This window comes from Massilia rhizosphaerae, from assembly GCF_016093545.1.
GTDB lineage: Bacteria > Pseudomonadota > Gammaproteobacteria > Burkholderiales > Burkholderiaceae_D > Telluria > Telluria rhizosphaerae.
In genome coordinates this window covers 113170-169798 of sequence record NZ_JADKYX010000002.1, presented here as the reverse complement: position 1 = coordinate 169798, position 56629 = coordinate 113170, and the positions used below count along the sequence as shown (strand labels likewise).

At 65.3% G+C, this 56629-nt stretch carries 50 protein-coding genes and 1 pseudogene (2 of these 51 running past the window's edge); 34 read left to right on the top strand and 17 right to left on the bottom strand.

From position 1 onward, the window contains the following. From ISF28_RS03780 to ISF28_RS03750, 7 genes are all read left to right on the top strand, one after another. Positions 1–853, top strand: partial view of an IgA Peptidase M64 gene (locus ISF28_RS03780; protein WP_198115824.1) — the 3' portion only. It extends 566 nt beyond the left edge of the window; only the last 853 of its 1419 coding nucleotides appear in the window; the start codon falls outside the window, past its left edge; it ends in the stop codon at positions 851–853. Between the two features lie 99 nt (positions 854–952). Further along, positions 953–1498, top strand: a complete 546-nt coding sequence (locus tag ISF28_RS03775) for a hypothetical protein (protein ID WP_198115823.1) — start codon at positions 953–955, stop codon at positions 1496–1498. 156 nt (positions 1499–1654) lie between these two features. Beyond that, positions 1655–2209: a hypothetical protein gene (locus tag ISF28_RS03770; protein WP_198115822.1), complete on the top strand. Its 555-nt coding sequence runs from the start codon at positions 1655–1657 to the stop codon at positions 2207–2209. Positions 2210–2735: 526 nt separating this feature from the next. After that, the gene (locus ISF28_RS03765; protein ID WP_198115821.1) at positions 2736–3674 is read left to right on the top strand and encodes a hypothetical protein; all 939 of its coding nucleotides are present in this window, start codon (positions 2736–2738) and stop codon (positions 3672–3674) included. A 95-nt stretch (positions 3675–3769) separates the two neighbouring features. Further along, positions 3770–4294, top strand: coding sequence for a nuclear transport factor 2 family protein (locus tag ISF28_RS03760; RefSeq protein ID WP_198115820.1), 525 nt, complete (start codon positions 3770–3772; stop codon positions 4292–4294). A 5-nt stretch (positions 4295–4299) separates the two neighbouring features. Then, on the top strand, positions 4300–5019 hold the full coding sequence (locus ISF28_RS03755; protein WP_198115819.1) for a hypothetical protein: 720 nt from the start codon (positions 4300–4302) through the stop codon (positions 5017–5019). A 21-nt stretch (positions 5020–5040) separates the two neighbouring features. Next, a complete protein-coding gene (locus tag ISF28_RS03750) occupies positions 5041–5769 on the top strand; it encodes a DsbC family protein (RefSeq protein ID WP_307727419.1) in 729 nt (242 codons plus the stop codon). Between the two features lie 18 nt (positions 5770–5787). On the opposite strand, the gene parC is transcribed toward ISF28_RS03750, so the two are convergent. Beyond that, positions 5788–8124 carry a DNA topoisomerase IV subunit A gene (gene parC / locus ISF28_RS03745; protein ID WP_198115818.1) on the bottom strand — a complete coding sequence of 779 codons (2337 nt, stop codon included), beginning with the start codon at positions 8122–8124 and terminating at the stop codon, positions 5788–5790. 112 nt (positions 8125–8236) lie between these two features. Then, complete coding sequence (locus ISF28_RS03740; protein ID WP_198115817.1) at positions 8237–10237, bottom strand: DNA topoisomerase IV subunit B; 2001 nt, start codon at positions 10235–10237, stop codon at positions 8237–8239. Between the two features lie 330 nt (positions 10238–10567). Between ISF28_RS03740 and ISF28_RS03735 the strand changes: the two genes are divergently transcribed. Next, positions 10568–11566 (top strand): gamma-glutamyl-gamma-aminobutyrate hydrolase family protein, encoded by a 999-nt coding sequence (locus ISF28_RS03735; RefSeq protein WP_198115816.1) that lies wholly within the window; start codon positions 10568–10570, stop codon positions 11564–11566. A 138-nt stretch (positions 11567–11704) separates the two neighbouring features. Here ISF28_RS03735 and ISF28_RS03730 read toward each other — a convergent pair whose 3' ends face one another. Further along, complete coding sequence (locus ISF28_RS03730; RefSeq protein ID WP_198115815.1) at positions 11705–12379, bottom strand: ArsR/SmtB family transcription factor; 675 nt, start codon at positions 12377–12379, stop codon at positions 11705–11707. Between the two features lie 72 nt (positions 12380–12451). Here ISF28_RS03730 and ISF28_RS03725 point away from each other — a divergent pair, with 72 nt between their 5' ends. Together ISF28_RS03725 and ISF28_RS03720 are read left to right on the top strand one after the other, a co-directional pair. Next, the gene (locus ISF28_RS03725; RefSeq protein WP_198115814.1) at positions 12452–12769 is read left to right on the top strand and encodes an NIPSNAP family protein; all 318 of its coding nucleotides are present in this window, start codon (positions 12452–12454) and stop codon (positions 12767–12769) included. Beyond that, a complete protein-coding gene (locus ISF28_RS03720; RefSeq protein ID WP_198115813.1) occupies positions 12766–13104 on the top strand; it encodes an antibiotic biosynthesis monooxygenase family protein in 339 nt (112 codons plus the stop codon). The genes ISF28_RS03725 and ISF28_RS03720 overlap by 4 nt, the downstream gene beginning before the upstream one ends. On the opposite strand, the gene ISF28_RS03715 is transcribed toward ISF28_RS03720, so the two are convergent. The 4 genes from ISF28_RS03715 to ISF28_RS03700 form a co-directional block, all read right to left on the bottom strand. Then, entirely contained in the window at positions 13094–13540 is a 447-nt protein-coding gene (locus ISF28_RS03715; protein WP_198115812.1) for an SRPBCC family protein, read from the bottom strand. The genes ISF28_RS03720 and ISF28_RS03715 overlap by 11 nt on opposite strands. 87 nt (positions 13541–13627) lie before the next feature. Next, the gene (locus ISF28_RS03710) at positions 13628–14797 is read right to left on the bottom strand and encodes a vWA domain-containing protein (protein WP_198115811.1); all 1170 of its coding nucleotides are present in this window, start codon (positions 14795–14797) and stop codon (positions 13628–13630) included. An 11-nt stretch (positions 14798–14808) separates the two neighbouring features. Next, positions 14809–15396: a GNAT family N-acetyltransferase gene (locus ISF28_RS03705; RefSeq protein ID WP_198115810.1), complete on the bottom strand. Its 588-nt coding sequence runs from the start codon at positions 15394–15396 to the stop codon at positions 14809–14811. After that, a complete protein-coding gene (locus ISF28_RS03700; protein WP_198115809.1) occupies positions 15393–16247 on the bottom strand; it encodes an AAA family ATPase in 855 nt (284 codons plus the stop codon). Before ISF28_RS03700 ends, ISF28_RS03705 begins: the two co-directional genes overlap by 4 nt. Before the next feature lie 236 nt (positions 16248–16483). Between ISF28_RS03700 and ISF28_RS03695 the strand changes: the two genes are divergently transcribed. The 3 genes from ISF28_RS03695 (at position 16484) to ISF28_RS03685 (ending at position 18790) form a co-directional block, all read left to right on the top strand. Then, positions 16484–16822 (top strand): c-type cytochrome, encoded by a 339-nt coding sequence (locus ISF28_RS03695; protein ID WP_198115808.1) that lies wholly within the window; start codon positions 16484–16486, stop codon positions 16820–16822. A 10-nt stretch (positions 16823–16832) separates the two neighbouring features. After that, entirely contained in the window at positions 16833–17189 is a 357-nt protein-coding gene (locus tag ISF28_RS03690) for a c-type cytochrome (RefSeq protein WP_198115807.1), read from the top strand. Positions 17190–17284: 95 nt separating this feature from the next. Beyond that, a complete protein-coding gene (locus ISF28_RS03685) occupies positions 17285–18790 on the top strand; it encodes a SulP family inorganic anion transporter (protein WP_198115806.1) in 1506 nt (501 codons plus the stop codon). Here ISF28_RS03685 and ISF28_RS03680 read toward each other — a convergent pair whose 3' ends face one another. From ISF28_RS03680 to ISF28_RS03665, 4 genes are all read right to left on the bottom strand, one after another. Then, positions 18791–19216 (bottom strand): DUF1841 family protein, encoded by a 426-nt coding sequence (locus tag ISF28_RS03680; RefSeq protein ID WP_198115805.1) that lies wholly within the window; start codon positions 19214–19216, stop codon positions 18791–18793. Positions 19217–19286: 70 nt separating this feature from the next. Beyond that, entirely contained in the window at positions 19287–19775 is a 489-nt protein-coding gene (locus tag ISF28_RS03675; RefSeq protein ID WP_198115804.1) for a hypothetical protein, read from the bottom strand. Then, positions 19772–21370, bottom strand: a complete 1599-nt coding sequence (locus ISF28_RS03670; protein WP_198115803.1) for a retroviral-like aspartic protease family protein — start codon at positions 21368–21370, stop codon at positions 19772–19774. The genes ISF28_RS03675 and ISF28_RS03670 overlap by 4 nt, the downstream gene beginning before the upstream one ends. A gap of 120 nt (positions 21371–21490) precedes the next feature. Next, entirely contained in the window at positions 21491–22186 is a 696-nt protein-coding gene (locus tag ISF28_RS03665) for an RNA pyrophosphohydrolase (RefSeq protein WP_229518862.1), read from the bottom strand. A 204-nt stretch (positions 22187–22390) separates the two neighbouring features. Here ISF28_RS03665 and ISF28_RS03660 point away from each other — a divergent pair, with 204 nt between their 5' ends. Continuing rightward, positions 22391–24124: a proline--tRNA ligase gene (locus ISF28_RS03660; protein ID WP_198115802.1), complete on the top strand. Its 1734-nt coding sequence runs from the start codon at positions 22391–22393 to the stop codon at positions 24122–24124. Further along, positions 24124–24774: a lytic transglycosylase domain-containing protein gene (locus tag ISF28_RS03655; RefSeq protein ID WP_198115801.1), complete on the top strand. Its 651-nt coding sequence runs from the start codon at positions 24124–24126 to the stop codon at positions 24772–24774. The genes ISF28_RS03660 and ISF28_RS03655 overlap by 1 nt, the downstream gene beginning before the upstream one ends. Before the next feature lie 36 nt (positions 24775–24810). Here ISF28_RS03655 and ISF28_RS03650 read toward each other — a convergent pair whose 3' ends face one another. The 3 genes from ISF28_RS03650 to ffh form a co-directional block, all read right to left on the bottom strand. Continuing rightward, on the bottom strand, positions 24811–25704 hold the full coding sequence (locus ISF28_RS03650) for a LysR family transcriptional regulator (protein WP_198115800.1): 894 nt from the start codon (positions 25702–25704) through the stop codon (positions 24811–24813). Between the two features lie 123 nt (positions 25705–25827). Continuing rightward, a complete protein-coding gene (locus ISF28_RS03645) occupies positions 25828–26229 on the bottom strand; it encodes an SWIB/MDM2 domain-containing protein (protein ID WP_198115799.1) in 402 nt (133 codons plus the stop codon). 205 nt (positions 26230–26434) lie between these two features. Continuing rightward, positions 26435–27802 (bottom strand): signal recognition particle protein, encoded by a 1368-nt coding sequence (ffh, locus tag ISF28_RS03640; protein WP_198115798.1) that lies wholly within the window; start codon positions 27800–27802, stop codon positions 26435–26437. A gap of 252 nt (positions 27803–28054) precedes the next feature. On the opposite strand from ffh, the gene ISF28_RS03635 reads away from it, so the two are divergent. The 13 genes from ISF28_RS03635 to ISF28_RS03575 all read left to right on the top strand — a co-directional run bounded on the left by ISF28_RS03635 (position 28055) and on the right by ISF28_RS03575 (position 46090). Beyond that, complete coding sequence (locus ISF28_RS03635) at positions 28055–29029, top strand: ABC transporter substrate-binding protein (RefSeq protein WP_198115797.1); 975 nt, start codon at positions 28055–28057, stop codon at positions 29027–29029. A gap of 95 nt (positions 29030–29124) precedes the next feature. Continuing rightward, the gene (locus tag ISF28_RS03630) at positions 29125–29958 is read left to right on the top strand and encodes an ABC transporter permease (RefSeq protein ID WP_198115796.1); all 834 of its coding nucleotides are present in this window, start codon (positions 29125–29127) and stop codon (positions 29956–29958) included. 1 nt (position 29959) lies between these two features. Beyond that, positions 29960–30769: an ABC transporter ATP-binding protein gene (locus tag ISF28_RS03625; RefSeq protein WP_198115795.1), complete on the top strand. Its 810-nt coding sequence runs from the start codon at positions 29960–29962 to the stop codon at positions 30767–30769. A gap of 50 nt (positions 30770–30819) precedes the next feature. Then, positions 30820–31623 carry a cytochrome C assembly family protein gene (locus ISF28_RS03620; RefSeq protein WP_198115794.1) on the top strand — a complete coding sequence of 268 codons (804 nt, stop codon included), beginning with the start codon at positions 30820–30822 and terminating at the stop codon, positions 31621–31623. Then, positions 31620–31907, top strand: a complete 288-nt coding sequence (locus ISF28_RS03615) for a PP0621 family protein (RefSeq protein WP_198115793.1) — start codon at positions 31620–31622, stop codon at positions 31905–31907. Before ISF28_RS03620 ends, ISF28_RS03615 begins: the two co-directional genes overlap by 4 nt. An 8-nt stretch (positions 31908–31915) precedes the next feature. Then, positions 31916–33607 carry a sensor histidine kinase gene (locus tag ISF28_RS03610; protein WP_198115792.1) on the top strand — a complete coding sequence of 564 codons (1692 nt, stop codon included), beginning with the start codon at positions 31916–31918 and terminating at the stop codon, positions 33605–33607. An 18-nt stretch (positions 33608–33625) separates the two neighbouring features. Next, entirely contained in the window at positions 33626–35053 is a 1428-nt protein-coding gene (locus ISF28_RS03605; RefSeq protein WP_198115791.1) for a sigma-54-dependent transcriptional regulator, read from the top strand. A gap of 433 nt (positions 35054–35486) precedes the next feature. Beyond that, positions 35487–38405 carry a ribonucleoside-diphosphate reductase subunit alpha gene (locus ISF28_RS03600; protein WP_198115790.1) on the top strand — a complete coding sequence of 973 codons (2919 nt, stop codon included), beginning with the start codon at positions 35487–35489 and terminating at the stop codon, positions 38403–38405. A gap of 56 nt (positions 38406–38461) precedes the next feature. Next, positions 38462–39565, top strand: coding sequence for a ribonucleotide-diphosphate reductase subunit beta (locus ISF28_RS03595; RefSeq protein WP_198115789.1), 1104 nt, complete (start codon positions 38462–38464; stop codon positions 39563–39565). A gap of 424 nt (positions 39566–39989) precedes the next feature. Continuing rightward, on the top strand, positions 39990–42737 hold the full coding sequence (locus ISF28_RS03590) for a type VI secretion system Vgr family protein (protein ID WP_198115788.1): 2748 nt from the start codon (positions 39990–39992) through the stop codon (positions 42735–42737). A 14-nt stretch (positions 42738–42751) separates the two neighbouring features. Next, positions 42752–44479 (top strand): esterase/lipase family protein, encoded by a 1728-nt coding sequence (locus ISF28_RS03585; protein ID WP_198115787.1) that lies wholly within the window; start codon positions 42752–42754, stop codon positions 44477–44479. Beyond that, entirely contained in the window at positions 44476–45819 is a 1344-nt protein-coding gene (locus ISF28_RS03580) for a T6SS immunity protein Tli4 family protein (RefSeq protein ID WP_229518861.1), read from the top strand. The genes ISF28_RS03585 and ISF28_RS03580 overlap by 4 nt, the downstream gene beginning before the upstream one ends. 4 nt (positions 45820–45823) lie before the next feature. Further along, a complete protein-coding gene (locus ISF28_RS03575) occupies positions 45824–46090 on the top strand; it encodes a PAAR domain-containing protein (protein WP_198115786.1) in 267 nt (88 codons plus the stop codon). 47 nt (positions 46091–46137) lie between these two features. On the opposite strand, the gene ISF28_RS30855 is transcribed toward ISF28_RS03575, so the two are convergent. Beyond that, positions 46138–46266 carry a hypothetical protein gene (locus ISF28_RS30855; RefSeq protein WP_267876940.1) on the bottom strand — a complete coding sequence of 43 codons (129 nt, stop codon included), beginning with the start codon at positions 46264–46266 and terminating at the stop codon, positions 46138–46140. Here ISF28_RS30855 and ISF28_RS03570 point away from each other — a divergent pair. Continuing rightward, positions 46265–47194: pseudogene (locus ISF28_RS03570) on the top strand (T6SS immunity protein Tli4 family protein). The gene ISF28_RS30855 and the pseudogene ISF28_RS03570 overlap by 2 nt on opposite strands. A 9-nt stretch (positions 47195–47203) precedes the next feature. Here ISF28_RS03570 and ISF28_RS03565 read toward each other — a convergent pair. Next, positions 47204–47512 carry a hypothetical protein gene (locus tag ISF28_RS03565; protein WP_198115785.1) on the bottom strand — a complete coding sequence of 103 codons (309 nt, stop codon included), beginning with the start codon at positions 47510–47512 and terminating at the stop codon, positions 47204–47206. A gap of 71 nt (positions 47513–47583) precedes the next feature. On the opposite strand from ISF28_RS03565, the gene pgeF reads away from it, so the two are divergent. The 5 genes from pgeF (at position 47584) to ISF28_RS03540 (ending at position 53408) form a co-directional block, all read left to right on the top strand. Next, positions 47584–48264, top strand: coding sequence for a peptidoglycan editing factor PgeF (gene pgeF / locus ISF28_RS03560; RefSeq protein ID WP_198115784.1), 681 nt, complete (start codon positions 47584–47586; stop codon positions 48262–48264). A 173-nt stretch (positions 48265–48437) separates the two neighbouring features. Next, the gene (locus tag ISF28_RS03555; RefSeq protein WP_198115783.1) at positions 48438–49709 is read left to right on the top strand and encodes a glycosyltransferase family 4 protein; all 1272 of its coding nucleotides are present in this window, start codon (positions 48438–48440) and stop codon (positions 49707–49709) included. Next, entirely contained in the window at positions 49706–50767 is a 1062-nt protein-coding gene (locus ISF28_RS03550; protein WP_198115782.1) for a glycosyltransferase, read from the top strand. Before ISF28_RS03555 ends, ISF28_RS03550 begins: the two co-directional genes overlap by 4 nt. 715 nt (positions 50768–51482) lie before the next feature. Continuing rightward, a complete protein-coding gene (locus ISF28_RS03545; RefSeq protein ID WP_198115781.1) occupies positions 51483–52805 on the top strand; it encodes a histone H1-like repetitive region-containing protein in 1323 nt (440 codons plus the stop codon). Positions 52806–52880: 75 nt separating this feature from the next. Beyond that, complete coding sequence (locus tag ISF28_RS03540) at positions 52881–53408, top strand: YggT family protein (RefSeq protein ID WP_370663385.1); 528 nt, start codon at positions 52881–52883, stop codon at positions 53406–53408. 13 nt (positions 53409–53421) lie between these two features. On the opposite strand, the gene ISF28_RS03535 is transcribed toward ISF28_RS03540, so the two are convergent. Then, a protein-coding gene (locus tag ISF28_RS03535) for a ligand-binding sensor domain-containing diguanylate cyclase (RefSeq protein ID WP_229518891.1) crosses the window boundary here: on the bottom strand, positions 53422–56629 show its 3' portion. The gene runs 80 nt beyond the window's last position; only the last 3208 of its 3288 coding nucleotides appear in the window; its start codon lies off the right edge, out of view; the stop codon is at positions 53422–53424.

Genomic DNA, 56629 nt, shown 5'->3' with positions numbered 1-56629 from the left:
CAAGTTCGAGGCTGCCGTGCGCCGTCTCACGCAGCACCTGTTCGAAGTGTCGCCGTTCAAGGAGCGCGCCAACGATTTCAATGTGTGGGCGCTGGCCGTGCCGACGCAGGAATCGGGCGTGTCGCGGCCGTCGACGGGGGTGTACCACGCGTCCGCGCTGGGCACGCGTTACGACATCTTCGGCAGCGAGCGTTACGTGCTGACCCTGGACAATCGTGCGCTGCGCGACATCGCGCAGTATGCGCCGTACGAATTCATCGAGATCCTCGTCAACAACGAGACGTACGGCGGCGGCGGCATCTTCGGCCAGTTCAGCACGGCCGCCGCGGGCAACGACTGGGCGAACTATTTGTTCGTGCACGAGTTCGGCCATCATTTCGCCGGCCTGGCGGACGAGTACTACACGTCGCCCGTCGCCTACCAGGCTAGCGGCGCACGCATGGAACCGTGGGAGCCGAACGTGACGGCGCTGCGCGATCCGGCCCACCTGAAATGGAAGAAGTATGTGCAGGCCGGCACGCCGCTGCCGACGCCGTGGCCCAAGGCCGAGTACGAAGCGTGGTCGCGCGACTACCAGAAAAAGCGGGCGGCGCTGCGGGCGGCCAACCGGCCGGAAGCGGAAATGAATGCGCTGTTCCGGGAAGACCTGGCGCACACGAACGCCTTGTTCGCGCAGGCCAAGTACCGCAAGGCGATCGGTGCGTTCGAAGGCGCGAACTATGAGGCGACCGGCTATTACCGTCCGGCCATGCAATGCATCATGTTCGACCGCAGCGAGCGGTTCTGTCCGGTCTGCCGCGACGCCATCGGCGACATCATCGACCTGTACGCCGGCCGTCCTGCCAACCGCTAGGATCGACGCCACGCCACGTCTGGGTGCGCTGTCGAACAGATGCACCCGGACGGCCCACCTATCCTCGTTTCGACATGTCACATACGAAACGGGATCATCATGTACAAATTCCTCTCCACCCTTGCGTGCGCCTTGCTGGCGTCGTCGGCCTGGGCGCAGACCACCGCCGACACGCCGCCTATCGGCCAGGCCGTGTCCGGCAACAACACGACCGCCGCCGGCGTGTCCGGGACCGGGCTGCGCACGAACGGCACGGCCAATACGCGTTCGAAACACGGCGCCACCGGCCGGCAGGCGGCCGGCGTCGACAGATCGGGCGAGGTCGTCGGCAAGAGCACGGCCGTCATCAATCCGGCGCCGGGCAAGGCCGACAACGTGAATGCCCAGGCGACCAACACGACGGCGCCCAACAGCACGGACCCCGACGCCGCGGCGACCGGCGGACGCGGCAAGGCCGGCACGAAGGCCGAGCGCGAAATCATGAAGGCGAACGCGCGCGCCGTGAAAGAGCCGCCGGGCAGCCGCATGAAGACCGAGGCCGCGGCGAAGGCGACCGAGAAGAAGCGCGCGGCATCGAAGCGCAAGGGCGCGGAGAAAGCGGCCGAGTACGCGCGGGGAACGGACGGCACCGCGGCCGAGCGCTGAAAAATCTGGTCACAATTTGGAGGATGGGCGGCGCGGCCTGCGTGCGCTGCCGAACAGAGGGGAAGGTGGCCCAGGCATATTCTGAAGGCTCGAGTTAACAAAAACACATGGCGCCTCGGCGCGCCTGTCCCCACGAACCATTTCAGGAGAACCAAGATGAATAAACTGCTCGCTACCCTGATCGCCGGCCTGTTCGCCACCTCGGTCTACGCCCAGACCGCCACCGCGCCGGCCACCCCGGCCACGACCACCACCACCACGGCCACGACGACCGACACGACCATGTCGTCGGGCCAGAGCGGCGCCGCCGGCGCGACGTCGACCGGCGATGCCAAGGCCGACAAGAAGATCAACAAGGCGGACGAGAAGGAAGCCAAGGAGATCTCGAAGCAGAACGAGAAGATCGACAAGGCGACGGCCAAGGCCAACGAGAAGAAAGCCAAGGCCCAGCACAAGGCCGAGAAGAAGGTCGCCAAGGCCAACGAGAAGGTCGCCAAGGCTGATCTGGAAGACAAGGCCAAGGCCAGCGCCAAGGCCGAGGAAAAGACCGCCGAAGCCAATTACGACGCCCAGAAGACCATGATCAAGGCCGACGAAAAAGCCCAGAAGAAGATCGTGGACGCCAACGCCGACAAAGCCAAGGCCCACGCCAAGGCCAAGGAAAAGCGCGCCGAAGCCGCCGCCGAAGCGCACAAGGACGCCGCCAAGTAAGCGGCCTGCCGGCAAGGACGGGGTAACCCGTCCGCCCCACGAAAAACGGACCCGCGCGGTCCGTTTTTCATTTTATGCATGCATACAAACAACGCTTACTCTTTGATTTTTCTCATGTTTTTATGGTCATCGTTGTTTTTCTGAACATTAAAAATTTGTAATGTTGCGCTCCTTGCGGGCTCATCTGTGTCTGCGTACACTCGGTTGCTCAACACTTTCATTACATTTCCTTACAAATTCAGACGGGAGAGTTGGACGATGCAAAGTTCGCCAGTTTGTCCGCATCGGTTCGTCCTCCACGCACCAGCAGCGCACCCGCGATTACGCCGGCGCTGATCCGTTACCTCACTGATTCGATCGATTCCGCCGCGGAACCGCAGCGCGGAGTTTGCAAGGCATTCGAGCGCCGGGACGCGTCACGTCCGTCGCTGGGATAGATCGCGTGCGCAGGTCACAAACCTGGCAGCGGTCGCTGGACAGCCCTACACGGGCGAATTTCTACATGAACCTTTAAGGAGGAGCAATAATGAAATTAAGCCGCAAACTCAGCCTGCTGACCGTCAGTCTGGCGTGTGCCTTCGCAGCGCATGCCCAGACCGTCAAGGAAACGCCCAATTCCCAATTCAAGCCTACCGGCAAGGGCTGGGGGGAACTCGACAACGTCGCCACCGCGGCGTCGAACGGCAAGGCAGGCGGCGCTTCGCGTGGCGGCAGCACCAGCAATCTGTCCTATCACGGCGGCCCGGTGATGACGGCGCCCAAGAACCTGTACTACATCTGGTACGGTTCGCAATGGGATAGCGCTTCGAAAAACGTGTTGACCAACATCGGCCAGCATCTCGGCGGTTCGCCCTACTTCAACATCAACACGACGTATTACAACGCCTCGAACACGCACGTGCAGAACAGCCTGGCGCTGGCCGGCACCACGACCGACAGCGGCTCGTACGGCAGCCGGCTGACCGATTCGAACATCGCGTCCATCGTGTCCAATGCGATCACGTCGGGCAGGCTGCCGGCCGATGCGAACGGCATCTACGTGGTGTTGACCGACCATTCGACGAGCGAAACGTCCGGCTTCTGCACGCAGTACTGCGGATGGCACGACCACACCACGATCAGCGGCAAGGACATCAAGTACGCCTTCGTGGGCAATGCGGAAACCCAGTGCGCGTCGGCGTGCGGCGCCACCAGCCCGAGCCCGAACAATACGCCGGGCGCGGACGGCGCGGCGAGCGTGATGGCGCACGAGGTGGAAGAGGCGACCACGGACCCGGCATTGAATGCCTGGTATGCGAATTCGGACGGTTCGGAGAACGCCGACAAGTGCGCCTGGAACTTCGGCACGACGTCGACCGCGTCGAACGGCGCCAAGTACAACCAGACGTTCGGCACGATGAAGTACCTGATCCAGCAAAACTGGCTTATTGCAAGCACGCAGCGTTGCGTGCAGCATTATCCCTGAGCGGCGGTGCTGATCGCATCGTGATCTGAGTACGCGGCGGCCGCGGACGGGAAAACGTCCGCGCCCGCTGCCTTTCTTCTTTTCGAGCCGAACATATGAAACGATTCCTGATTGCGCTCTGCATGCTGGCCGCGTCCGGCGGCGCGCTCGCGGCGGGGCAGGCGACGCCGAGCGGCCGTGGTGGCACCGTCGTGACCCCGACCCGCAATGTCCTCATCTTCACCAAGCTGGAAAACGAGTGGTTCGACGCCGTCCAGCGCCATGACGCCCATGCGATCCGGCGCTACGTGACGGACGATTTCGAGATCCGCGCCGGCCAGGTCCCCGGCGTGCCGACCGCGCTCGCCGCCGCGCTGGACCAGTGGGCCCGCGAGCCCGCGCTGCATTCGGCGATCGACCAGATGGCGGTGCACGAGTACGGCGACCTGATGCTGGTGAGCTTCCGGTGGACGCTGGCCGGCGGCGATTCGGCCCGCACCTATTTCGTCGTCGATGCGTGGAAGCGGGTCGGCACCGACTGGAAGGCCGCGGTGCGCTATGCCGCGCCGGTGGACGAGCATGCGGCCGCCGTGCCGGGCGCGGTCGCACCCGACGCCCAGGCGCTGCGCAAGAAGCCTTGAGCGCCGTGGCGTCCCTGTTCGACAGCAAGGCGATGGTCGGCCTGGCGTGCGTCGCCGCGGCGGCCATCGGTGCCGGCTCGGTGGTCTGGCTGCGCGGCGGCGGCGCCGCGCCCGCCGCGGTATCCGCCGCCCCGCGCGCCGGATGGGACGGTCCGGTCGGTCCGGGCCGCGCCGCCGCGCCCGCGCCCGCGGACATGGACGGCCCGTCGCTGACGGATGGTGCCGGCAACCTGCGGATCGACGCGGCATTGCGCGCACTGTTCGACGGCTACCTGGCAAAGACCGGCGGCGCCGCGCGCTTGCATGCCTACCTGGCGAGCTGCCTGGCGCCGCCGGCCCGCGGCCAGGCCGTCGAACTGGCCGACGCCTACGCGCGCTACCTGCAGGCCGGGCAGGCATTGCGCGCCCATGTGCGCTTGGACCCGGCCGATCCGTCCGGCCTGAGCGACCGGCAGGTGAGGGACATGCTGGCCTGGCTGCGGGAGCGTGCCGACCTGCGCGAGCGCATGCTGGGCACGGCCGTGGCGCAGGCGTGGTTCGGGGCCGACGACGGCGCTTGCCGGGCCGCGCTGGAAGACTGGCGCAAGATGCGCGCGCCGGACGACGCCGAGGAAGTGGACTCGAACGAACTGCGCGCGCGCCGCCTGCACGGCGCGGTGCTGGAGCAGGGCCGCAACGAGCGCGCGCAGGCTTGCGCGCGCCGCTTGACGGGCGGGCCGGCGTAACGATTTCCGGGAGCGAGAACGATGAAGAACATGCTGGCGCTGGCCGCCATGCTGGCCTGTACTGCGTGGACGTGGACGTGCGCGCGGGCCGAAACGCCGGACGAGGCGCGCGTGCACAAGCTGGTGGAGCCGCGCATGGGCAGCAACGTGAAGGTCGACGCGGTCAGCAAGACCGGCTACGGCGGCCTGTACGAGGTGCGCTCGGGCGCCGACATTTTTTATACCGATGCGAATGCGCGCTATATGTTCGTGGGGAAGATCGTCGACCTCACGACCTTGCAGGACCTCACGCGCGCGCGCGCCGACGAGCTGGCGGCGATCCGTTTTTCCGACCTGCCGCTGGAGATGGCGATCAAGACCGTCAAGGGCGACGGCCGGCGCGTGATGGCGGTGTTCGAGGATCCGAACTGCCCGTACTGCCGCAAGCTGCACCGGACGCTGGGGCAGATCGACAACGTGACCGTCTACACGTTCCTGCTGAATATCCTGTCGACCGATTCGGCCGCCAGGTCGAAGGACATCTGGTGCGCGCCCGACCGCTCGCTCGCCTGGCAGCAGTGGATGACGGAAGCGAAGGCGCCGCCCGGCGCACCCGCCGCCTGCGTCACGCCGAACGAGCAGGTGCTGGCGCTGGGCCGCAAGCTGCACGTGCAGGGCACGCCGACGATTTATTTCGCCGACGGCTCGCGCAGCGGCAGCGGCTTCGATGCGGCCACGCTGGAGGCGCGCTTGCGCCACGCGACCCGCTGAAGAGTCGCGGAGCAGGCGTCAGGCGCCGTCGCCGGTGGTACGCATGGCCAGGTCCTTGGCCTTGAGCTTGGCCGACAACGGCTTGCCCTTGTTGGCGCGCTTGCCGAAGTGCGGCTCCAGGCCGGACGCGAACAGCTCCACCGTGCGCGGCTTGTCGCCGGCCCAGGTGCCCACCACGTTGAGGCCCTTCTGGTTGATCGGCTGCGCGGCCAGCAGTTTTTCCTTCGGCTCCAGCGCCATCAGGGTCACGCCGCGGCCGCCGTTCGTCAGCACCTTCATCTCGTCGATGCCGAACACCAGCACGCGGCCTTTCTCCGACAGGCAGGCGATGGCGCCCGCACTGTCCGTCACGACGCGCGGCGCCAGCGGCACGGCGCCGTCGTCCAGCGTGATGAACGATTTGCCGCCCTTCAGGCGCGTGATCATGTCGCCGGCCTTCGTGATGAAGCCGAAGCCGGCCGACGATGCGAGCAGCAGGCGCGTGTCGCCATGGCCGGCGAAGTAATACAGGATGCGCCCGCCGCCGGACAGGTCGACGAGCGTCGTGATGGGCACGCCGTCGCCGCGCGCCCCGGGCAGGGCGGCAACCGGCACGGAATAGACTTTGCCGTTGTCGCCGACGCACAGCAGCGTGTCGACCGTGCGGCACTCGAATGCGCCGTACAGCGAATCGCCCGCCTTGAACGTGAACTGGGCCGGATCGTGGCCGACGCCCGTGCGCGCGCGCACCCAGCCTTTCTCGGACACGATGACGGTCACCGGCTCGTCGATGATCTTCTGCTCGGCCACGGCCTTCTGCGCTTCCTCGATCAGGGTGCGGCGGTCGTCGCCGTACTGTTTCGCATCAAGCTCGATCTCGCGGATGATCAACCGCTTCATCGACGACGGGTTCTGGAGAATGTCTTCCAGCTTTTCCTTTTCGCCCCGCAGCTCGGCGAGCTCCTGCTGGATCTTGATCGCTTCCAGGCGCGCGAGCTGGCGCAGGCGGATCTCGAGAATGTCTTCGGCCTGGCGTTCGGACAGGCGGAAGCGTTCGATCAGCGCGGCCTTCGGATCGTCCGAGTTGCGGATGATGTGGATGACTTCATCGATGTTCAGCAGGACGGTCTCGCGGCCTTCCAGGATGTGGATGCGGTCGTTGACCTTGCCCAGCCTGAATTCCGTGCGGCGGCGGACCGTGACGAAGCGGTACTCGATCCACTCCTGCAGGATCTCGGACAAGCCCTTCTGGCGCGGACGGCCGTCGCCGCCGATCATCACGAGGTTGATGGGACTCGACGTTTCCAGCGACGTGTGCGCCAGCAGCATCAGCATGAATTCGGTCTGGTCCTGGTTCTTCGACTTCGGCTCGAACACGAGGCGCACCGGCGCCTCGCGGCCGGATTCGTCGCGCACGGTGTCGAGCGCGCCGAGGATCGTCTGCTTGAGCGTGAGCTGCTCGGGCAGCAGGGTCTTCTTGCCGACCTTGATCTTCGGGTTCGTCAGTTCCTCGATCTCTTCCAGCACGCGCTGCGACGACACGCCGGGCGGCAGTTCGGTGACGACGGCCTGCCACTGGCCACGCGCCAGTTCCTCGATCTTCCAGCGCGCGCGCACCTTCATCGAGCCGCGGCCGGCCGCGTACATGTCGGCGATGGCGGACGCCGGGGTGATGATCTGGCCGCCGCCCGGGTAGTCCGGACCGGGCATCAGCGTCATCAGCTCGGCGTGCGTGATCTTGGGATTGCGGATCATCGCGACGGCGGCGGCGGCCACTTCGCGCAGGTTGTGCGACGGGACCTCGGTGGCCATGCCGACCGCGATGCCGGACGCGCCGTTCAGCAGCAGCATCGGCAGGCGCGCGGGCAGGGTGCGCGGTTCCTCGCTCGAGCCGTCGTAGTTCGGCTGGAAGTCGACCGTGCCCATGTCGATCTCGTCGAGCAGCAGGCGCGAGACGGGCGTCAGGCGGGCTTCCGTGTAACGCATCGCGGCGGCGCCGTCGCCGTCGCGCGAGCCGAAGTTGCCCTGGCCGTCGATCAGCGGATAGCGCAGCGAAAAGTCCTGGGCCATGCGCACGAGGGCGTCGTAGACCGACTGGTCGCCGTGCGGGTGCAGCTTGCCGAGCACGTCGCCGACGACGGTCGCGGACTTGCGCGGCTTCGCGGTCGGGCCCAGGCCCAGCTCGTTCATCGAGTACAGGATGCGGCGCTGGACGGGCTTCTGGCCGTCCGAGACGTCCGGCAGCGCGCGGCCTTTCACGACCGAGACGGCGTAGTCCAGGTAGGCGCGTTCCGCGAAGGTGGACAGGGTCAGCGTCTCGGCGTCGTCGCCGCCGCCGGGGGGAGTGGTTTGTTCGAAAAGGCTCGCTTGCGTCATGATTTTGTGTGTTCGTATTCGGTTCGGCGTCGGGTTGGTGGGCACAGGGTGCCCACCCTACGGCGTGAACGATTCGTAGGGTGGGCACCCTGTGCCCACCATTACGTGCGTATCAGATATCCGCTTCCGTCTCGTTCCCGTGCTCTTCCAGCCACGCGCGACGGGCCGCGGCTTCGCCTTTACCCATCAACATGTTGAAGCGCGCCGACGATTCGGCCAGGCCGTAGTCGCCGAAGGCCACCGGCAGCAGGCGGCGGGTGTCCGGGTTCATCGTCGTTTCCCACAGCTGTTCGGCGTTCATCTCGCCCAGGCCCTTGAAGCGGGAAATGCTCCACACGCCTTCCTTCAGGCCTTCTTTCTTCAGCTTGTCCTCGATCGCGAGCAGCTCGCCGTCGTCCAGCGCGTACAGCTTCTGGATCGGCTTCTTGCCGCGCGCCGGCACGTCCACGCGGTACAGGGGCGGACGCGCGACGCACACGTGGCCGTTCTTGAAGAGGGCCGGGAAGTGCTTGAAGAAGAGGGTCAGCAGCAGGACCTGGATGTGCGAGCCGTCCACGTCCGCGTCGGAAAGGATGCAGATCTTCCCGTAGCGCAGGCCCGTGAGGTCCGGGTTGTCGTCCGGGCCATGCGGATCGACGCCGATCGCCACGGCGATGTCGTGGATCTCGTTGTTGGCGAACAGGCGGTCGCGGTCGGTCTCCCACGTGTTCAGCACCTTGCCGCGCAGCGGCAGGATGGCCTGGAATTCCTTGTCGCGGCCCATCTTCGCGGAGCCGCCCGCCGAGTCGCCCTCGACGAGGAACAGTTCGTTGCGGGTGATGTCCGTCGATTCGCAGTCGGTCAGCTTGCCCGGCAGGACGGCCACGCCGGACGATTTTTTCTTTTCGACCTTCTGCAGCGAACGCAGGCGCGACTGCGCCTGCTTGATGACGAGTTCCGCCAGCTTGCGGCCGTATTCGACGTGCTGGTTCAGCCACAGTTCGAGCGGCGGCTTGGTGAACGTGGACACCAGCTTGACGGCGTCGCGCGAGTTCAGGCGTTCCTTCGTCTGGCCCTGGAACTGCGGGTCCAGCACTTTCGCGGACAGCACGAACGAGACGCGCGCGAACACGTCTTCCGGCAGCAGCTTGACGCCCTTCGGCAGCAGCGAGTGCATCTCGACGAAGCCCTTCACGGCGCCGAACAGGCCGTCGCGCAGGCCGGATTCGTGCGTGCCGCCGCTCGGCGTCGGGATCAGGTTGACGTACGATTCGCGCACGACGGCGCCTTCTTCCGTCCACGCGACGACCCACGCCGCGCCTTCGCCTTCGGCAAAGCCCTCGTCGCCCGCGGCCGCGTATTGCGCGCCTTCGAACAGCGGGATCAGGGTCTGGCCGCCGCCCGCCGTCTGCGCCAGCGCTTCCGTCAGGTAGCCGCGCAGGCCTTCGTCGTAGCGCCAGGTCTGCTTGTCGCCCGTCTTCGCATTCGTCAGCGTGACGGTCACGCCCGGCAGCAGCACGGCCTTCGAGCGCAGCAGGCGTTGCAGCTCGCTCGGCGGGATGTTCGGCGAATCGAAGTATTTACCGTCCGGCCAGGCCGTGACGCGCGTGCCGTTCTTCTTGCCGCCGCGCTCGAACGGTTCTGACGTCAGCGGCTCGATCACGTCGCCGTCGGCGAACACCAGCTTGTGCATGCCGTTGCCGTCGTCGTCGCGGCGCCACACGGTGATTTCCAGACGTTTGGACAGCGCGTTCGTGACGGACACGCCCACGCCGTGCAGGCCGCCCGAGAACGCGTAGGCGCCACCCGAACCCTTGTCGAACTTGCCGCCGGCGTGCAGGCGCGTGAACACGATTTCGACCGTCGACACGCCTTCTTCCGGATGCAGGCCGACGGGAATGCCGCGGCCGTCGTCCTCGACGGTGATGGAGCCGTCCGCGTTCATCGTCACGTCGATGTTCTTGCAGTGGCCGCCCAGCGCCTCGTCCGAGGCGTTGTCGATCACTTCCTGGATGATGTGCAGCGGATTTTCCGTGCGGGTGTACATGCCCGGACGCTGCTTGACGGGCTCCAGTCCTTTCAGGACGCGGATGGATGATTCGCTGTAATCGGGTTCGGGTTTCTTGGTGGCCATGCTTGATCTTCAATCATTCGAATGCTGCGCATTCTATCTTGTCGAGCGGAAAATAAGCGACTTCACGCCTCATGATGCGGGGTGTTGCGGGAGACGGGACGCGGTGTGCTGGCAAAACAACTGTATGGAAATACAGTATTCTTGCCTGTTAAGCGCAAGTTTGCAAGTGCTCGTTGCACGGATTGCCAAGTCGGCGGCATACCGGCATCCTGTCCATGTGCGGGCGGACGCGCGTGCCGCAAGCCCGTCGGCGATGGGAACTTCATTATTAAAACGACATTTTTTAACAATCCGAATCGTGCGCGACCGTCGCAAGGATATATTGAGATCATGGCTTTGGACAATGACAAGCACGCTAACGAACTGGGTGAATTCACGAGCGAATCCGGCCCGCCGCAGGACGGCCCGTCGGGTCCGCCCCGCGTACCCGACCGCCGCGCCGGGGGCGGGCCGCGCTACCTGCGCACGGGCGACACCCCGCTGAACCTGGCCGGGCGCGTGTTGCGCTCGCGCTGGCGTGCGCTGGCCGACCGGTTCAACCGCGATTTCATGCGACGCACGCTGCGCATCGGCGTCTCCGCCCGGATCTTCCATCCGGAAGCGGGTGCGAAGGGCCTGCGCAGCAAGAATCTGCAATATCTGGAGGAATCGATCGCCCAGTGGGTGATGTCGCGCGACGTGCTCGTCTTCATGGTGCCGACCGTGAACACGAACGGGTTGCTACATCCCAGCAACATCACGATGCGCCATTACGCGCGCCACCTGGACGGCCTCGTGCTGCAGGGCGGGGCGGACGTGTCGCCGATGACGTATTCCGAAACACCGACCCGGCCCGAATGGAACGGCGACCGCGCGCGCGACGTCTACGAGCTGGAACTGCTGCACGAATTCGTCGACGCCGGCAAGCCCGTGCTGGGCATCTGCCGCGGCTGCCAGCTGATCAACGTGGCGTTCGGCGGCACGCTGTACCAGGACGTCGCGACCAACCTCCCCGGTGCCCTGCCGCACGTGCACGACATCTACGACGCGCACCGCCACGCGATCGTGTTCCCGCAGGGCTCCTCGCTGCGCAAGATGTTTCCCAGGCACGAGCGGGCCGTCGTGAACTCGATCCACCACCAGGCCGTCAAGGACCTGGGCCGCGACATCCACGTGGAAGCGATGTCGGAGCCGGACGGCGTCGTCGAGGCGATCCGCTACCAGCGCGCGCCGTTCGTGATGGGCCTGCAATGGCATCCGGAATTCCACCGCGCCACCGGCGGCGACCTGCTCGACTGCACGCCGGTGCTGGACGAGTTCCTGCGCGCGGCGCGCGAGACGCGGCTCTGATTTTCCGCTTGCGCCACGTGCGAGCAGTTGAGCGTGAAGTGGGCGGCGCTGGTCGACCGCGCGCTGCCGGCGCCCGCCAAGCGGCCGCTGCTGGCGCGGATCCTCGGGCAGGGCGGGCCGGCGCTGGCGCTGTGACGCTCAGGCCAGCCAAGCGCGCAATGCCGCCTCGCCGCCCGGGCTGAACGCGAGCACGCGCGAATCCGGCACGCGGCGCGCCCAGCCCAGTTGCAGGAAGCGGTCCAGCAGCGCGGCCCCGAGGGCGCCGGCCAGGTGATGGCGGCGTTCGCTCCAGTCCAGGCAGTGACGGCACAGCGGGCGGCGCGTGGCGGAGGGCAGCGGATCGATGCCGAGCGCCGCGACCAGCGCGCGGCCGGCGTCGGTAAGCGCGACGCCGCCCGCGTCGAGGGCAAACGCGCCGCGCCCGGCCAGGCCTTCGTAGACGAGCACGCCGAGTTCGCCCGCCAGATGGTCGTAACACACGCGCGCCTTGCGCAGCGCCGGTTCGCGCGGGCCCGACCGCACCCGCACGGCGCCGGTGCCGAATGCGACGCCCATCATGGATTCCAGCAGATGGGCGACGTCGGCATCGGCGATGCGGAAATAGCGGTGCCGGCCCTGCGCTTCCACGGCGAGCAGGCCGGCGTCGCGCAGCTTGGCCAGGTGCGTGCTGATCGTCTGGCGCGTGACGCCGGCGGCGTCGGCCAGTTCGGTCGCCGTCAAGGCCGTGCCGCTCATCAGCACGTTCAGCACTTCGGCGCGTGCATGGTCGCCGATCAGTGCGGCGATGGTGGCGATATTCGGTCCGTCCCTCATGCTTCGATCTTAGCCGAAGCATTGCGCCAGGGCCAGCGGCTACCATGCGCTTCGACGTTACGAGGAGCCATCATGCCCATCACCTGTTTCATCCGCTACGAGATCGACCCCGTCCAGCGCGACGCCTTCCGCCATTACGCCGAGAACTGGGGCCGCATCATCCCGCGGCTGGGCGGCCGGCTGCTCGGCTATTTCCTGCCGCACGAGGGGACGAATTACGAGGCGTGGGGCCTCGTCGGCTTCGACAGCCTGGCCGCCTACGAAGCCTACCGCCTGCGCCTGAAAGACGACGGCGAGGCGCGCGCCAACTTCGCGTTCGCGCGCGAGGCGCGCTTCATCCTGCGCGAGGAGCGCACGTTCACGGAACCGGTGGAAGGCACGCTGCCATGATCGCCGTGATCTTCGAAGTCGAACCGGCGCCCGGCCGGCGCCAGGATTACCTGGACGCGGCCGCCGCGCTGCGTGCCGAGCTGGACGCGATCGACGGGTTTTTGTCCATCGAGCGCTTCGCCTCGCTGGCGCGGCCGGAAAAGATCCTGTCGCTGTCGTTCTGGCGCGACGAGGAAGCGGTGAAACGGTGGCGCACGCTGCCCGCGCATCGCGCCATGCAGGCGGCGGGGCGGGCCGGCATCTTTGCCGGCTACCGCCTGCGCGTGGCCGCCGTCGTGCGCGACTACGGACTGCACGAGCGGGACGAAGCGCCGCCGGACGCCGTCACTCCTTGATCTCGGGCTCGACGAGTTGTGCGAGCAACTGCAGCGATTCCTGCCAGCCGAGGTAGCACATCTCGACGGGAATCGCGGCCGGGATGCCCTCCTGCCTGATCTTCACCTCGACGCCGCAGAACACGTCGCGCAGCAGCACGGTCGTCTGCATCTTGCCGGGCAGGTTGGGGTCGTCGAATTCGGCCGTGTAGACGAGGCGCGCGCCCGGTTCCAGTGCCAGGTATTCGCCGCCGAACGAGTGACCCCCGCCCGTCGTGAAATTCGTGAACGACATCTTGTAGCGCCCGCCGACGCGGGCGTCCATCTCGTGCACGGTGCCGACGAAGCCGTGCGGCGGCAGCCATTTGGCGAAGGCGGCGGGGTTCAGGAATGCGCGGTAGACGCGGTCGGCGGTGGATTTGAGGACACGGTGCAGCTCGACGGTATTCGTGGACATGATCGTTCTCCTTGGCGTGGTTGGTAGAGGACATCCCTCTGATCCTACGACGAACGGGCGGCCGGCGGATCGACACACCGCGCGAATTTATTTGCTCAACAAGCGCATGGCCCGTTCGAGCCCGTCGATCGTCACCGGGAACATGCGGTTGCCCATGATTCTCCGGATGACCGCGATCGACTGCCGGTACTGCCACAGATGCTCGGGTTCGGGATTCAGCCAGGCAAACCTGGGAAACGCATGGCAGAACCGCGCCAGCCATTCTGCGCCCGCCTCCTCGTTGGCGTATTCGACGGAACCGCCCGGCGCCAGGATCTCGTAGGGGCTCATGGTCGCGTCGCCGACGAAGATCAGGCGCGTGTCGGGCGGGTAGGTGCGCAGCACGTCCCACGTGGGGAAGCGCTCGGCGTGGCGGCGGCGGTTGTTCTTCCACAGGTGGTCGTAGACGCAGTTGTGGAAATAGTAGAACTCCATGTGCTTGAATTCGGCCTTCGCGGCCGAGAACAGCTCCTCGGTGCGTTCGATGTGGTCGTCCATCGTGCCGCCCACGTCCAGCAGCATCAGCACCTTGATGCGGTTGCGCCGCTCCGGCTGCATGCGGATGTCCAGCCAGCCCGCGTTGTTGGCGGTGGAGCGGATCGTTTCGTCCAGCGCCAGCTCGTCGGGCGCGCCCTGGCGCGCGAAGCGGCGCAGGCGGCGCAGCGCCACCTTGATGTTGCGGATGCCCAGTTCGCGTTCGCCGTCGTAGTCGCGGTAGGTGCGCTGCTCCCATACTTTCACCGCGCTGCGGCCGCCTCCTTTGCCGCCGATGCGGATCCCCTCTGGATTGGTGCCGCCGTTGCCGAACGGGGACGTGCCGCCGGTGCCGATCCACTTGTTGCCGCCTTCGTGGCGTTCCTTCTGTTCGTTCAGGAGTTCCTGCAGGCGGTCCATCAGCTTGTCGTAGCCGAGCTTCTGCAACTCCGCCTTCTGCTCCGGCGTCAGCTCGCGCTCCAGGCGCTTGATCAGCCAGTCCAGCGGAATGTCGGCCTTGGTGTCGAACACCGTCTCGATGCCCTTGAAAAAAGCGCCGAACGCGCGGTCGAACTTGTCGAAATGGGCTTCGTCCTTCACCAGCGTCAGGCGCGCGAGATAATAAAACTCGTCGAGCGACGGCGCGATCACCTGCTTCTGCAGCGCTTCCAGCAGCGTGAGGAATTCCTTGATCGAGACGGGGACCTTGGCGTCGCGCAGGGTGAAGAAGAAGTCGATCAGCATGCCGCGTTCCGTTATTGCGCGTGCCGCGAAAGGCGATAGTGCAGGTGCGACTTCACTTCGTGCCATTCGCCGCGCACGATGCTGTACATGACCGTGTCGCGCACGGTCCCGTCGCGGCGCGGCGCGTGGTGGCGGATCACGCCGTCCTTCTTCGCGCCCAGCCGCTCGATGGCGGCCTGCGACGCGTAATTGAAGTTATCGGTGCGCAGGCCGACAACGGCGCAGCCCAGCGTGTCGAACGCGTGCGACAGCAGCAGGAGCTTGCAGCTCGTGTTCACGTGGCTCTTCTGGCGGCTCTTCGCATACCACGTGTAGCCGATTTCCACGCGGTCGATCGCGGGCATGATGTCGTGGTAGCTGGTCGTGCCGATCACGGTGGCGCTGGAGACGTCGACGACGGCGAAGGCGACGCGGTTGGGCGTCTCCAGCCCGGCGCGGATGTAGTCTTCCGTATCCTGCGGCTCGGGCACGGACGTCACGCGCAGGTTCCATAACTCGCCGTCGGCGGCCGCCGCGCGCAGGCCGTCCAGGTGCTGCAGCCCGAGCGGCTCCAGGCGCACGCCGTTGAATTCGAGGGTGACGGGATCGACGCGGATCATCGGTTGTGCCTCGCCATCGCCACCAGCCGCTCGAACAGGCTGACGTCCTGCTCGTTCTTGAGCAGGGCGCCGGCCAGCGGCGGCACGACCGTCTTGCCGTCCTGGCTGCGCAGGATGTCGGCCGGGATGTCCTCGGCCAGCAGGAGCTTCAGCCAGTCGAGGAATTCCGACGTCGACGGTTTTTTCTTCAGGCCCGGCACGTCGCGCAACTCGTAAAAACTCTGCAGCGCGGCCGCCAGCAGGTCGGCCTTCAGGGTCGGGTAGTGGACCCGCACGATGTCCGCCATCGTGCCCCGGTCGGGGAATTTGATGTAGTGGAAGAAGCAGCGGCGCAGGAAGGCGTCGGGCAAGTCCTTCTCGTTGTTCGACGTGATGATGACGAGCGGGCGGTGCTTCGCCACGACCATCTCGCGCGTCTCGTACACGTAGAACTCCATGCGGTCGAGTTCGCGCAGCAGGTCGTTCGGAAACTCGATGTCGGCCTTGTCGATCTCGTCGATCAGGAGCACCACCGGCTCGGGCGACGTGAACGCCTGCCACAGCACGCCCTTGACGATGTAGTTGTGGATGTCGCGCACGCGCTCGTCGCCCAGCTGCGAATCGCGCAGGCGCGAGACGGCGTCGTATTCGTACAAGCCCTGCTGGGCCTTGGTCGTGGACTTGATGTGCCACTGCAGCAGCGGCATGTTCAGTGCGGCCGCCACTTCCTCGGCCAGCATGGTCTTGCCGGTGCCGGGTTCGCCCTTGATCAGCAGCGGCCGGGCGAGGGTGAGGGCGGCGTTGACCGCCAGTTTCAAGTCATCGGTGGCGACATAGTTGTCGCTGCCTTCGAAGCGTCGGGATGCGTGCATGGGCCTGCGCGGGTGGTGTGGAAATGCGAATGAGTATATGCCAGAACGGCGCGGCGCGATGGCGGTCCATGCTGCGCTGCCCAATAGACTGGACCATATTCTTCGGATAGAATCGGCCGGCTCGTAATACAAATGCCAAGTGTTTTTGCAGTCGCAGTACCGGGGGTCTCGAAAACCTGCTGCCGCCGCACGGGTCGCAAGGCGCCCTATCGATTCAACCCAACGATAGGTCATCCATGAAAATTTCAACCGCATTACTCGTGCTAGCCGCCGGCGCCTCGATGGCCGGCACGGCCGGCGCGGCCGACATCGTCGGCAATCCGCAGGCAGCCCACAACAAGATCGCGCAGTGTATCGGCTGCCACGGCATCCCCGATTACAAGGCCAGCTTCCCTGAAGTCTATCGCGTACCCAAGATCGGCGGACAGTCGGCAAAGTACATCGAGGCCGCGCTGCACGCGTACAAGAAGGGCGACCGCAACCACCCGTCCATGCACGGCATCGCGGCCAGCCTGTCCGACCAGGACATCGCCGACGTCGCCGCGTATTACTCGCAACAGACCCCGTCCAAGTAAGGAGCGCGCCATGAACAAACTGATCGTCGCGCTGACCTTGGGCGCTGCATCCTTCTCCCTGTCGTCCCAGGCCCTGGCGTCGGGCGACGCCGCCAACGGCGCCGCACTGACGAAAAAATACAACTGCGCGTCCTGCCACGGCGCCGACTTCAAGACTCCGATCGACCCGAGCTATCCCAAGCTGGCCGGCCAGCATGCCGACTATCTCGTGCATGCGCTGACCGCCTACAAGCGCGGCAACAAGGTCGCCAACGGCCGCAGCAACCCGATCATGGCCGGCATGGCCCAGCCGCTGTCCGACCGCGACATGGCCGACATCGCCGCCTACCTGGAAAGCCTGCCCGGACCGCTCGTCTCGAAGCGCTGATCCGCCGGGGCCGTTACAATAACGGCTTCTTCGGACTGTCCGAATCCCCCCAGCCGTATGCCGGCCGGGGGGATTTGTTTTTTTGGAGTGCCGCCGTGCCCGACGTATCCCCCTCCCACATCAAGACCAACGTATTGAGCGGCCTGACGGTCGCGCTGGCCCTGGTCCCGGAAGCCATCGCCTTCGCCCTCGTGGCCCACGTGTCGCCGCTGACCGGCCTGTACGCCGCCGTGCTGGTCTCCTTCATCACGTCCGCGTTCGGCGGCCGGCCCGGCATGATTTCCGGCGCGGCCGGCGCGCTGGCCGTCGTCATGGTCGCGCTGGTCGTCCAGCATGGCGCGCAATACCTGTTCGCCGCCATCGTGCTGATGGGCGTGCTGCAGATGCTGTTCGCGGCCGCGCGGCTCGGCAAATTCATCCGCATGGTGCCGCATCCCGTGATGCTCGGCTTCGTCAACGGCCTCGCGATCGTGATCTTCGTCGCGCAGTTCGAGCACTTCAAGGCGGGCGGCAGCTGGATGAGCGGTCCCCATTTGTGGACGATGCTCGGCCTGGTCGCGCTCACGATGGCCGTCGTCTACCTCACGCCGCGCGTCACGAAAGCCGTGCCGGCCACGCTGGTCGGCATCCTCGCCGTCGCGCTGCTGGCGCATTTCGCCGGCATCGAGACGAAGACGGTGGGCGACCTCGGCTCCATCGCCGGCGGCCTGCCGGCGTTCCGCGTGCCGGACGTGCCGTTCGACCTGCAGACGCTGAAAATCGTGTTCCCGTATTCGCTCGTGCTGGCCGGCGTGGGCCTGATCGAGACGCTGCTGACGCTCACCCTGATCGACGAGATCACGGACACGCGCGGCCAGCCGAACCGCGAAAGCCTGGCGCAGGGCGTGGCGAACGTCGTCACCGGGTTCTTCGGCGGCATGGGCGGTTGCGCGATGATCGGCCAGAGCATGATCAACGTGGGGAACGGCGCGCGCGGCCGGCTGTCCGGCATCTGCGCCTCGGTTTTCCTGCTGTCGTTCATCCTGTTCGGCTCCAGCGTGATCGAGCGGATTCCGCTGGCCGCGCTGATCGGCGTGATGTTCGTCGTGTGCGAGAAGACCTTCGAATGGGGCACGTTCCGCCTGTTCGGCAAGGTGCCGCGCGCCGACGCCTTCGTGATCGTGCTGGTGGCGGGCGTGACGCTCGTCTTCAACCTCGCCACGGCCGTGCTGGTGGGCGTGGTCGTGTCGGCGCTGGTATTCGCGTGGCAGCACGCGAAGCAGGTCCGCGTCACGACGTCGCAGGACGCCGCCGGCTGGAAGGTCTATGAGCTGGAGGGGACCCTGTTCTTCGCGTCGGTGGCCGGTTTCCAGGCGCTGTTCGCACCCAGGGACGACCCGCAGGACGTCGTGGTCGAATTCCGCCGCGCGCGCGTGGCGGACCACTCGGCGATCCAGGCCATCGACGGCCTGGCGGAACGCTACCGCGCCCTCGGCAAGCGGCTGCACCTGCGCCACCTGAGCCCGGACTGCCGCGCGCTGCTCGAGCGCGCGAAGGACATGATCGAGGTGAACCTGCCGGAAGATCCGCGCTATCGCGTGGCCGACGACAAGCTCGATTGATCAGCGCACGCGCTTGCGCACGCAGTCGACGTAGGCGTCCGTGTCCGGCTGCGTGCCGTGGCGCTGCGCCGACCAGATCATCTCGCCCAGGCACTCCATGATCCCGTGGTGCGCCTCGTGCTCGCCGACGCGCGCGGCCAGCGCCTCGAACGCGGCGCGGATGCCGCGCGGCTGGTCGATCGACACCTGTTCCGTGATCGACAGGTGCATCGATAGGTGCAGGAACGGATTCGGCTTGCCGCCTTCCACCGAATAGTCGCGCGCCACCGCTTCGTCCGCGTCCGCCAGCTCGTCGTGGTATTCCGGATGCTGCTCGATCCAGTCGGCGGCGATGGCGTCCATCGGGGTCAGGATCTCGCCGGCGCGGCGCTTGCGGAAGGCTTCGCAAAAGAAGCGGCGGACGTCGTTGGAGGAAGGGGTGAACATGGCGGGAACGGTCGGAAAAACGGGTGGAAGGGCGCCATTGTAGCGCGATGGCGCCCGCCCCGCTGCGCGCTCACGGGGCCGGGAGTTCCAGCTCGAGCGTGCCGTGCCAGGGCACCTGCCGCCAGCGTTCGTCCAGCGCCAGTACGGCGTCGAACAGCTGCCGGCCGGTGTCCGCCGGCAGTTCGGGCACGCTGCGGTTCCGGACCGTGCACGCCGTGCGCACGCCCTCGGCGAACATGGCCGGGTCGAACGCGCCGCTCCACAACTGCGCCTGCAGGCTTTCGACGATGGCTTCCACGTGGATGGCCTGGTCGAGCAGCGCCTCGTTGCCCGGATCGTGCGCCTGTTCCATCGCGGGGCCGATGTCGGTGCCGCCCGCGATCATGCCGTAGAAGGCGTTGCGCCAGCCGAGCGTGGATTCGACGACGTAGTGCACGAGGTCGTGCGGCAGGATGCCCTGGCGCGGCATCGCGCAGCCGGTCGCGCTGCCGTCGCGGCGCACGCAGCGCAGGTCGTCGTATTTATCGGTGCGGCCGCGGCGGGTGACGATCAGTTTCATGGCGTGACGCCTCCTGAAGGCGCGGCGCCGCCGGTCGGCAGCGGCGTGGCAGAGGGGGACGGCGCCGGCGCCGGCTTCGCGCCGGGGGCGGGCGCGCAGTTCGTGCGCACGGTGGCCCTGAGCGCCCCGGCTTCGGCCGCTTCGCCGCGGGCGTCGTGCCATTCCGCCATGTAGGCCTCGGCCATGCACGTGCGCGCGCGTGCGAGCTTCGCCTCCTTGCCCGCTTCGTCCAGCAGGTGCGCCGCAGTCGTCTTGCCGAGGTAGAAATCGGCGATGGGCGCGGGCCAGTCGTCTTCCTTCTGCTGTTTCAGCGCCGCTTCCAACTCCGTCCTTGCCAGGTCGGCTTCGCCGTGGCCCACGCGGGCGATGTACAGCCAGAGGGGGCCCAGGCGGTCGGCCGGCAACTGGTCGAGCGCGCGCCTGAGTTGCGGGATCGCCGTGTCCAGGTGCCCCGCCAGCATCTGGCGGCGGCCCAGCAACAGGTTGGCGTTCGGCTGGCCCCGCTCCGCCGCCATCTTCAGCCAGAGATCGGCCTGGAGCGGATCGCGCGCCACGCCGCGGCCCTTGCCGTAGATCGTGGCCAGCGCGTACTGGGCGTCCGCATTGCCGGCGTCGGCTTCCGCGCGCATCCAGGGTTCCAGTCCCGTGCCGCGCGTAAACACGTCGCCGCCCAGGTAGGCGATGTACAGTTTTTCCTGGCTCATCGCGAACAGCACGCGGTGGGCGCGCAGGAAGTCCTGGCCCAGGAGCAGGTCGGTGTCGCTCGCGCCCTGCGCATCGACGACGCCGATCTCCACGTTGCGGATGGTCTCGTCGCCGAATTGCACGGTCTTGACGGGCGCGATCCAGTACGCCGCGCGGTCGGTGCCGACGCCGCCGACGTCGCCCATGCGGACCGCGCCCGGTCCGTTGACGTCGATGCCGGCACGCTTTGCCGCCGCCAGCATCATGACGCTGCGGTGGGAGCCCGAATCGATCACGGCGTCCATCTCCTTGCCGTTGACCATGACGGTGAAGTGCGGATTCGGACTCGAGTCACGGCTGCTCTCGAACGGCAGCACGACCGTGGCCTCTTTCCACAGCAGCAGCAGTGTCTTGTCGCAGTCGCGTGGACGGTAGAACTTCATCCGTTTGGCGCGCAGGTCGAGTTCCAGGTCCATCTGCAGCAGGAACGGCGCGCCGAGGATCGCGTCGAAGGCCGGCGTGAAGGAGGTGCTGCCGATCACGTTCAGCTCCATGCGGCGGGCACTGCGCGCGCGTCCGACCGAAAAATCCTTCAACCGCGTGATGTAGAGGCGCGAGCTGCCGCCGATGCCCTCGATCCAGCGTCCCGTCATGAACAGGCCCAGATCGCGCCGCGTCGCGCCGTTCATGGTCAGGGCGGTCTGCGGCGCGCCGGTATCGACGAGCATCACGGCCGGCGTGCCGTTGATGGTGCCGTCGACGGCCGGAACGAGGTCTTGTCCCGTGTAGCGGATGGGCAGGTCCGCCACGTTGATATAGGTGCAGCGCTTGACGTCGTCGTCGGCATGGACGAGGCCGGGGCCGGCGAGCAGGACGAGCGCGAAGGCGGCGCGGAGCAGGGTGTTCATCATGCCGATGATTCTACTGCGCAATTTTGTAAAAATTACATGAACAAAATGTAAAAAAGGCAAAGACAACCGCTCTCACGGCTGCTTTGCCTTGGCTTTGTTGCGTCCGCGCTACTCGCGGATTCACTCCTTGCGCGTCACTCCTTGCTGCGCCAACACCATCTTGGAGCTGCCGGCCGCGTCGGCGATGGCCTTGCTGGCCACGGCCACCGCCTTGCTGCTGGCGTTGGCGTTGGTCGCGTTCGCCGCCGCCTTGCCGCCGCCGCCGTTACCGTTGCCGTTCTGGCCGCGCCGCTCGTGCGGCTGGCGCAGGTAGCGCGAGCTGTGGCGGCGTTCGCCGTTTGCGGGCCACGTGATAAAGCGCGACAACTCCTGCAGCGCGCGCTGGTACACTTCGCGCTTGAATTCGATGACCACGTCCAGCGGGACCCAGTAGTCGTGCCAGCGCCAGGCGTCGAACTCGGGATGGTCGGTCAGGCGCAGGTTGACGTCGTTGTCGCGCGCCACCATGCGCAACAGGAACCAGATCTGCTTCTGCCCGCGATAGTGACCACGCACTTCGCGCTTGATGAAGTGATCGGGCACCTCGTAGCGCAGCCAGTCGCGGGTCCGGCCCACGATCTTGACGTGCTCCTGGCGCAGGCCGATTTCTTCCTCGAGCTCGCGGTACATCGCCTGTTCCGGCGTCTCGCCGTATTTGATACCCCCTTGCGGAAATTGCCAAGAATGCTCACGCACCCGCTTGCCCCACCACACCTCGTTGTTGGCGTTCAGCAGGATGATGCCGACGTTGGGGCGAAACCCTTCACGATCGAGCATAATTCACCTCGAAACTTTCTGCCGGCCGATTCCTCTTACATTTTTACCTAGTTCCAGGTGCTTCCGTCGCCTCTACCTGCACAGGAACAACAGCATGCACCACTTGTTTCGGACCCATTTGTATAAAGATTGGATGCATCAGCCAGCTAATCCTTTAAAATTAGGTCGATTATAACCCTCTCTTTTTAAAAAGAATTCACCGATATGCGCGCCTCACGATTTTTTATTTCAACGCTCAAAGAAGCGCCCTCCGATGCCGAGATCGTCAGCCATAAACTGATGATGCGCGCCGGGATGATCAAGCGACTCGGCTCCGGCATCTACACCTACATGCCGCTGGGCCTGCGCGTCATCCGCAAAGTCGAGGGCATCATTCGCGAAGAGATGAACAAGGCGGGCGCGATCGAACTCCTGATGCCGCTCGTGCAGCCGGCCGAACTGTGGCAGGAGACGGGCCGCTGGGACAAGATGGGGCCGGAACTGCTGCGCCTCAAGGACCGCCACGGCCGCGACTTCGCGCTGCAGCCGACGTCGGAAGAAGTGATCACGGACGTCGTGCGCACCGAAGTCAAGTCGTACCGTCAGCTGCCGCTCAACTTCTATCACATCCAGACGAAATTCCGCGACGAGCGCCGCCCCCGCTTCGGCCTGATGCGCGGCCGCGAATTCACGATGAAGGACGCGTATTCGTTCGACCGCGACGTCGAAGGCATGCAGAAGTCCTACCAGACGATGTTCGACGCCTACGTCAGCACGTTCAACCGCTTCGGCCTGAAGTTCCGCGCAGTGGCGGCCGACAACGGCGCCATCGGCGGCACGGGTTCGCACGAATTCCACGTGATCGCCAGCACCGGCGAGGACGCGCTCGTCTACTGCCCGACGTCGGACTATGCCGCCAACATGGAAGCGGCCGAGGCGCTGCCGCTCGTCGCCCAGCGCGGCGCGGCCACGCAGCCGCTGACCAAGGTGTCCACGCCCAGGACGACCAAGTGCGAAGACGTCGCCAAGCTGCTCGGCATCGACCTGGCGCAGACCGTCAAGTCGATCGCGCTGACGGTCGAGAAGGACGTGGACGGCAAACAGGTTCGGGAAAACTGGCTGCTGCTGCTGCGCGGCGACCACGAACTGAACGAAGTCAAGGTCACCAAGGTGCCGGGCCTGAAGGACTTCCGCTTCGCCAGCGAAGCCGAGATCCAGGATGCCTACGGCACCGTGCCGGGCTACCTGGGCCCGATCAACACGAAGCAGCCGGTCAACGTCGTGGCCGACCGCACCGTCGCCAACATGGCGGACTTCGTGTGCGGCGCCAACGAGGCCGAATACCACCTGACGGGCGCCAACTGGGGCCGCGACGTGCTTGACCCCGTCGTCGCCGACCTGCGCAACGTGGTCGAGGGCGACGCGTCGCCGGACGGCAAGGGCGTGCTCGCGATCGAGCGCGGCATCGAAGTGGGCCACGTGTTCCAGCTCGGCACGGCGTACTCCGCCGCGATGGAGTGCGTCTACCTGGACGAGAAGGGCCAGCCGGTCCCGATGCAGATGGGTTGCTACGGCATCGGCGTGACCCGCATCGTGGGCGCGGCCATCGAGCAGAACTTCGACGACAAGGGCATCATCTGGCCGGACGCCATCGCGCCGTTCGAACTGGTGCTGTGCCCGATGGGCTATGACCGCAGCGACCTGGTCAAGACCGAAACCGACCGTCTGTATGCGGAACTGCAGGCGGCGGGCGTGGACGTCATCGTCGACGACCGCGGCCTGCGTCCGGGCGCCATGTTCGCCGACTGGGAGCTGATCGGCGTGCCGCACCGCGTCGTGATCGGCGAGCGCGGTCTCAAGGAAGGCAACCTGGAATACCAGGGCCGCCGCGATGTCGAAGCCACGGCGGTTTCCGCCGCCGACATGGTCGGCTTCATCAAGGGCAAGCTGGGCAAGTGATGGCGCGACGGTTGATAGTCCGGGCGGCAGCCCGGCTCGGCCCGGTCTTGCTCGCCGCTGCATTGATGAGCAGCGGCGCGGCGCAGGCCGGCAACCAGAAGGAAGAAGAGCTGGCCGCGTCGGTCCGGCTGGCGCTCGAACACGCGATCCGCGACGGCCGGCCGCCCAAGCCGGTGTTCCACGACGAGGTCGCGCGCGTGCGTTATCAACAATGGTTCGACGCGATGTCGGCGCGCCTCAAGCGCCGCTTGCCGGACGAGCAGACGCGCACGGAGTTCCTCGAATCCGCGTGGTACGAAGCGACGCGCGCGGGCCTCGATCCGGGCCTCGTGCTGGGCCTGATCCAGGTCGAGTCGGCGTATCGCAAGTACGCCGTGTCGATGGTCGGCGCGCGCGGCTACATGCAGGTCATGCCGTTCTGGACGAAGGTGATCGGCGACTCGAACCGCCGCGCGCTGTTCGACATGCAGACCAATCTGCGCTACGGCTGCTCGATCCTGCGCATGTACATCGACATGGAGGGCGGCAACCTCTATCTCGCCCTGGGCCGCTACAACGGCAGCCGCGGGCGGCCCGAGTATCCGAACGCGGTGCTCGCGGCGTGGAAGAATTGGGAGTTCAAGCCGGACGTGATGGTCACCAGCCGCTGATGCGCAAACGTTCGGTGGGCGCCCCGCGCCCACCATTCACACGCGGATTTCTTCCACCAATTGCTGCGCATGCCGCGGCAACCCCTCGAAGCTGCGCATGCACAGCGACAGCTGCCGCAGCGCCCACGCGTCGGCCAGTTCCAGCACGGCGATGTCCATCGTGCGCGCGCAGCGCCGCGCGGCCGGTTCGGACACGATGCCGACCCCGACTCCGCTCTCCACCATGCGGCACACCGCGTCGAAGCTGCGCAGGCGCACGCGCGCGCGCAAGGTGCGGCCGGCGCGTTCGGCCTGCTGGCCCAGGTAGCGGAACAGGGCGCTGTCGCCCGTCAGCGCGACGTGGTCGAGGTCGACGAGATGCGCGAACGCCACCGCCTGGCCGTCCTGCGCGACGAGCGTGCGCGCCAGCGCCGGCGGCGCGACGGCCACGAGGCGGTCGGTGCGGAACGGGAAGGTCTCCAGGCCGGACAGGTCGACCGTGTCGGCCACGATGCCGAGGTCCGCGCCGCCTTCGCGCACGGCGCGCGCGATGTCGCTGGACGTGCGTTCTTCCAGGTCGATGTCGACGTCCGGATGGCGCGCCATGAAGCCGGCCAGCGTGTCGGGCAGGTATTCGGACAGCGCCGCCGTATTGCACAGCAAGCGCACCTGGCCCTTGAGGCCCGCCGCGTGCTCGCCCAGTTCCGCGCGCATGCGCGCCAGCTGCTGGAACACGAGACGGGCGTGACGCTGCAGGGCGACGCCCGCCTTGGTCGGCTGCACGCCGCGCCGGCCGCGCACGAGCAGCGGCACGCCGAGGGTCGCTTCCATGTTCTGGATACGCTCGCTGGCCGATGCCAGCGCCAGGTGGGCGCGCTGGCTGCCACCCGTGATGCTGCCGGCGTCCAGCACGTGCAGGAACAGCTGCAGGTCCACCAGGTCGAATCTCATCTCGGACACCTCGTCGCAAAGAGCGTAGGGTTGCGAGTCCGCTCAAACACATCACAAAGCAAAAAGCCCCGGCTTGCCGGGGCTTTTTGTATCGGGGCCAGTGGGGCAGCCAGTCGGGTCTTCTTATTTGAGGTGATCCGAGATCAGCTTGGTCATTTCGAACATCGACACCTGCGCCTTGCCACCGAAGACGGCCTTCAGCTTGTCGTCGGCGTTGATCATGCGGCGGTTGGCCGCGTCCTGCAGGTTTTGCGCCTTGATGTAGTCCCAGACTTTCTTGGTCACTTCGGTGCGCGGCAGCGGCTTCGCGCCGACGACGGCGGCCAGCGGTGCCGACGGGGTCATCTCTTTCATGAAAGCGGCGTTGGGCTTGCGTGCCGCAGCCGGCTTCTTTGCTGCTGCGGTAGCTTTCGGCGCTGCTTCCTTGGCAGGAGCTGCCTTCTTCGCTGCCGGCTTTGCCGCCGCAGCAGGCTTGGCAGCGGCTTTTTTAGCGGGTGCTGCGGTGGTTTTTTTGGCTGTTGCCATCTTCGAGCCTCCTAAACGGAACACATGGAAATTTGCGCGTGAGCGCACCCGGCTTATATTGGTAGGGTTTTAGTGTTCGTGCAAGTCTTTTTCGAAATTTTTTCACTCTTACAAGGCCTAAATCTGCCCGTTGTGTTACCCGGGCCTCTCTAGAGCGAAAAAACAGGCGTCCCAAGCGCAAAAAGCCGCTCAGGCGGCGCGACGATCAGCGCATGCCGGGCATCATGCCCTTCATCCCGCGCATCATCTTCATCAAGCCGCCGCCCTTGAGCTTCTTCATCATCGTGTTCATCTGCTCGTACTGGTTCAGCATGCGATTGACCTCCTGCACCTGCACGCCGGCGCCGGCCGCGATGCGGCGCTTGCGGTTGGCCTTGATCAGTTCCGGCTTGGCGCGCTCCGCCGGCGTCATCGAATCGATGATGCCGCACATGCGGCGCACCTGTTTTTCGGCTTGATCCATATTGGCGCCGTTGGCGGCCTGCTGGAACTGGGCCGGCAATTTGTCGAGCAGGCCGGCCATGCCGCCCATCTTCTTCATCTGCGCGAGCTGGGCGCGGAAGTCGTTCATGTCGAACTTGCCGCCCGATTTGATCTTGTTGGCCATGTCGGCCGCGGCCTTCATGTCCACGCCCTTGCGCGCTTCCTCGACGAGGGCCAGGATGTCGCCCATGCCCAGCACGCGGCTGGCCATGCGGGCCGGATCGAAGGCTTCCAGGCCGTCCAGCTTTTCCGACACGCCGGCGAACTTGATCGGCTTGCCCGTCACGTGGCGCACGGACAGCGCCGCGCCGCCGCGCGAATCGCCATCGAGCTTGGTCAGGATCACGCCGGTCAGCGGCAGCGCGTCGTTGAAGGCCTTCGCCGTGTTGATCGCGTCCTGGCCGACCATGGCGTCGACGACGAACAGCGTCTCGATCGGATTCACGGCCGCGTGCACGGCGGCGATTTCCTGCATCATCGCCTCGTCGATGGCCAGGCGGCCGGCCGTGTCGACGATGACGACGTCGTGGTAGTGGCGGCGCGCCCAGTCGACCGCGTTCTTCGCGATGTCGACCGGCTTGTCGTTGGCGGTGGACGGGAAGAAGTCGGCGCCGACCTGCTTCGTCACCGATTCCAGCTGCGCGATCGCGGCCGGGCGGTACACGTCGGCGGAGACGGTGAGGACTTTTTTCTTCTTCTCTTCCTTGAGGTATTTGGCGAGCTTGCCGGTGGTGGTCGTCTTGCCGACACCCTGCAGGCCGGCCATCAGGATCACGGCCGGCGGCTGCTGCGCGAACGACAGCTGCGACGCTTCCGGACCGAGGTCGGCGCCCATCAGCGCGGCCAGTTCCTTCTGCACGACGCCGACGAGGGCCTGGCCCGGCGACAGCGAGCCGATGACTTCCTCGCCCAGCGCCTTTTCCTTCACTTTGGCGATGAATTCGCGCACGGCCGGCAGCGCGACGTCGGCCTCGAGCAGGGCCAGGCGCACTTCGCGCAGCATCTCGGCGGTGTTCGCCTCGGTGAGGCGGGCTTCGCCGCGCATCGTCTTGACGACCTTGGCAAGACGTTGGGTCAGGTTATCCAGCATGTTCTACCTTTTGTACTGAAGGGCAGCGGTGCCCTGATCTATATATACCGCCATTTTACCGCATGTCGGGACGCGTTTTCCCCGGACAAGACCTCCATCCGGCCTTTTGCAAGTCGTGCAGTCAACCGTTCGGTTTGACTATTGGTAAAAGCTGTCGAGACGGTTTGACAATATGTTGCTTCGAGTTTATTTTCCAGAGCTGCAGCACGCAGTTCATTCCAACTACAAGTTCGACCCGATCGGAGAGACTGAATGAAAGCAACCGTGTTACGCAAAACCCTCGTCCTCGCCGCCCTGCTGGCCGCGGGCGGCGCCCAGGCCCAGGACGTCGTCCGCCTCGGCAACCTCAAGTTCGCGCACTACGGCGCGGTCTCGTACATCAAGGAAATCGCGCCCAAATGCGGCATCAAGGTCGAGGAGCGCGTGTTCGCGAAAGGCCTGGACGTGATGCAGGCCATCATCGCGGGTGAGCTCGACGCGGGCGCGACGGCATCCGAGGCCGCCATTTCGGGCCGCACCGGCGGTGCGCCGATCTATGTCGTGGCCGGCTTCGCGAAGGGCGGCGCGCGCCTGGTCGCGCGGCCGGACGTCCACATCAAGAGCGTGAAGGACCTCAAGGGCAAGAAGGTGGGCGTGACGCGCGGCGGCATCCAGGAAGTCCTGTTGATGGCCGAGCTGCAGAAGGCGGGCCTGACCGCCGGCACCGCGCCGGGCAAGGACGTGCAGATCATCTACCTGGCCTACGCCGACCTCAACCAGGCGCTGCTGGGCAAGAACATCGACGCCATGATGCAGTCCGAGCCGCAGTCGTCGCAGGCGATCAACAAGGGATTCGGCGTCGAGGTCCTCAAGCCGTACGACACCCCGATCGGCGAGCCGGTACGGACGATGGTCATGACGGAAAAGTTCTACAACACGAAACACGCGGCGGCCGAGAAATTCATGCGCTGCTTCGTGATGGCCACGAGCGCCTTCATCCGGGACCGCGCGCTGGCCGAGAAATACGTGCGGGAGGTCGTGTTCAAGGGCCAGATCACGAAGGACGACTTCGACGACGCGATCAGCAATTCGCCGTACAGCTACGACATCACGCCGGAACACATCCAGACCACGACCGACCTCATGGTCAAGACGGGCGTCGGCCGGCTGGCGAATCCGCCCGTGGCGAAGCAGTGGGTCAAGACGGATTTGCTGGACGAGGCGAAGAAAAGCCTGAACATCAAATAAGCAGGTGGTCGGTGGGCACAGGGTGCCCACCCTACGGCACGATCGTAGGGTGGGCGGCCCTCCGCCCACCATGTGCGATGTGAAAGGGGATGCGAATGACGAAACGCAGGTGGCAGGACATCGCGGTCGGCCTGGTCGTGCCGGTCGTCGCGGTCGCGGTCTGGCAGTGGGTGGTCAGCCAGGGATGGGTCAACGAACACGTGCTGCCGTCCCCGCTGCAGGTGTGGCACAAGTGGGTCGCGTACCTGCTGCCGCTGCAGGACTACCCGACCTGGCACGAGGCCAATGGCGGCGGGCGGCTCGCGTGGATGGTCTCCGGCGAATTGATCAACGACGCCATCGGCAGCCTGTACCGCGTGATCGTCGGCTTCCTCGTCGGCACCGCCCTGGCGCTGCCGATCGGCCTCGCCATGGGCGCGAGCCGCATCGCGCATGCGTGGCTCAATCCCTTGTTCCAGCTGCTGCGGCCCATTCCGCCCATCGCCTACATTCCGATGTCGATGCTGTGGTTCGGCCTCGGCAACCCGCCGGCCTTCTTCCTCATCGCGCTGGGCGCCTTCTTTCCCGTGCTGATGAATACCATCGCGGGCGTGCGCCAGGTCGACGGCATCTACCTGCGCGCGGCGCGCAACCTGGGGGCCGGCGGCACGACGATGTTCGTGCGCGTGATCCTGCCGGCTGCCGTCCCGTACATCCTGACCGGCATGCGCGTCGGCATCGGCACGGCGTTCATCGTCGTGATCGTGGCCGAGATGATCGCCGTGAACAACGGGCTCGGTTGGCGCATCTCGGAGGCGCGCGAGTACTTCTGGTCGGACAAGATCATCGCCGGTATGATCACGATCGGCCTGCTCGGCCTCGCCATCGACGTCGGCATGAATAAACTGAACAACTACCTGCTGCGCTGGCACCGCGGCCTGGAGCATTGACATGAGCGCGCCCGACTTAAAAGCTCACCTTGTCATCGACAACGTGACCAAGGTATTCGACGGGGATGGCCACCGCATGGTCGCGCTGCAGGACATCACGCTGGAGGTCCCGCACGGCCAGTTCGTCTGCCTGCTGGGGCCTTCCGGCTGCGGCAAGTCGACCCTGCTGAACGCCATCGCCGGCTTCGCGCCGCCGACGGCCGGCCGCGTGCTGGCCGACGGCGTGCCGGTCGCCGGGCCCGGACCGGAGCGCGGCATGGTGTTCCAGGAATACGCGCTGTTCCCGTGGATGACGGTGGAGCAGAACGTCGGCTTCGGCCTGGAGATCAAGGGCATGCCGCGCGCGCAGATCGCGGCGCGCGTGGCGGAGCTTTTGAAATTGCTGTCGCTGGAGGAGTTCGCGAAACGCTACCCGAAAGACCTGTCCGGCGGCATGCGCCAGCGGGTGGCGATCGCGCGCGTGCTGGCGCTGGATTCGCCGATCATGCTGATGGACGAGCCGTTCGGCGCGCTCGACGCCCTCACCCGGCGCAACCTGCAGGACGAGCTGCTGCGCCTGTGGGCGGAACTCAGGAAGACCGTCATCTTCGTCACGCACAGCATCGAGGAAGCGATCTACCTGGCCGACCGCATCGTCGTGATGACCTACCGGCCGGGCACGATCAAGCGCGACATCCTCGTCGAACTGCCGCGCCTGCGCGATCCGGCGGCGCCCGAATTCAACGCGCTCAAGCGCGAGCTTGGGCTGATGGTGATGGAAGAGCAGCAGCGGCATCACGACGCCGAAATCAAGGCCGCGGCCGTGGATTGACGGAATGCCAAGCTGTCCCCCCATCGTCGGGATGGTGTAGACTCGCGCGTATGCAACTCACCCTATTCATCGCCGCGGCAATCCTGTACGCGGTATGCGCCCTGCTGCCGTCGCGGCAGGGCTCGGCCATTTCGGCCGTGACCTTTCTTGCGTGGGCCGTGCACGGCGTCGCGCTGTGGCCGGACGTCGTGACGAACGGCACCCTGCGCGTCGGCTTCGCCTTCATGCTGTCGGTCGCGCTGTGGATCTCGGTCGCCGCGTACTGGATCGAAAACCGCAATTTCGCGCTGGATGGCATGCGCCGCATGGTCATGCCGTGCGCGGCCGTCGCGGCGCTGCTGCCGCCGCTGTTCCCCGGCAACCTGATGCCCGTGCAGGACCAGTCGCCCGCGTTCGGCTGGCACGTGGCCGTGGCCGTGTCGGCGTACAGCACGCTCACGATCGCCGCCTTCCACGCCGTGCTGATGGCGCTGCAGGAGGCGCGCCTGCACACGAAGAGCGCCAGGAAGGGCTGGCTGGGCGGCGCGATCGACCAGCTGCCGGCGCTGCTCACCATGGAACGGCTGCTGTTTCGCATGATCGGCATCGGTTTCGTCCTGCTCAGTCTCACGGTCCTGTCGGGCATCGTGTTCTCCGAGGAGCTGTTCGGGCGCGCGCTGCGCTGGGACCATAAAAACGTGTTCGCGCTGCTGTCGTGGATGCTGTTCGCCGCGCTGCTGGCCGGACGCCGCTGGCGCGGCTGGCGCGGCAAGACCGCGCTGCGCTTCACGCTGGCGGGATTCGCCACCCTGGCGCTGGCTTACGTCGGCAGCCGGTTCGTTTTCGAAGTCGTTCTGCACCGGGGGTTCGTATGACGCGACTGCTTTTCTGGATTGCGCTCGTCATCCTCGTGGTGGCGGCCGTGCGCAGCAAACTGCGCGCCGCGATGGTGCGCGCACAAGAGCCGTCCGCCGGTCCGGCACCGGCGTCCGCCGGCGCCGACGCGCAGGCATGGAGCCGCGTCGAGGACAAGTCCGAGCCGATGCTCTGCTGCGCCCGTTGCGGCGTCTATTTCCCGTCGTCGGAGGCCGTGCGGGCCGGGGGACGCGATTACTGCGGCCCGGCGCACGCGCACGAGGCGCAACAAGACGCCCGGTAAGACGCCGCATGGCGCCCTGGCTGTCCCTGTCCGCCGAGTCGCGCTCGACGTTCTGGCGCTCGCTGCAGACGCTCACGGTCACGCGCATCGTGATCGCGCTCGTGCTGCTGCTCTACCTGTCCGTCGATGTGCGGCGCGGCCGCGTGGACGGCACGGTCTATGCCGAGACGTGCATCGCCTACGTGCTGGCGGCCCTGCTGTTCGCGGCCGTCGCCCAGCGCTGGCGCCGGCGCTTCCTGTGGCAGCTGTCCGGCCAGGTCGTCGTCGACATCGGCGCGATCTCGCTGCTGTACCTGGCGGCCGGCGGCATGCGCAGCGGCCTCGCGCTGCTGTACCTGTTCCCGCTGGCCGGCGCCGCGATCCTCGCGCCGCTGGTGCTGGCCCTGTTCTCGGCCGCGCTGGCGACGCTGTTCGTGCTGGGCGAGAGCATCTGGCAGGTCTTCATGCGCCCGGACGAGCCGCCGCTGACCCAGGCGGGGCTCACCGGCGCCGCGTTCTTCGCCGTGGTGCTGGTGCTGAACCGCCTGGCCGCGCGGCTCATCAACCAGGAAGAACTGGCCGCGCGCCGCGGCGCCGACCTGCGCATCCAGCAGGCGATCTACCGCATCGTCGTGGACGACGTGGCCGACGGCATCCTCGTGCTGGGGCGCGACGGCACGGTCTTCGGCGGCAATCCGGCGGCGCGCCGCATGCTCGGGCTGGACACGCAGCCGGGCGAGGACGGCAACGTGTTCCTGCTGACCGACCTGCCGGCGCTGGAGCCGGTGGCGCAGAGTTTCGCGGCCTGGCTCGGGCGCTGCATGGACACGCCGGCCGCGGCGACGGGCGGCTACGTCACCGTCAAGCGCTGGCACGAGACGGACGGACCGGTGCGCGGCCGCCTCGACCAGCCGGTGCATCTCAAGCTGCGCTTCGCGCGCGTCGACGCGCCGGAAGGCGCGGCCGAGCGCAGCCTCGTGTTCCTGCAGGACGTGAGCGCCATCGAAAACCAGGCGCAGCAACTCAAGCTGGCGTCGATGGGGCGCCTGACGGCCAGCATCGCGCACGAAGTGAGGAATCCGCTGTCGGCGATCGGGCACGCGACGTCGCTGCTGGCGGAGGACCTGCACGGCCAGGCCGAGGTGCGCCTGCTGCGCATCGTGAACGACAACGTGGCGCGCGTGAACCGCATGGTCGAGGACATCCTGAAACTGTCGCGCAAGGTGCAGCCGAACGCCACGCCCGTGTCGCTCGACGACTTCCTGCCGGAGCTGCGCGCCGAGTTCACGGAAATGCACGGCATGGCCGGTGATATAGTGTGGGTGGGCGATGCGGGCGGCCGCAGCGTGCGTTTCGACGGCCTGCATTTGCGCGAGGTGCTCGTGAATTTGCTCGGCAACGCGATCCGCTACGCGAGCGGCAAGCCGGCCAGCATCCGCGTGTGCCCGGTGCTCGACGCCACGGGCCGCCTGGAATTGCACGTGCAGGACGACGGTCCCGGCATCACGCCGGAAGTGCGGGCCCACTTGTTCGAGCCGTTCTACACGACGTCGAGCAAGGGCACGGGCCTGGGCCTGTACCTGGCGCGCGAACTGTGCCTGAACAACGGGGCGATGCTCGACTACGAATACCGCACCGAGGACGTCCGGCCCTTTGCTGCGGCCGGCGGCACGGGCGAGGCCAGCGGGCGCTTCGTGATCACCTTCGCGGCATCCCTCTAACGACACGGAAAGAAAGTCATGAGCTCACCCCGCATCCTGGTGGTCGACGACGAACCCGACCTGCGCGAGCTGCTCGAGATCACCCTGCTCAAGATGGGGCTCGACGTGGACAGCGCGGCGACCGTGCGCGAAGCGCGCGCGCTGCTCGGCCAGAAAGCGTACGCGCTGGTGCTGACGGACATGCGCCTGCCCGACGGCCTGGGCCTGGAGCTGGTGCGCGAGGTGGCGGCCAATCATAAGAGCACGCCGGTCGCCGTGATCACCGCGTACGGCAGCGCCGAGAATGCCGTCGTGGCGCTCAAGGCCGGCGCGTTCGATTACGTGTCGAAGCCCGTCGTGCTGGACGATCTGCGCGCGATGGTGCGCGCGGCGCTGAAACTGTCCGACCCGGCGGCCGCGCCCGCGCACGTGGACGCGGGCGGTGCGTCGCGCCTGATCGGGCAATCGCCCGCGATGCAGGCATTGCGCGCCCAGATCGCGCGGCTGGCCCGCTCGCAGGCGCCCATCGCCATCAACGGCGAATCGGGCAGCGGCAAGGAACTGGCCGCGCGCGAGATCCACGCCCAGGGCGCACGGGCCGGCAAGCCGTTCGTCGCCGTCAACTGCGGCGCGATTCCCGAGGCGCTGATGGAGGCCGAGTTCTTCGGCTACCGCAAGGGCGCGTTCACGGGCGCGAACGACGAGCGCGACGGCTTCTTCCAGGCCGCCAACGGGGGCACCCTGATGCTCGACGAGGTGGCCGACCTGCCGCTCGCGATGCAGGTGAAACTGCTGCGCGCGATCCAGGAACGGCGCGTGCGCAAGATCGGCGCCACCGTCGAGGAACCGGTCGACGTGCGCATCATCAGCGCCACGCACAAGGATCTCGCCAGGTGCGTGGAGAACGGCAGCTTCCGCCAGGACCTGTTCTACCGCCTGAACGTGATCGAACTTACGCTGCCGCCGCTGCGCGAGCGCCTGGACGACCTGCCGCTGCTGGTCGACGCCATCCTTGCGCGCCTGGCCGGCCCGGGCGGGGCGAGGCTGGGGCCCGGCGTGCTGGAAGCGCTGCGCGGCTATGCGTTTCCGGGCAATGTGCGTGAATTGGAAAACGTGCTCGAACGCGCGCTCGCCTTCGCCGACGACGGCGTGATCGAGGCGGGCGACTTGCAGCTGAAGGGGGCGAAGCTGGGCGACGCGGGCGTCGTGCCGCAGGGGGAGGGCGCGCCCGCCGCCCAGCCGCCGGCGGCGGCGCCGGAGCCGGAGCCGGCCGCGCCGCCGCCGGCCGCCGACGCGCTGCCGAGCAATCTGCCGGACTACCTGAGCCAGGTCGAGCGCGACATCATCCTGCGTGCGCTGAACCAGACCCAGTTCAACCGCACGCAGGCCGCGAGCCTGCTCGGCATCAGCGTCCGGCAACTGCGCTACCAGATGCAGAAACTGGGCATCCACGCGCCCGAACCCTGAACGGCCGTGGTCTTTTCGCCAACGCAGCAAAGCCGAAACCCCGGATTTTGCACGAATAGTAAGCAGCCCGAATCGCCCCACGAAATTAATGTTAGCGCTTACTTCGCCGTGGAGGCTTCAAGTATCGGACCTGATCGATGTCAAGAAAAAAATCTTAGTCGCAGAGCTCTTAAAAATCGCGTACATCGACTACAATTAGGTTTGTAAGGCCGTTGTCTACTACATCTAGTGGTCAACGGCCTTAATGCCGAACAGGCTGAGTAGGGGCGCAACAGCGTTTTCTCAATCTTGCTGCTCCTATTTTTTATCGGCAGAAAGTTATCGAGTTGCTAATTTTGTTGAGTTAGCAGCTTTCCCCGGATTCATCATCGCGGGATCCATCTACAAAATCGTGAAGGCGGTGGCAGTGCGACACGCCATGCTGGGAGGCTCAATGCAAACATCTTCGGACATTTCCATCAATCCGTACGTCGCAACCGGGACGACGGCCGGCAAGAGCGCGGCCGAACTGGTCGCGACCGGCGACTATCGCATCATCCGCCGCAACGGCGCCGTGGTGCCGTTCGCGCCGAACAAGATCGCCGTCGCGATGACCAAGGCCTTCCTCGCCGTGAACGGCGAGCAGGGCCGCGAGTCCGCGCGCATCCGCGAACTGGTCGAGCAGCTGACGAACAACGTGGTCGCGGCGCTGGTGCGCCGCCAGCCGAACGGCGGCACCTTCCACATCGAGGATGTGCAGGACCAGGTGGAATTGTCCCTGATGCGTTCGGGCGAGCATGACGTCGCGCGCGAATACGTGCTGTACCGCGCCAAGCGCATGGAAGAGCGCCGCGCCGCCAAGGAAGCGGCCGGCAATACCCAGATCGACGCCCCGCAGATCCATGTGGTCGACGGCGGCGCGCGCCGCCTGCTCGACATGAACGAGGTGATGGCCCTGATCGACGCCGCCTGCGCCGGCCTGGAAAAGCACGTCGACGCCGACGCCATCCTGGCCGAGACGGTCAAGAACCTGTACGACGGCGTGCCGGTCGAGGAGTTGCACAAGTCGGCCGTGCTGGCCGCGCGCGCGCTGATGGAAAAAGACCCGGCCTACAGCCAGGTCACCGCGCGCATCCTGCTGCACTCGATCCGCAAGGAGATCTTCGGCAAGGACGTGCCGCAAGCCGCCGCCGCCGCCGAATACGTCACCTATTTCCCGCAATACATCGCCAAGGGCATCGAAGCCGAGCTGCTGGACGAGGAATTGGGCAAGTTCGACCTGCAGAAGCTGGCGAAAGCCATCGTCGCCGACCGCGACCTGCAGTTCGGCTACATCGGCCTGCAGACCCTGTACGACCGCTACTTCCTGCACATCCGCGACGTCCGCATCGAGATGCCGCAGGCGTTCTACATGCGCGTCGCGATGGGCCTGGCCCTGCGTGAAGAAAACCGCGAAGCGCGCGCGGTCGAGTTCTACAACCTGCTGTCGACGTTCGACTTCATGAGCTCGACCCCGACCTTGTTCAACTCGGGCACCCGCCGCTCGCAGCTGTCGTCGTGCTACCTGACTACGGTCGCCGACGACCTGGAAGGCATCTACGACGCCATCAAGGAAAACGCGCTGCTGTCGAAATTCGCCGGCGGCCTGGGCAACGACTGGACCCCGGTACGCGCGCTGGGCTCGCGCATCAAGGGCACCAATGGCAAGTCGCAGGGCGTCGTGCCGTTCCTGAAGGTCGCGAACGACACCGCCGTCGCCGTCAACCAGGGCGGCAAGCGCAAGGGCGCCGTCTGCGCCTACCTGGAAACGTGGCACCTGGACATCGAGGAATTCCTCGACCTGCGCAAGAACACGGGCGACGACCGCCGCCGCACCCACGACATGAACACGGCGAACTGGATTCCCGACCTGTTCATGAAGCGCGTGATGGAAAAGGGCGAGTGGACCCTGCTGTCGCCGTCGGAAGCGCCGGACCTGCACGACAAGGTCGGCAAGGCGTTCGAGGAAGCCTACCTGAAGTACGAAGCGAAGGCCGCCCGCGGCGAGCTGACCGTGCACAAGAAGATCCAGGCGCTCGACCTGTGGCGCAAGATGCTGTCGATGCTGTTCGAAACGGGCCACCCGTGGATCACGTTCAAGGATCCGTGCAACATCCGCTCGCCGCAGCAGCACGTCGGTGTCGTGCACTCGTCGAACCTGTGCACCGAGATCACGCTGAACACGAACGCCGACGAAATCGCCGTCTGCAACCTGGGCTCCGTGAACCTGCCGGCCCACATGAAGGGCGACGGCCTGGACGTGGTCAAGCTGCAGAAGACCATCCGCACGGCGATGCGCATGCTCGACAACGTCATCGACATCAACTACTACGCCGTCAAGAAGGCCGAGAACTCGAACCTGCGCCACCGTCCGGTCGGCCTGGGCATCATGGGCTTCCAGGACTGCCTGCACATGATGCGCGTGCCGTTCGCGTCCGACAAGGCCGTGGAATTCGCCGACCGCTCGATGGAAGCCGTCTGCTACTACGCCTACCTGGCGTCGACCGAGCTGGCCGAGGAACGCGGCCGCTACCAGTCGTACGAAGGTTCGCTGTGGGACCGCGGCATCCTCCCGCAGGACTCGATCAAGCTGCTGGCGGAAGAACGCGGCGGCTACCTCGAGCAGGACATGTCGGAGTCGATGGACTGGAGCATCGTCCGCAACCGCATCAAGCAGTTCGGCATGCGTAACTCGAACTGCGTGGCGATCGCCCCGACGGCGACCATCTCGAACATCATCGGCGTCTCCGCCTGCATCGAGCCGACGTTCCAGAATCTGTACGTGAAGTCGAACCTGTCGGGCGAGTTCACCGAGATCAATGCCTGCCTGGTGCGCGACCTGAAGGCACGCGGCCTGTGGGACGAGGTCATGATCAACGACCTGAAATACTTCGACGGCTCGCTGTCGCGCATCGACCGCGTGCCGCAGGATCTGCGCGAGATCTACGCCACGGCGTTCGAAGTCGAGCCGAAGTGGCTGGTGGAAGCCGCGTCGCGCCGCCAGAAGTGGATCGACCAGGCCCAGTCGCTGAACATCTATATGGCGGGCGCCTCGGGCAAGAAGCTGGACGAGACCTATAAACTGGCCTGGCTGCGCGGCCTGAAGACGACCTATTACCTGCGCACGATCGCCGCGACGCACATGGAGAAGTCGACCACCCGCACCGGCGCCCTGAACGCTGTGGCGGTCGACGGCGGACTGTCGGCAGCGCCGGCGGCTGCCCCGGCGGCACCTGCACCGGTAGCCGCAGCTGCTGCGGACGTCGTGGACGGCGCGGCCTGCTACCTGCGGCCGGGCGACGCGGGCTTCGACGAGTGCGAAGCCTGCCAGTAATTTCGACCCGTCGCTTTTAAGTAAACAGTACAAACAGTACAAGAAGGAAAAACATCATGGCTCTCTCCTGGGACGATGAACCGACCACCGCGGCGCCGGCTCCCGCCGCAGACAATCCTGAAGCCAGCGCCGCCGACGTCGCCAAGCGCGTGAATGCGGACGACAAGCGCATCATCAACGCCAAGACCGACGTCAACCAGCTCGTGCCGTTCAAGTACAAGTGGGCGTGGGACAAATACCTGGCCGGCTGCGCCAACCACTGGATGCCGCAGGAAGTCAACATGCAGCGCGACATCGAGCTGTGGAAGAACCCGAACGGCCTGACGGAAGACGAGCGCCGCATCGTCAAGCGCAACCTGGGCTTCTTCGTGACGGCCGACTCGCTGGCCGCCAACAACATCGTGCTGGGCACCTATCGCCACATCACGGCGCCGGAATGCCGCCAGTACCTGTTGCGCCAGGCGTTCGAGGAAGCGATCCACACGCACGCGTACCAGTACATCGTGGAATCGCTGGGCCTGGACGAGCGCGAGATCTTCAACGCATACAACGAGATCCCGTCGATCCGCGACAAGGACCAGTTCCTGATCCCGTTCATCGAGGTCATCAACGATCCGCAATTCCACACCGGCACGCTGGAAAACGACCAGAAGCTGCTGCGCTCGATCATCGTGTTTGCTTGTCTGATGGAAGGCCTGTTCTTCTACGTCGGCTTCACGCAGATCCTCGCGCTCGGCCGCCAGAACAAGATGACGGGCGCCGCCGAGCAGTACCAGTACATCCTGCGCGACGAATCGATGCACTGCAATTTCGGCATCGACCTGATCAACACGATCAAGATGGAAAACCCGCAGCTGTGGACGCCGGCATTCCGCGACGAGATCAAGGAACTGTTCGTGAAAGCCGTCGACTTGGAATACCGCTACGCCGAAGACACGATGCCACGCGGCGTGCTGGGCCTGAACGCAGCGATGTTCAAGGGCTACCTGCGCTTCATCGCCAACCGCCGCGCCGTCCAGATCGGCCTGGATCCGCTGTTCCCGAACGAGGAAAACCCGTTCCCGTGGATGAGCGAGATGATCGACCTGAAGAAGGAACGCAACTTCTTCGAGACCCGCGTGACGGAATACCAGACCGGCGGCGCGCTGAACTGGGACTGATCCCGCATCGTCCGCCCGCGCACGACGAAGCCCGCCGACCGGCGGGCTTTTTTATTTGCGAGTGCGTTCGGTGCGCGTCCTGCGCAGCTGCAAAACGCCGATCGTTCGCCATTCAACGGTAATGAGAATATTCACCCATTTCTGCGATATTTGCATTCGCAAATATTCGCGAATTATTTCATTTTAATGGCAAGGATTTTATCGGCAATTGTCGCTTGAGTAAATCTTCGTGCATTTTTGCAATATATAAGCCGATTGGGAAATTTATTTTAGAATCAAAGGGTTGGAATTCGTAGAGAATCTATTCAAAAGCCGATTGTGCGCGTGGACACATATCTTAATTAGAAATAAGATATGCGGTTGTATTGGATGAGTTTATTTAAAACCATCCATCAATTCCATCGTGTACGGCTAGGAAGTTTGAATGAACCTCACGGATCTGATCGCAGAATTTACCGGATTATCCGAGGCGGAACGCCCCATCCGTCTGCGGCTGTCGCACGAGCGGCGCGTGCTCGACGACGTCTTGCTGGTCAAACGCGCCGCCGGCAGCGAGGCCGTGTGCGGCGGACTGGAATATCGGCTGCTGTGCGTGTCGACCGAGGCGAATCTCCCTTTGAAGGAATTCATCGCCTTGCCGGTCGAACTCCAGTTCGTGACGGATCGCGGCGACCTGCGCGCCGTCTGCGGCATCGTGGCCCAGGCGGCGGCGGGCCAAAGCGACGGCGGACTGGCGACCTATGAATTGGTGGTGCGCGACGCACTGGCACTGATGGAACAGCGCATCAATACCCGGGTCTTTCGCAACCGGAACGAACTGGATATCACCGGGGTGATCCTGGACGAGTGGCGCCAGACGAATCCCGTGCTGGCGAAAGCGTTCGACGTGGATTGGTCGCACGTCACCGGCACGTATGCCGCGCGCGAATTCACGATGCAGCACAACGAATCGGATGCCGCCTTTTTGCGCCGATTGTGGAAACGGCGCGGCATTGCCTGGTGTGTGCGGCCCGGACAAGCCAGCCAGTCGCATGCACAAGAAACGCCGGCCCATGCCCTCGTGCTGTTCGACGACGCGTTCACGCTGCCGCAGAATGCCGCCGGCACGGTGCGGTATCACCGGGACGGCGGCACCGAACGAGCGGACACCGTCATCGCCTGGAGCGCGGTACGCGCGCTCAAGCCCGGCCAGGTTGCGCGTCAGAGTTGGGATTATCTGCAGGCCCGTCCGATGACGAGCACGACGTCGTCCGGTATCGACCAGGGGACGATGGGCAACCAGTTCGCGGTCGGTCTCGACGATTATCTGATCGATATGCCGCATGCCGGCGAGGACGGGGACGATTACCGCAGGCTCGGCGAACTGCGCATGAAGCGCCACGAATACGAATCGAAGTGCTTTTATGGCGAAGGCAGCGTGCGTGCGTTGTGCGTCGGGGAATGGATGGCCCTGGCCGATCATCCGGAGATCGACACGCATCCCGACCATGAACGGGAATTCATCGTCACGCGCCTCGACGTCGACGCGGAAAACAATCTGCCGAAGACCGTCGACGACCAGGTGCGGCGCCTGTTCTCGCTGAACCGCTGGGAAGACGGGCCGGCCGGCAGCGCGCTGCGGCAAGCGAGCGAGGAGCGCGGCATGCGCTACACGAACCGTTTTTCGTGCGTGCGCCGCGGCATCCCGATCGTGCCGGCATTCGATCCCCGGACCGATTTGCCGCGGCCACGGCTGCAAAGCGCGCGCGTCGTCGGGCCGGCGGGCGAAGAAGTGCATTGCGACGAGCACGGCCGGGTCAAGGTGCGTTTTCCCGGCACCCGGCCGGAAGACCACGGCCACGCCCAGGACGCCGGCGCCAGCGACAGCGACCGGGACTCCGCCTGGGTCCGTGTCGCCAGCACATGGGCCAGCAATCAATGGGGCACCATTACGTTGCCCCGCGTCGGCGACGAAGTCATCGTCGACTTCCTGGGCGGCGACCCGGACAAGCCGATCATCGTCGCGCAGGTGTACGGCGGCACGGCGCCGCCGCCGGCGTTCAGCCATACCGGTGCGCTGCCCGGTAATAAATACCTTGCCGGCATCAAGAGCAAGGAAGTGCAGGGCACCCGCTACAACCAACTGCGGTTGGACGACACGCCGGGAGAAATCAACGCGCAACTGTCGTCCGAACATGGTCATAGCGAACTGAACCTGGGCTGGCTTACGCATCCCCGCAGCGAAGGCCGGGGCGAGGCGCGCGGCGAGGGCGCAGAATTGCGCAGCGACCACGCCGTTGCGGTGCGCGGCGCGAAAGGCGTCCTGATCAGTGCCGATGCGCGGACGACTGCCGGCGGCAAGCAACTGGACCGTGCCGAACTGGTCGGGCTGTTGGACGTGCTGCGGGGCGTCCAGCAGCAACTGTCCGAACTGTCGACGACGCATCATGCGGACGACACGGACGACCAGGCACTCAGGGAATTGCTCGGTCACTTGACGCAGTGGGAAGCCGGCACCAACACGGCGCCCGGCGCCGCGGCCGGAGGCGGCCAGCCCGTCGTGGCGCTGTCCGCGCCGGCGGGCATGGCGCTGGCGAGCCAGAACAATATCGCGCTCGGCGCGCAAACGCACGTCGACGTGGTCAGCGTCGGCAATACCCAGCTCTCCGTCGGCAAGCGCCTGCTGGCGCGTGTGTCGGAAAGTATCAGCCTGTTCGCGCATCGTCTGGGGATCAAGCTCATCGCCGCCAGCGGCAAGCTGGAATTGCAGACCCATGGCGACGACATCGAGATCACGTCGGCCAAGCGCATCGTCCTGACCGCCGCCGACGAAATCGTGCTGCAGGCGCCGAAGGTGCGTTTCGTGGCGCAGGGCGCGCAGGTCGATATCGGCGGCGGCGCCATCACGCAGCAGAGCAGTGGCGCACATACCATCAAGTCGTCGACGTTCGCGCACGTGGGGCCGGGCGGTGGTACGCCGCCGGGTGTGGAGCTTCCCGCCAGCACGTTGAAAACGGACGAAAAATTCGTGCTCGCCCGCCGCGGCAGCGGCCGTCCGCACGCCAACCAGCGCTATCGGATCGAACTGGACGACGGTCGCACCATCGAAGGCGTCACCGACCAGCACGGCCATACCCAACTGACGCAGGACATGGCGCTCAAGATCGCGCGCCTGACCCTTTTGAAAGCGTAACGAAAGAGTAAAGCATGAGTGAATCCGATACCGCCACCCGCCTGGTCGGCACCGGCTGGGATGAACAAGGGAACGATACGGCGCAGTCTGTCCTGACTGGCACCAATCTGAAAGTCCGGGCGTTGTGCTTGACGACGCCGGACCTCGTCGTGCCCATTTTGTTCGTGCCGGGCATTATGGGGACGCGTCTCAAGATTAAAAATCAACCGAAAGGCTTGGCATGGTGCCCGCCGGAGAGTAATTGGGATGGCCTTGTCCTGGTGCTCAGGTATCTCACCAAGTCCGCCGCCGACCGGCAAAAGGTGCTCGATCCGAACAATACCGAAGTGGACGATAACGGCCCGGCTTACCCCGATGAGTCCAGCAAAGCCCTGCTGGCGATTGCCCCGGGCGCCACCGATGCTGAGCGCGCCAAATGGCGGGGCTGGGGACAACTGTATGGCAAGAGCTATGCCGAGATTCTTACTTTGCTCGAGCGGAGCCTGGCACTCGTATTCGACCCGGCCAGTCAGGGCAAGGAACTCACGCCAACCTGGAAATCGCTGGTGATGGAGCGTCAGGACGCCGCCAAGCTGGGCGCGCAAAAACCGTTTACACCATTGGAAGAAGAGCATTTGCGTGATGCCGCTGACGTGCTGTATCCGGTGCACGGCGTCGGATACAACTGGCTGCGAAGTAATAAAGAATCCGGAGAAAGGCTCACGCAGGAGATCGAGCGCATCACAGCCCATTACCGGAGCAAAGGGAAGACCTGCGAAAAAGTCATCATCGTCACGCACAGCATGGGCGGTCTCGTCGCGCGGGCGTGCGCTCAAATGCCCGGTATGGCGGACCGCATCCTAGGCATCGTGCACGGCGTGATGCCCGCGATTGGCGCCCCGGCAACTTATAAGCGTATCCGCGCCGGTTTCGAAAATGTCGAACAAATTCTATTAGGCCGGAACGCGGCGGAATGCACGGCGGTCATGGCCAATGCGCCGGGGCCGCTGGAGCTGTTGCCCACTGCTCAATATAAAACGCAATCCGATAAAGGAACGCGGCACTGGCTGCGTGCAAGTTACATCAAGACGAACATGCAGGGTGTGCGGGAAGAGGTTGAGACGTTGCTGGGGGACGGTGATCCTTATGCGGATATTTATTTCAATAATAGCGACAGCTGGTGGAAGTTGATAAAGGAAGACTTGATCGATCCGGCGGGTAAAAGGGAGAGGGAAGAGGCCAGGCGAAAGGGAGGAGACCTAGTGGGGGACGACGACCTTAATTCAGATTTTAAAAAATTTAAAACAAACATGATAGCTGCACGCGAGCTCCATGATTTAATTGAAGAGAAATATCACTCGCATACCTATGCCTATTACGCCGCAGATTGTGAAAAATTAGCCTGGAATGAGGTGCATTGGAAAAGCAAGGCCGCAGTCAATGGCGATCTTAAAAATGCCCAACTTGCAGATGATGATTTCAATGGTACCGTATCTCTAGCTTTCAAAGAAAACGACAAATATCAGTTTGAACTTGAAAAGGCGAAAGGCCCAGGCGATGGCACCGTGCCTGCCGAATCTGGCTTCGCTCCCACGCCGCATGCTGTTCAGATCTTCCGTCATGAGGGTAAGGCAAAAGGACATGAGAGTTACGATCATCAAAACTCATATAAAGCAAAAGTTGCACAATCGGTAACGTTGTACTCGATCGTTAAGATCGTGGCGGACTCCAGCTGGTTGCAACAGAGCTTATCCAAGCAATGAAATTTCCATTTTTGTTGTCTTTTGCCCTCGCGGCGATATTATGTGGAACATTCAATTTTTCCATGGCTGCGTCCAATAATCTTGAAAAATCTACTATGAAGAATCAAAACGCCTACATGGAGAATGTTGAAAAAAAGACCACCTTTTGCATGGGTAGATTTCTAATCGATCTTCCAGCTGGATCAAAGCTTAGTGGGGGTAATTACAAATACGACTTTATTAAACTAGAGCCAAGCAAGCCCGCATCCTTCGACGATTTTGAAAAAGAAGTGGAAAAGATTGAATCTGATCTTAAGCTGGCGGAGCATAAATATACCAAGAAGAGCATGTTGTTGAAGTCTGTTCGGCTAGATAAAAACACCAAGTTATTGGCGGCATGGAAAACTAATTTCAGCACAGCAGAGATCACTATTTTCGGGTATCGTTGGGATGGTGGCAATCGTTTTCTATTTCAAAGAGATGTCGATGACGATAAATTGGAGCCAGGTATGAGTCGGGTGCAGGACGCTATCACACGATTGCGCTCTCGTGCTGATAACGATATTCCTACGGAGCCCGGCTATTGCTTTGTAGGCGGCTTTATCGCTAACCCCCGCTGGCGCAACGAAGAGATCAGCCTCGATATCGACATTGCTGGTCATCCTGATGCATTTGTATCGGTCTGGATCTATCCGCTTGCCAGCTACAAGCATGACAAGCCGCTGCTCGAGCGCATGGGAGGAATCACTCAAATCTTAGGCAATCTCGCCACGTCAGTGCACGTATTGCGCCAAGGCGATCGGCAAGTTGGTTCATACAAAGGACAGGAGCATTTAGCCTCAGCTCCCAACAGTGGAGGCATGCGGGGGCACGCTTTTGTCTGGGAAACGCAGGGCGAAGGTACCTTAGAAACCCCTGCTATCAAAATCGAATTGACGACGGGTCATCAGGATGACAAAGGCAATCCGCAAAAAACCAGTCTGACGGATAAAGAGGCCATGAAACTATGGGATGACATCCTTAACAGCTTCCGCTTGCGTCCTACCGGAGACTCTATAAAGACGGGCGAGGTCATCCTTGAGCCTTCGCCGCGCCTGCCGCTCGGCGAACTTGCCGCAACCGGACGTGCATGTCCGCAGACGGGTTGGTGGCAAGCCAGCGAAGCCGGCGAGATCGAAGGCGGTGCGCGTCAGTATTTTCGGGCCGGAGAGACGATGCCGCAGGTAACCACGCTTGGCGAATCGTCCTTGTGGCAAAAGCTCAAGGGTGCGCGGCCGTCTTATCGTACGGCGACGGTGTGGAAACTGGTCGATTACGATGAGGCGCCCGCTTACGCGCCGTCGAGCCACGACAAAGGGTAAAGCGATGCGCAACGTGATTCGTCTTGGCGATCCCACGTCGCACGGCGGCAAGGTCGTGAGCGTAAGCGCCCATCATTTTACGGTCGACGGCATTCCGGTCGCCCGCGTTGGGGATGTGTGCAGCTGCCCGATATCGGGTCACACCATCTGCACGATTGCCGAAGGCGATCCGCATCACGTCATCGACGGCGTCGCGGTCGCCTATGAGGGGCATAAAACGACGTGTGGCGCGTCGCTCATTGCCACGACAGGTAATTTCAGCGGGCAATAACCCGACCTCGTCTCATCCGACTACGTCACCACCGGCATCATGACGTTTTATAGATCGCTCTCTTCCGCTCTCGCGGTAGCTGTCTGCTCGGGCCTCGCCGCCTGCACGGCCTTGTCCAACAATGCTTCGCGTAATGCCAAAGCTGCGCCGTCTTCGGCCACATCCACCTTTTGCATGGGACGCTTCCTGATCGACGTGCCTGCGGGGTCAACACTTAGTGGCGGCGGCTACAAATACGACTTCATCCGTATCGAACCGGTCAAAGCCATGACCCGGGAAGAGTTTGAAGCGGAAGTGGACGGGTTTGAATCGACGCTCGGATCTGCTGTTAACAAGAAGACCAAGCGAAGCATGTTGCTTCAGTCTGTTCACCCGGGGAAATCCACGAGGATTGTCGCATCATGGAAAGTAGATGTGAGTACGGCCCTGATCAGCATTTCTGGTTACCGTTGGATCAACGGGAGCACGTTTGTACTCGAAGATGATGTTGGGAGGAGCGAACAGGAATTCGGCGTGAATCGAATGCGTGACGCCCTGTCCCGCCTACGCCCACGCGCCGACACCGATATTCCCACCGAACCTGGCTACTGCTTCGCAGGCGGCTTCATCGCCAATCCCGAGTGGGAAAACGAAGAGGCCAGCCTGGACATTGACATCGCCGGTCACCCCGACGCATTCATATCGGTCTGGATCCATCCGCTCGCCAGTCACAAGCACGACAGGCCTCTATTAGAACGGATGGGCGGCATGGTGCAGTTCCTCGGCAACCTCGTCACGTCGGTCCGCGTGCTGCGCAAAGGCGACCGGCAGGTCGGATAGTACCCGGGCCAGGAACACCTGGCCTCCGCACCCGGCAGCAATGGCATGCGCGGTCACGCCTTCGTGTGGGAGACGCAGGGCGACGGTACGCTGGACACGCCCGCCATCAAGATCGAACTGACGACCGGCTACCACGACGGCAAGGGGAACCAGCAGCCAACGAGCCTCACTGATAAAGAGGCGATGAAGCTGTGGGACGACATCCTCGACAGCTTCCGGTTGCGTCCTCTCGGCCAGCCGGCATCCGCAGCCGGAAGAACGCATTCGCCGTCAGGCGCTCCGTGAGCGGGGCGTTCACCATCCGTTCGGGGGCGTGGAAGTGCCCCGAGTGGAATACCTCACCCCTGTCGAAATCGCCAGGTCGTAGCGCGGCTCGATCGTCAGCACCTTCTTGAAGTGGAGATTCGACGCGATCGCGAAGGTCGGCCGCACGCCCGGCCTCGCCATCGCCGCTTGTTCGCGGAGTTTCAGGTCGGCCGCGTCCCGGAAATGCGCGCGGTTGTTCGCCGCATGGCCGACCAGGGCTTCCGCTTCCAGCATGAAGTCGTCGATGACGACGCGCGGGCGCGGATTGAGCAGGGGAAGCACGATGGCCTCAGGCATGGCGAGGCGTCCGTGGCACGACGCCATGCTATGCTGCCGCCACTTCGACACCTCGACCTCCGCAGTCCGCCATGCTCACCAGCCCGCTCCTCGACCATCCTGCCATCGTGCACGGCTTCGGCACGCGACACGACGACATGGCCGCGCTGCTGCCCGGCTACTGGCCGCGCCGTCCCGTCCAGCACGAACGCCACGGCACCCGCATCGCCGTCGTGACCCGGGAGAACGAGGATTGCGGCGAGGCGGACGGCATGTTCACGGACCGTCCCGGACTGCTGCTGGCGATCGCCACCGCCGACTGCGTGCCGGTGCTGCTGGCGCGGCGCGACGGGCGCGAAGTGGCGGCGCTGCACGCGGGATGGCGCGGCGCGCTGGCCGGCATCGTCGACGCGTTCGCGGACCTCGTGCGCGCGCGCGGCGGCGATCCCGGCGACTGGATCGCGGCGACCGGCCCGGCCGCGCACGCGTGCTGCTACGAAGTGGGCCAGGACGTGATCGATGCATTCGTCGAGCGCTGGGACCTCGCGCCCGACTTCGTCGCACCGCGTCCGCGCCGGCTCGACCTGCCCGCCATCGTGCGCCGCCAGCTCGATCGCGCCGGCATGGAGGCCGTGGCGGGCAGAGGCGAGTGCACGATGTGCCACGCGCGCGCCGGTGGCCGCTGGACCTTTCACAGCTACCGCCGCGACCGCGCCACACGCACGCCCGTGGTCGATGTGCACTGGTCGGCGATCGCGATCGCCGACCGCTAGACCGCGCGCGCGGACCATTCATTCGTACCTTCGACGACACGTTGATGCTGTCTTGCGTGGTCCAACGCACGCATTCGTCACGATTTTGCACGTGCGTCGCGCCATTCGGTGAAGTCTGAGGCTATCATGCGTTCAATTCCAACTTGTCGTCGTCGTCACGCGAACCGAACGTCATGATCCGAGTCCTCTTCATTCACCAGAATCTGCCGGGCCAGTTCCGCCGGCTGATGCGGTATCTGCAGACGCGGCCCGACTATGAAGTCGTCGCGATCGGCGAAGAGACTGCGGTGCGGCGGGAGCCGGCGGGGCCCAAGCTGCGCGCGATCGGCTATGCCAGGCCGGACGGCCCGGGCGAGAAGACCCATCACTATCTGCGCCATTTCGAAGGGTGCGTGCGCCGCGGCCAGGCCGTCGCGCGCGTTTGCGTCGCCTTGCAGCAGGAGGGCTTCGTGCCCGACGTCGTCGCCTGCCACCCGGGCTGGGGCGAGGCCCTGTTCGTCAAGGACGTGTTTCCGCACGCGCGCCTCGTCGTGTTCTGCGAGTTCTGGTGGGCCGCGAACGGGGTGGACGTCGGCTTCGATCCCGAATATCCGGTAAGCCTCGACGACCGCCTGCGCATCCGCATCAAGAACTCCGTGCTGATGCAGTCGCTGCTGGCGGCGGACGACGGCGTCGCGCCCACGGCCTGGCAGCGCGGCGTGCATCCGCCCGAGCTGCGCGGCAAGATTCGCGAGGTCCACGAAGGCATCGACGCACAGCAGCTCGGCCCCGACCCGCACGCGCGGCTCGCCCTCCCAGGCGGCGCCGTGCTCACGCGCGGAGAGCCCGTGCTGACGTTCGTCGCGCGCAACCTCGAACCTTACCGCGGCTTCCACGTCTTCATGCGCAGCTTGCCGCGCCTGCTGGCCGGGAATCCGGCGTTGCAGGTCGTCGTCATCGGCGGCGACGGCGTCAGCTACGGCCGCCGTCCGCCGCAAGGCCACGCGAGCTACCGCGCGGCGCTCACGGCCGAGCTGGATGGGCGCGGCGAGACCGTCGACTGGTCGCGCGTGCACTTCCTCGGCAAGGTGCCATATGCCGTCTACCGCAGCGCGCTGCAGGTCGCGAGCCTGCATGTGTACCTGACGTATCCGTTCGTGCTGTCCTGGTCGATGCTGGAAGCGATGGCCGTCGGCGTGCCGGTGCTGGGGTCGGATACCGCGCCGGTGCGGGAAGTGATCCGCGACGGCGAGAACGGCTTTCTCACGCCGTTCTTCGACGTGGCGGCGCTGGCCGACCGCGCGCTCGACCTCATCGCGCGGCGTCACGAGATCGCGCCCGTCGGCCTGGCCGGCCGCGCGACGGTGCTTGCGCGCTACGATTTCGAAACGGTGGCCTTGCCGGTCTACCTCGACCTGCTCCAGCCGCTGCCCGACGTCCGGCCCGTGGACGAGGAGGCCGCATGACGGACCGCTTCGCATTCCACTACGCCCCCGACGGCTACTCCACGGCCGGTCCGCGCCTGATGGGACGCCAGGCCGCCGGCGCGCGCCGCTACAGCCTGTGCGGCATCACGCACACGACGGCCAGCCACGCGGTGATGACGAGCCTCGCGCACCCGCTCGTGGCGCCCGCGCGCAGCTGGGATGCCGTGATCTGCACGTCGCGCGTCGTGCGCGACAGCGTGCGCCGCGTGCTGGAGCGCCAGGCCGAGTACCTCGGCGCCCAGCGCTTCGAGCTGCCGCAGCTGCCCCTGATCCCGCTCGGCGTGCACGCGGCCGACTTCGACATCGAAGGCGCCCGCCGCGATACCGTGTTGCCGTGCATCGTCAGCGACTGGAACGGTTACCGCGACACCGTGCGCGACGGCGTGGACGGCTATCGCATCCCGACCGTGATGCCCGATGCGGGCGCCGGCCTTGATCTCGCGCAGCGTTACGACGATGGTGCCGATAGCTACGACGCGTACTGCGGTCATACGAGCCAGGCGGTCGCGCTGGACGGCGCGGCGCTCGCGCAGGCGTGTGCGCGCCTCGCCGGCGACGCGGGGCTGCGGCGCGAGCTGGGCGAGAACGGGCGCCAGCGTGTGCGCGCGGAATTCGGCTGGGCCGTCGTGTTCGAGCGTTACCGCGCGTTGTGGCGCGAGCTCGACGAACGGCGCCGCGCCGATGCGCAACTGGGACCGGCGCTGCCGGCGGCCGTGCCGGACCGGCTCGATCCGTTCGAGTTGTTCGCCTCGTACCCGTCGATGCGGATCACGCCGACGGCGATGGTCGAACTCGCGCCCGACGCGTCGCTCGCGCTGTTGCGCCAGTACCGCGAACTCGCGATCAACCGCTTCGCGCACGCGTCGCTGCCGACGCTGGAAGAGTTCGGACAGATCTTCGGGGCGATCGGATCGCGTCCCATGCAGGTCGACGAGCTGCTCGACGCGCTCGGACCGTGCGACCGGCCGACTTTGCTGCGCGGACTCGCGTGGCTGTGCAAGATGGACTTGCTGCGCATCGGCGCGGCGGAGGAGTAATTTCGCATAACGCCTTTAAATAAAGGGGTTATGAGAAATGGAAGTAAGTAATGCGCATCGATTTGCGCGCTTGTTTTTGGAGACCGAGCAGAACGAGGAAGGAATCAAACGTTATCGCAGCGATCGTTTCGGTTGATGCAATCGCTGGTTCGCCCTATAAAAGACATGAAAAATACTGTGTGCGGGTTGCGCACTGACAAGGTTTTCGTGTACTTTACGTGATTGAATTTGTCAAAACGTGAAGACGCCGATTTTCGGAACGTCGAACGGGAAACAAACCGATCAAAAATGGGACGCTGATTCATTCAGTATGCACGTAAGCTTAGCGAAAAGAACAAGCCGCATTGCCTGATAAATGTCGGGCATGGCGGCTTTTTCTTTTCGCGGACCCTACGGGCTGCGATGTGGACAGCGCACTGAGCCATCGGACTTTAGTCGTTTCGGTCGTCGGCGACGACGATAGCTGGAGTGCGGCGGAGGTCGAGCAGTCCCGATTGCATCTACTGTATGAAAACACAGTATAGCGCAAATCGGGAATGAATGCCCGGAAGTTTTACGGGTTTTATCGAATCGCCGCGGCAGTTCGGCTGTGCCGGATTCATTGACGCAAACATAGCGTTTGCGCCGATGAATAATTCGCCCGACCAAGCAGACCGGGTTGGACGGGTTCAAACCATGTAGCGTAATTTCTCATCGCAGAGAAGGAGAACAGAAAATGGCAACCGCCGCGAAAAAACCAGCAGCAAAGTCGGCTGCAAAAGCCGCCACCAAACCGGCCGCAAAGGCAGCAGCAGAAAAACCGGCAACCAAGGCAGTAGCCGCTAAAGCCGCAAAAGCCGCCGCCAAACCGGCAGCGAAAAAAGCCGCTGCAACTAAAGCACCGGCAACCAAAGCCGCCGCAACCAAGGCCGCCGCCAAACCGGCAGCAAAGAAAGCCGCAGCAACCAAGACCGCAGCCACCAAGTCGGCCGCAACCAAGACCGCCGCCAAGTCGACCGCCGCCAAACCGGCAGCCAAGAAGACTGCAGCCAAGTCGGCCACCGCCGCCAAGCCGGCAGCCAAGAAGACTGCCGCCAAGTCGACCGCCGCCGCCAAACCGGCAGCCAAGAAGACTGCAGCCAAGTCGGCCACCGCCGCCAAGCCGGCAGCCAAGAAGACTGCAGCCAAGTCGACCGCCGCCGCCAAACCGGCAGCCAAGAAGACTGCAGCCAAGTCGGCCGCCGCCGCCAAGCCGGCAGCCAAGAAAACTGCAGCCAAGTCGACCGCCGCCGCCAAACCGGCAGCCAAGAAGACTGCTGCCAAGTCGACCGCCGCCGCCAAACCGGCAGCCAAGAAGACTGCAGCCAAGTCGGCCACCGCCGCCAAACCGGCAGCCAAGAAGACTGCGGCCAAGTCGACCGCCGCCGCCAAACCGGCAGCCAAGAAGACTGCAGCCAAGTCGACCGCCGCCGCCAAACCGGCTGCGAAGAAAGCTGCTGCAGGCAAGACCGCTGCCAAGCCGGCCGCCGCCGCCAAACCGGCTGCGAAGAAAGCTGCTGCAGGCAAGACCGCCGCCAAGTCGACCGCCGCCGCCAAGCCGGCTGCGAAGAAGGCCGCCGCAGGCAAGACCGCTGCCAAGCCGGCCGTGACCAAAGCTGCCGCGACCAAGACCGCCGCCAAGCCTGCCGCGACCAAGCCGGCCGCGCCGAAAGCCGCTGCGACCAAGGCCGCCGCCAAGCCGGCTGCCGCCAAGCCTGCCGCGACCAAGACCGCTGCCAAGGCCGCCGCTCCCGCCGCCAAAAGCGCCGAAGCCAAGCCGGCCGTGAAGAAAGCCGCCGCCAAGCCGGCCGCCAAGAAGACCGCAGCGAAGGCCGAAGCCAAGCCGGAAGCCAAGGCCGAGCCGAAGGCTGAAGCGAAGGCCGAAACCAAGGCCGAAGCGAAGCCGGAAGCCAAGACCGACGGCAAGGACAGCGCCGCCCAGGCAGCCGCTCCGGCGCCTGCCGCCAAGTCGGTGATCGCTCCGGCAGCATGGCCGTTCCCGACGAGCAGCCGTCCGTAAGCCATTCCTGCCTGGTTCAGGCAAAATACCGCTGTGTGAGCTTTCACACAGCGGTTTTTTTTTCAAGGAGTCCTTGTGCTGCCCATTCTTAAATTGATCGTCGATACCGCGGCAGGTGTGCTGGGTGGCGTCTTGCTGCTGCGTTTCTGGATGCAGGTGACCCGCGTGCGTCCGCCGGCTTCCGTCGCGCAATTTACGTTCACGTTGTCCGATTGGCTCGTGCGTCCGCTGCGCCGCGTCGTGCCGGGCATGGGCGGCTACGATTGGGCCAGCCTGCTCGGCGCCTTCCTCGTCGTGCTGGCGGCCACGTCGATCCTGATGCTGGCCGGGACGAGCGGCCAGGCCGTCGTGCTGATCGCGTTGTTCCGCCTGCTCGACTGGATCCTGTACGGTCTCATGGGCCTGTTGATCATCGAAGTGATCTTCAGCTGGGTCAACCCGCACGCGCCGCTGGCGCCGTTCGTCCAGGCGCTCAACGACCCGCTGCTGCGGCCACTGCGCCGCGTGATCCCACCCGTCGGCGGCCTCGATCTGACGGTGCTGGTGGCGCTGATCCTCATCCAGATCGCGCAATTCCTGCTGCGCCAGATGTTCTACATCTGAGCCCGCCCAGCGCTCAGTGCGGCGCCGCGTCTTCCCAGACGGGCGCGCCGCCGATCGACGTCTTCATGACCGCCTTGCCGGCATCCAGCGCGCGCTGCGGACGGGCGACCAAATCCTCGAAGCCCAGCTCGGCACCCGCGGCGAGATAGAGGCCCATCCAGCCATTGCGCTGCAGCCGTTTGACCTGGTACAGGCAGCGGTCGGCGATGTCGATCACCTGCTCGACGCTGAACCGTGTCGGTTCGCCCGGATCGAACGGGAAGCACGCGAAGCCGATCGAGCAAGTCTTGTGCAGCGTGCGGCCCTGGTCCAGCGCGAACGGGTGGCTTGCCACGGCGGACCGGAAACGCTCGGCGATCTCGGGCGCCTGCGCGCGGTCGGCGAAGCGGCTCACCACGAGGAATTCTTCGCCGCCCCAGCGCAGCACCATGTCGCCCTCGCGGCAGGCCTGGCGCAGGATGGCGGCCATCTGCACCAGCACGGCGTCGCCATTGGCGTGGCCATAAGTGTCGTTGACCGCCTTGAAGTGGTCCACGTCCATGATGAAGAACAGCAGGTCTTGCTCGCCGGGCCCGAGCGCCGACTCGTCGTCGCTGCGGCGCTGGTAGGCGCGCATCGCCATCGCGCTGTCGGCCCCGATGCACTTGGACAGGTAGCGCCGATTGTTCAGGCCGGTGAGCGGGTCCGACAGGCTGATGTCTTCCAGCTTGCGGTTGAGGCTTTCCAGGTCGGCATTCTTTTCGGCCAGTTCTTGCGTGCGCTCCTGCACCTTGTGCTCGAGCATGCTGTTGATCTCGAGTTGGCGCTGCACCTTGCGGCGTTGCGAGCGCACGAAGCCGGCCGCCGCGCCCAGGGCCAGCAGGCCGTACAGCGTCCAGGCCCACCAGGTTTGCCACGGCGGCGGCAGCACGTGGATGCGCAGCAGCGTCGGATGCTCGTTCCACACGCCGGCGTCGTTGCTGGCCTTGACCATGAAGGTGTAGTCGCCGGCATCGAGGTTCGTGTAGGTGGCCGAGCGCCGGCCGCCCACCTCGTTCCAGTCGCGGTCGAAGCCCGCCAGGCGGTAGGCGTACCGGTTCTTCGCCGGGTTGCGGTAGCCGAGCGCGGCATATTCGATCGTGAACATCGACTGGTGGTAGTCGAGCGTGATGTCGCGCGTCTGTTCGATCGCCTGTTGCAGCGGCGAGTCCGGGGCGCCGACCGCGACCGGCTTGTTAAAGATCTGGAAGTCGCGCAGCACGACCGGCGGCGCGTAGCGGTTGCTCGTCACGCCGTCCGGGGCGAAGCGGGTATAGCCCTGGGTGCCGCCGAACGCCAATTCGCCCGAGCGCAGCTTGAGCGCGGCGCCGATGTTGAACTGGTTGCCCTGCACGCCGTCGTCGCGCGTGAAGGTGCGCACCTGTGCGCTGGCCGGGTCGAATTCCGCCAGGCCGTTGAGCGTGCCCAGCCACAGGCGGCCTTCGGCGTCGCCCACGATCGACACCACCGCGTCGCTGGGCAAGCCGTCCTGCCGGCCGTAACGCCGGGCCTGGCCGGTGGCCGGATCGAAACGGTCGAGCCCGCCGCCGCGCGTGCCGAGCCAGAGGATGCCGTCGGGCGCCGGGTAGACCGCCAGCACGTTGTCGGCGGAAATGCTGTGCACGTCGCCGGCGCGGTGCCGGTAGTGGGTGAAGCGGCCGCTGGCGGGGTCCAGGCGGTCCAGGCCGTCGCCGGTGCCGAGCCACAGCCGGCCCTGGCGGTCCTCGTTGATGGCCCACACCAGCGACGAGCCGATGCCCGTGCCAGCGTCCTTTCCCGGCTGCGGCAGGAAGCGGGTGAAGGTGTCCTTGTCGCGCTCGTAGCGGTCGAGGCCGCCGCCGACGGTGCCGATCCACAGCCGGTCGGCGCTGTCGTCGAACACGCGCCAGGTGTTGTTGTTGCTGATGGTGGTCGGGTAACGGTAGTCGACGAAATAGGCGCCCGCCTTGCCGCTGCGCGGATCGAACCGGTCCAGGCCGCCTTCCCAGGTGCCGAGCCACAGCGTGCCCTGGCGATCCTCGGCGATCGACAGGATGGCGTCGGCGCTCAGGCTGCCGGGCCGGTGCGGGTCGTGCCGATAGGTGGTCATGCGGCCGCTGTGCGCGTCGAGCTTGTCGAGGCCGCCGCCATCCGTGCCGAACCACAGGTTGCCGGCGCTGTCTTCGTGCAGCGACAGCACGGAGCCCTGGCTCAGGCCGCCTTCGTGCTTGCCGAAGGAGTGAAACGCGAGCGTACCCGTGTTCAAGAAGCTGATCCCGCTCGGGAATGTGCCGACCCAGACGTCGCCGTTATTGTCCTGGAAGATGCTGCGCGCATTGCCGCTCGGGAGCGCGCGCCGCTCGGCCTCGTTGGCCTTCAGGTGGACGAAGGTGTCGGCGCCCGGCTGCAGCACGTCCACGCCGACCGCCGTACCTATCCACAGGGCGCCGTCGCGGTCCCGCATGACGGTGGCGACGTAGTTGTCGACGATGCTGCCGGGCCGCTGCTCGTCGTGCACATGGCGCGTGAATTTGCCGGTATGCGAGTCGAAGGCGTCGACGCCGCCGCCCGCGGTGCCCAGCCACAAGCGGCCGTGCACGGGGTCTTCGGTCAGGCTCGTCACGACGTTGTGGCTCAGGGCGTCCGGCGCGGCGCTCGCCTGGAAATTTTTGAATGCATGGCTGGCGGGATCGAACCGGACGAGGCCGGCGCCATCGGTCCCGATCCAGATCGTGCCCTGCTGGTCCACCAGCAAGGCCTTGACCTGGTCGGCGTTGAGCGCGCCGTTGCGGTAGGTCGTGAAGCCGGTCCGGTCGGGGTCGAGCCGCGCGAGACCGCCGTAGGTGCCGATCCAGAGCGTGCCGGCACGGTCGCGCGCGAGGGCGCGCACGGTGTTGTTCACCAGGCTGCGGCGCTGGCCGTCGATGTGCTGGAAGCGGGAAAAGCGCTTGCGGGCACGGTCGAACCGGTTCAGGCCCCCATCGGTGGCCACCCACAGGTCGCCCCGGCCGTCCTCCGCGATGGCCCACACCGCGTTGCTGCTGATGGTGCCGTCGTCGGCCGGCTGGTTGTGGAAGACTTCGAAGGCATAGCCGTCGAAGCGCGCCAGGCCGTCGGTGCCGCCCAGCCATATATAGCCCTCGTGGTCCTGGAACACCGTGTTGACGGCGCCCACGGTCGCGCCATCTTCCGCCAGCCGGACGACGAACTGGCTGTCGGGCGAC

Excerpts from the sequence above, each read along its gene's own strand:
- ISF28_RS03775 (WP_198115823.1), top strand. The coding sequence starts at position 953 with ATGTACAAATTCCTCTCCACCCTTGCGTGCGCCTTGCTGGCGTCGTCG.
- ISF28_RS03770 (WP_198115822.1), top strand. The coding sequence starts at position 1,655 with ATGAATAAACTGCTCGCTACCCTGATCGCCGGCCTGTTCGCCACCTCG.
- ISF28_RS03765 (WP_198115821.1), top strand. The coding sequence starts at position 2,736 with ATGAAATTAAGCCGCAAACTCAGCCTGCTGACCGTCAGTCTGGCGTGT.
- ISF28_RS03760 (WP_198115820.1), top strand. The coding sequence starts at position 3,770 with ATGAAACGATTCCTGATTGCGCTCTGCATGCTGGCCGCGTCCGGCGGC.
- ISF28_RS03750 (WP_307727419.1), top strand. The coding sequence starts at position 5,041 with ATGAAGAACATGCTGGCGCTGGCCGCCATGCTGGCCTGTACTGCGTGG.
- parC (WP_198115818.1), bottom strand. The coding sequence starts at position 8,124 with ATGACGCAAGCGAGCCTTTTCGAACAAACCACTCCCCCCGGCGGCGGC.
- ISF28_RS03740 (WP_198115817.1), bottom strand. The coding sequence starts at position 10,237 with ATGGCCACCAAGAAACCCGAACCCGATTACAGCGAATCATCCATCCGC.
- ISF28_RS03735 (WP_198115816.1), top strand. The coding sequence starts at position 10,568 with ATGGCTTTGGACAATGACAAGCACGCTAACGAACTGGGTGAATTCACG.
- ISF28_RS03730 (WP_198115815.1), bottom strand. The coding sequence starts at position 12,379 with ATGAGGGACGGACCGAATATCGCCACCATCGCCGCACTGATCGGCGAC.
- ISF28_RS03725 (WP_198115814.1), top strand. The coding sequence starts at position 12,452 with ATGCCCATCACCTGTTTCATCCGCTACGAGATCGACCCCGTCCAGCGC.
- ISF28_RS03720 (WP_198115813.1), top strand. The coding sequence starts at position 12,766 with ATGATCGCCGTGATCTTCGAAGTCGAACCGGCGCCCGGCCGGCGCCAG.
- ISF28_RS03715 (WP_198115812.1), bottom strand. The coding sequence starts at position 13,540 with ATGTCCACGAATACCGTCGAGCTGCACCGTGTCCTCAAATCCACCGCC.
- ISF28_RS03710 (WP_198115811.1), bottom strand. The coding sequence starts at position 14,797 with ATGCTGATCGACTTCTTCTTCACCCTGCGCGACGCCAAGGTCCCCGTC.
- ISF28_RS03705 (WP_198115810.1), bottom strand. The coding sequence starts at position 15,396 with ATGATCCGCGTCGATCCCGTCACCCTCGAATTCAACGGCGTGCGCCTG.
- ISF28_RS03700 (WP_198115809.1), bottom strand. The coding sequence starts at position 16,247 with ATGCACGCATCCCGACGCTTCGAAGGCAGCGACAACTATGTCGCCACC.
- ISF28_RS03695 (WP_198115808.1), top strand. The coding sequence starts at position 16,484 with ATGAAAATTTCAACCGCATTACTCGTGCTAGCCGCCGGCGCCTCGATG.
- ISF28_RS03690 (WP_198115807.1), top strand. The coding sequence starts at position 16,833 with ATGAACAAACTGATCGTCGCGCTGACCTTGGGCGCTGCATCCTTCTCC.
- ISF28_RS03680 (WP_198115805.1), bottom strand. The coding sequence starts at position 19,216 with ATGTTCACCCCTTCCTCCAACGACGTCCGCCGCTTCTTTTGCGAAGCC.
- ISF28_RS03675 (WP_198115804.1), bottom strand. The coding sequence starts at position 19,775 with ATGAAACTGATCGTCACCCGCCGCGGCCGCACCGATAAATACGACGAC.
- ISF28_RS03670 (WP_198115803.1), bottom strand. The coding sequence starts at position 21,370 with ATGATGAACACCCTGCTCCGCGCCGCCTTCGCGCTCGTCCTGCTCGCC.
- ISF28_RS03665 (WP_229518862.1), bottom strand. The coding sequence starts at position 22,186 with ATGCTCGATCGTGAAGGGTTTCGCCCCAACGTCGGCATCATCCTGCTG.
- ISF28_RS03660 (WP_198115802.1), top strand. The coding sequence starts at position 22,391 with ATGCGCGCCTCACGATTTTTTATTTCAACGCTCAAAGAAGCGCCCTCC.
- ISF28_RS03655 (WP_198115801.1), top strand. The coding sequence starts at position 24,124 with ATGGCGCGACGGTTGATAGTCCGGGCGGCAGCCCGGCTCGGCCCGGTC.
- ISF28_RS03650 (WP_198115800.1), bottom strand. The coding sequence starts at position 25,704 with ATGAGATTCGACCTGGTGGACCTGCAGCTGTTCCTGCACGTGCTGGAC.
- ISF28_RS03645 (WP_198115799.1), bottom strand. The coding sequence starts at position 26,229 with ATGGCAACAGCCAAAAAAACCACCGCAGCACCCGCTAAAAAAGCCGCT.
- ffh (WP_198115798.1), bottom strand. The coding sequence starts at position 27,802 with ATGCTGGATAACCTGACCCAACGTCTTGCCAAGGTCGTCAAGACGATG.
- ISF28_RS03635 (WP_198115797.1), top strand. The coding sequence starts at position 28,055 with ATGAAAGCAACCGTGTTACGCAAAACCCTCGTCCTCGCCGCCCTGCTG.
- ISF28_RS03630 (WP_198115796.1), top strand. The coding sequence starts at position 29,125 with ATGACGAAACGCAGGTGGCAGGACATCGCGGTCGGCCTGGTCGTGCCG.
- ISF28_RS03625 (WP_198115795.1), top strand. The coding sequence starts at position 29,960 with ATGAGCGCGCCCGACTTAAAAGCTCACCTTGTCATCGACAACGTGACC.
- ISF28_RS03620 (WP_198115794.1), top strand. The coding sequence starts at position 30,820 with ATGCAACTCACCCTATTCATCGCCGCGGCAATCCTGTACGCGGTATGC.
- ISF28_RS03615 (WP_198115793.1), top strand. The coding sequence starts at position 31,620 with ATGACGCGACTGCTTTTCTGGATTGCGCTCGTCATCCTCGTGGTGGCG.
- ISF28_RS03610 (WP_198115792.1), top strand. The coding sequence starts at position 31,916 with ATGGCGCCCTGGCTGTCCCTGTCCGCCGAGTCGCGCTCGACGTTCTGG.
- ISF28_RS03605 (WP_198115791.1), top strand. The coding sequence starts at position 33,626 with ATGAGCTCACCCCGCATCCTGGTGGTCGACGACGAACCCGACCTGCGC.
- ISF28_RS03600 (WP_198115790.1), top strand. The coding sequence starts at position 35,487 with ATGCAAACATCTTCGGACATTTCCATCAATCCGTACGTCGCAACCGGG.
- ISF28_RS03595 (WP_198115789.1), top strand. The coding sequence starts at position 38,462 with ATGGCTCTCTCCTGGGACGATGAACCGACCACCGCGGCGCCGGCTCCC.
- ISF28_RS03590 (WP_198115788.1), top strand. The coding sequence starts at position 39,990 with ATGAACCTCACGGATCTGATCGCAGAATTTACCGGATTATCCGAGGCG.
- ISF28_RS03585 (WP_198115787.1), top strand. The coding sequence starts at position 42,752 with ATGAGTGAATCCGATACCGCCACCCGCCTGGTCGGCACCGGCTGGGAT.
- ISF28_RS03580 (WP_229518861.1), top strand. The coding sequence starts at position 44,476 with ATGAAATTTCCATTTTTGTTGTCTTTTGCCCTCGCGGCGATATTATGT.
- ISF28_RS03575 (WP_198115786.1), top strand. The coding sequence starts at position 45,824 with ATGCGCAACGTGATTCGTCTTGGCGATCCCACGTCGCACGGCGGCAAG.
- ISF28_RS30855 (WP_267876940.1), bottom strand. The coding sequence starts at position 46,266 with ATGCAAAAGGTGGATGTGGCCGAAGACGGCGCAGCTTTGGCATTACGC.
- ISF28_RS03565 (WP_198115785.1), bottom strand. The coding sequence starts at position 47,512 with ATGCCTGAGGCCATCGTGCTTCCCCTGCTCAATCCGCGCCCGCGCGTC.
- pgeF (WP_198115784.1), top strand. The coding sequence starts at position 47,584 with ATGCTCACCAGCCCGCTCCTCGACCATCCTGCCATCGTGCACGGCTTC.
- ISF28_RS03555 (WP_198115783.1), top strand. The coding sequence starts at position 48,438 with ATGATCCGAGTCCTCTTCATTCACCAGAATCTGCCGGGCCAGTTCCGC.
- ISF28_RS03550 (WP_198115782.1), top strand. The coding sequence starts at position 49,706 with ATGACGGACCGCTTCGCATTCCACTACGCCCCCGACGGCTACTCCACG.
- ISF28_RS03545 (WP_198115781.1), top strand. The coding sequence starts at position 51,483 with ATGGCAACCGCCGCGAAAAAACCAGCAGCAAAGTCGGCTGCAAAAGCC.